Annotated in this window: 28 protein-coding genes and 1 pseudogene; 6 read left to right on the top strand and 23 right to left on the bottom strand. The window is 70.3% G+C overall.

All coding sequences use genetic code 11. From position 1 onward, the window contains the following. Positions 1 to 446 (top strand): annotated as a pseudogene (locus ACFWX1_RS17485) (hypothetical protein); the annotation flags it as partial. Between the two features lie 3 nt (positions 447 to 449). Here ACFWX1_RS17485 and ACFWX1_RS17480 read toward each other — a convergent pair. From ACFWX1_RS17480 to ACFWX1_RS17460, 5 genes are all read right to left on the bottom strand, one after another. Beyond that, positions 450 to 1,673, bottom strand: a complete 1,224-nt coding sequence (locus ACFWX1_RS17480) for a serine hydrolase domain-containing protein (RefSeq protein ID WP_378388409.1) — start codon at positions 1,671 to 1,673, stop codon at positions 450 to 452. A 23-nt stretch (positions 1,674 to 1,696) separates the two neighbouring features. Further along, positions 1,697 to 2,002: a DUF1048 domain-containing protein gene (locus tag ACFWX1_RS17475; RefSeq protein ID WP_378388407.1), complete on the bottom strand. Its 306-nt coding sequence runs from the start codon at positions 2,000 to 2,002 to the stop codon at positions 1,697 to 1,699. A 1-nt stretch (position 2,003) separates the two neighbouring features. Next, the gene (locus tag ACFWX1_RS17470; RefSeq protein ID WP_378388405.1) at positions 2,004 to 2,360 is read right to left on the bottom strand and encodes a DUF1048 domain-containing protein; all 357 of its coding nucleotides are present in this window, start codon (positions 2,358 to 2,360) and stop codon (positions 2,004 to 2,006) included. Next, complete coding sequence (locus ACFWX1_RS17465) at positions 2,357 to 2,665, bottom strand: PadR family transcriptional regulator (RefSeq protein WP_378388403.1); 309 nt, start codon at positions 2,663 to 2,665, stop codon at positions 2,357 to 2,359. The genes ACFWX1_RS17470 and ACFWX1_RS17465 overlap by 4 nt, the downstream gene beginning before the upstream one ends. A gap of 96 nt (positions 2,666 to 2,761) precedes the next feature. Further along, a complete protein-coding gene (locus ACFWX1_RS17460; protein WP_378388401.1) occupies positions 2,762 to 3,826 on the bottom strand; it encodes an aldo/keto reductase in 1,065 nt (354 codons plus the stop codon). 118 nt (positions 3,827 to 3,944) lie between these two features. Here ACFWX1_RS17460 and ACFWX1_RS17455 point away from each other — a divergent pair, with 118 nt between their 5' ends. Next, positions 3,945 to 4,778: a helix-turn-helix transcriptional regulator gene (locus tag ACFWX1_RS17455; protein WP_378388399.1), complete on the top strand. Its 834-nt coding sequence runs from the start codon at positions 3,945 to 3,947 to the stop codon at positions 4,776 to 4,778. A 34-nt stretch (positions 4,779 to 4,812) separates the two neighbouring features. Here the strand turns inward: ACFWX1_RS17455 and ACFWX1_RS17450 are convergent, their stop codons facing one another. Genes ACFWX1_RS17450 through ACFWX1_RS17440 form a run of 3 tightly spaced genes read right to left on the bottom strand, consistent with a single transcriptional unit; the run spans position 4,813 to position 7,900 of the window. Next, positions 4,813 to 6,369 carry an acyl-CoA carboxylase subunit beta gene (locus ACFWX1_RS17450; RefSeq protein ID WP_378388397.1) on the bottom strand — a complete coding sequence of 519 codons (1,557 nt, stop codon included), beginning with the start codon at positions 6,367 to 6,369 and terminating at the stop codon, positions 4,813 to 4,815. Beyond that, on the bottom strand, positions 6,366 to 7,151 hold the full coding sequence (locus tag ACFWX1_RS17445; RefSeq protein ID WP_378388395.1) for an SDR family oxidoreductase: 786 nt from the start codon (positions 7,149 to 7,151) through the stop codon (positions 6,366 to 6,368). The genes ACFWX1_RS17450 and ACFWX1_RS17445 overlap by 4 nt, the downstream gene beginning before the upstream one ends. After that, positions 7,148 to 7,900 (bottom strand): SDR family oxidoreductase, encoded by a 753-nt coding sequence (locus tag ACFWX1_RS17440; protein ID WP_378388393.1) that lies wholly within the window; start codon positions 7,898 to 7,900, stop codon positions 7,148 to 7,150. The genes ACFWX1_RS17445 and ACFWX1_RS17440 overlap by 4 nt, the downstream gene beginning before the upstream one ends. A 363-nt stretch (positions 7,901 to 8,263) precedes the next feature. Here ACFWX1_RS17440 and ACFWX1_RS17435 point away from each other — a divergent pair, with 363 nt between their 5' ends. The 4 genes from ACFWX1_RS17435 (at position 8,264) to ACFWX1_RS17420 (ending at position 11,233) form a co-directional block, all read left to right on the top strand. Next, entirely contained in the window at positions 8,264 to 9,220 is a 957-nt protein-coding gene (locus ACFWX1_RS17435; RefSeq protein WP_378388391.1) for a helix-turn-helix transcriptional regulator, read from the top strand. A gap of 165 nt (positions 9,221 to 9,385) precedes the next feature. Next, a complete protein-coding gene (locus tag ACFWX1_RS17430; protein WP_378388389.1) occupies positions 9,386 to 9,778 on the top strand; it encodes an STAS domain-containing protein in 393 nt (130 codons plus the stop codon). Positions 9,779 to 9,788: 10 nt separating this feature from the next. Further along, on the top strand, positions 9,789 to 10,604 hold the full coding sequence (locus tag ACFWX1_RS17425; RefSeq protein WP_378388387.1) for a class I SAM-dependent methyltransferase: 816 nt from the start codon (positions 9,789 to 9,791) through the stop codon (positions 10,602 to 10,604). Between the two features lie 149 nt (positions 10,605 to 10,753). Beyond that, the gene (locus ACFWX1_RS17420) at positions 10,754 to 11,233 is read left to right on the top strand and encodes a hypothetical protein (RefSeq protein ID WP_378388385.1); all 480 of its coding nucleotides are present in this window, start codon (positions 10,754 to 10,756) and stop codon (positions 11,231 to 11,233) included. A gap of 156 nt (positions 11,234 to 11,389) precedes the next feature. Here the strand turns inward: ACFWX1_RS17420 and ACFWX1_RS17415 are convergent, their stop codons facing one another. The 15 genes from ACFWX1_RS17415 to ACFWX1_RS17345 form a co-directional block, all read right to left on the bottom strand. Next, entirely contained in the window at positions 11,390 to 13,327 is a 1,938-nt protein-coding gene (locus ACFWX1_RS17415; protein ID WP_378388383.1) for a hypothetical protein, read from the bottom strand. Continuing rightward, entirely contained in the window at positions 13,324 to 14,751 is a 1,428-nt protein-coding gene (gene eccB, locus ACFWX1_RS17410; RefSeq protein ID WP_378388381.1) for a type VII secretion protein EccB, read from the bottom strand. Before eccB ends, ACFWX1_RS17415 begins: the two co-directional genes overlap by 4 nt. A gap of 1 nt (position 14,752) precedes the next feature. Then, entirely contained in the window at positions 14,753 to 16,132 is a 1,380-nt protein-coding gene (eccD, locus tag ACFWX1_RS17405; RefSeq protein WP_378388379.1) for a type VII secretion integral membrane protein EccD, read from the bottom strand. Further along, the gene (gene eccCa / locus ACFWX1_RS17400) at positions 16,129 to 20,076 is read right to left on the bottom strand and encodes a type VII secretion protein EccCa (protein ID WP_378388377.1); all 3,948 of its coding nucleotides are present in this window, start codon (positions 20,074 to 20,076) and stop codon (positions 16,129 to 16,131) included. Before eccCa ends, eccD begins: the two co-directional genes overlap by 4 nt. Then, entirely contained in the window at positions 20,073 to 21,263 is a 1,191-nt protein-coding gene (mycP, locus tag ACFWX1_RS17395) for a type VII secretion-associated serine protease mycosin (RefSeq protein WP_378388375.1), read from the bottom strand. Before mycP ends, eccCa begins: the two co-directional genes overlap by 4 nt. Before the next feature lies 1 nt (position 21,264). Further along, complete coding sequence (locus ACFWX1_RS17390; protein WP_378388373.1) at positions 21,265 to 36,285, bottom strand: glycosyltransferase; 15,021 nt, start codon at positions 36,283 to 36,285, stop codon at positions 21,265 to 21,267. Further along, complete coding sequence (locus ACFWX1_RS17385) at positions 36,285 to 36,617, bottom strand: WXG100 family type VII secretion target (RefSeq protein ID WP_378388371.1); 333 nt, start codon at positions 36,615 to 36,617, stop codon at positions 36,285 to 36,287. Before ACFWX1_RS17385 ends, ACFWX1_RS17390 begins: the two co-directional genes overlap by 1 nt. Further along, positions 36,617 to 37,078: a YbaB/EbfC family nucleoid-associated protein gene (locus ACFWX1_RS17380; RefSeq protein ID WP_378388369.1), complete on the bottom strand. Its 462-nt coding sequence runs from the start codon at positions 37,076 to 37,078 to the stop codon at positions 36,617 to 36,619. Before ACFWX1_RS17380 ends, ACFWX1_RS17385 begins: the two co-directional genes overlap by 1 nt. 134 nt (positions 37,079 to 37,212) lie before the next feature. Next, on the bottom strand, positions 37,213 to 38,667 hold the full coding sequence (locus tag ACFWX1_RS17375; RefSeq protein ID WP_378388367.1) for a hypothetical protein: 1,455 nt from the start codon (positions 38,665 to 38,667) through the stop codon (positions 37,213 to 37,215). 21 nt (positions 38,668 to 38,688) lie between these two features. Next, positions 38,689 to 39,246 (bottom strand): hypothetical protein, encoded by a 558-nt coding sequence (locus ACFWX1_RS17370; RefSeq protein ID WP_378326152.1) that lies wholly within the window; start codon positions 39,244 to 39,246, stop codon positions 38,689 to 38,691. Between the two features lie 3 nt (positions 39,247 to 39,249). Then, positions 39,250 to 39,558 carry a WXG100 family type VII secretion target gene (locus ACFWX1_RS17365; protein WP_378326153.1) on the bottom strand — a complete coding sequence of 103 codons (309 nt, stop codon included), beginning with the start codon at positions 39,556 to 39,558 and terminating at the stop codon, positions 39,250 to 39,252. Between the two features lie 36 nt (positions 39,559 to 39,594). Beyond that, positions 39,595 to 39,912 (bottom strand): WXG100 family type VII secretion target, encoded by a 318-nt coding sequence (locus ACFWX1_RS17360; protein ID WP_378326154.1) that lies wholly within the window; start codon positions 39,910 to 39,912, stop codon positions 39,595 to 39,597. Positions 39,913 to 40,095: 183 nt separating this feature from the next. Next, on the bottom strand, positions 40,096 to 40,764 hold the full coding sequence (locus tag ACFWX1_RS17355) for a hemerythrin domain-containing protein (RefSeq protein ID WP_378388365.1): 669 nt from the start codon (positions 40,762 to 40,764) through the stop codon (positions 40,096 to 40,098). Between the two features lie 5 nt (positions 40,765 to 40,769). After that, complete coding sequence (locus ACFWX1_RS17350) at positions 40,770 to 43,391, bottom strand: BTAD domain-containing putative transcriptional regulator (protein ID WP_378388363.1); 2,622 nt, start codon at positions 43,389 to 43,391, stop codon at positions 40,770 to 40,772. A 68-nt stretch (positions 43,392 to 43,459) separates the two neighbouring features. After that, positions 43,460 to 43,684, bottom strand: coding sequence for a hypothetical protein (locus tag ACFWX1_RS17345; protein ID WP_378388361.1), 225 nt, complete (start codon positions 43,682 to 43,684; stop codon positions 43,460 to 43,462). Between the last annotated feature and the right edge of the window lie 111 nt (positions 43,685 to 43,795).

Raw genomic sequence — 43,795 nt, 5'->3', positions numbered from 1 at the left:
CACTCACCGACACTCACTTCGGCGGGCCATTCCAGTTTCAGTGCCCGGTCCACCCCGGCGCGGGGGCAGCCCCGGGCGCGGGGGGCGCCGGGCGCCCCGCCCCCCTCCGCTTCTTCCGGGACCAGATCGAGGCGAACAAGATCGTGCAGCGCGGCCTTTACGCGCTGTGGACCGCACATCCGGAACTCCGCCCTGCCCACCGGCCGGATCTGGCCACCGAGATCCGGCCGCGGCCGGACCGGATCACGACCGGGATCATCGGGCAGCTGGCGGCGACGGCTTCCCTCCGGCACCCCACACTCGCGTGCGAGATCGACGCTTCGTTCGCGAAGATCTCCGCCGAGATCCAGCAGCGTCTCGACGCTCTCCACCGCCGGGCGCTGACCGTCGCCCTCCGCACCACCTGCTCGGATTCGGTGGCAACCACCTCCAACGCGGCCGGCTGAGCGTCAGCCGAGGCAGGAGCGGACGGCCTCCACGAGGCTCGCCGCGCGCGGGTCGTCGGGCGGGAAGTACCAGAGGTTGGTGACGTAGCAGAAGCCGACACCGGCGTCGGGGTCGGCGAACGCGACCGATCCGCCGGAGCCCGGGTGGCCGAACGATCCCGGCCCGAGCATCGGCATCACCGTGCCCGCCCGCATGAACCCTAACGACATGGTGAAGGAGCGGTCGGCCGGGATGTCGAGCCCCGGTGGCAACCCGTACATCCGTGTCCTGTCGGTCTGCACGGCCGTCGCGGCGGCCACCGTCGCCGGATCGAGCAGCCGCACCCCGTCGACGTCGCCGACCGTGGCGGCATACATCCGTGCCAGCGAGCGCGCGTCGGCGATCATGTTCGCGGCCGGGAACTCCGCTGCCCGCCAAGCGCGCGTGGCGAAGTGCTCGGGGTTGTCGAAGGCACCGCCGAGCCGGCCGGCGTGCATCTGTACCGCGCCAGGAGACCACATGGACTCGACCCACGCGGTGACCGTGTCCGTGTCCAGCCCGGTCGCCTTGACCAGCCCGGCGCGCAGATCTTCCACGGAAAACGGGGCGGCGTTCCCGATCCGGGCCAGCCGTGGCTCCTCCGTCTCCGGCAGCCCGATCCAGGCGCTCAACCCGAGCGGGGCGGCCACCTCGTCGGCGAAGAACGTGCCCAGGGTCTTGCCGGTGATCCGGCGCACGACCTCCCCGACCAGAAACCCGTACGTGAAGGCGTGGTAGACGTGCTCGGTGCCCGGCCGCCACAGCGGCTTCTGCGCCTCGAGCGCACGGATGACCGGATCCCAGGCGCACGCCTGCTCGAACGTCAGCGGCCCGTCGACGATCGGCAGACCGGCCTGGTGCGACAGCAGCCACCGCACCGGGATCTCCTCCTTGCCCGCGGCGCCGAACTCCGGCCAGTACTCGGCCACCGGGGCGTCGAGGTCCAGTTGGCCGCGCTGCGCCAGGATGTGGGCGCAGATCGCGGTGGCGCCTTTCGTCGTGGAAGCGACCTGGACGATCGTGTCCTCGCGCCAAGGCCGGTCCGCGTCACGATCGGCGAGGCCGCCCCACAGATCGACCACGGGGCGGCCGCCCACGTAGACACTGCACGCCGCGCCGATCTCGCCGGGGTTTCCGGTGAAATTCGCGCGGAACGCGTCCGCGACCTTTCCCCAGCCGTGCTCGACATTGTCCCCCATGTCCGCCATAGCGATATACCTTCCTGAACCGGTTACTTGCCGACAGCGTCCTGATGGATTTCGGCGTAGGTCCGTGAGTCTTTCACCAGGTCGTCACAGAAGGCCGCGACATCGGCGCCGATGAGTTCGATGACTCCCCTGCCGGCCGCGGCACCCTCCTCGAAGAACTCGACGATCCGCGAGAGCAGGTTTCCCTCGAACAGATCGACCGGGCCGATCTTGAAAAGGTACTTCTGCATCTCCTTGTAGACGATCTGGTAATCGGGCGGGAGCGCCTTGACCCGCGCCAGGTGCGCCCGCCACTCCCTCTTGCCTTCGACGATGTCGCGGATTCCCACCTTATCCTCCCAGCCTGGCCAGTTTCCTTGCGACGTTCTTGTTCAGCTGCTCGCGCCACTTGTCGCGATAACTCTTGCCTCCTTCTTCGCCGGCGATGGCCGCGCAGAAGCCTTTGATGTCCTCGCCCAGCGCCTCGTGGACACTCCGGCCATCCGACGCCGTCTCCTCCAGCAACCCCAGGGTGTTGTCGAGAATCGGCATCAAGCTGCGGCCCGTGACGTCCCCGTAGGGATAGAGGTGGGCTTTGATCTCCTCCCAGGCAGCTTGATAGTCGGCAGGGAGGGCTTTGGCTCGAACTTCGAACGCCTTGCATTCCCTAGTGAGATCACTGCCCGTGATCGTGTCCCAGAAGCTCATTTCTCGATTTCCTTGAGGTCGTTGATGCGCGTTGAAACGTAATCCCATTTCTTCCAGAACGACGCGAGCTCTTCGCGTCCCGCGTCGTTGAGCGCGTAGAACTTGCGTGGCGGGCCCACCTCGGACGGTCGTTTCGACACCTCGACCAGCCCGTTCTTCTCCAGCCGCACCAGTATGGCGTAGACCGTCCCCTCGACGACGTCCGCGAAACCGAGTTCGTTCAACCGGCGCGTGATGGCGTAACCATAGGTCGCCTCGAGGTCGATGATCTTGAGGACGCAGCCTTCGAGCGTGCCTTTCAGCATCTCGGTCAAGTTGTCCGTCCCGGGCCCCTTCGATCGGGACACTATTCAGTGTCACTGACTACCACTAGACTGTATCACAGAGTAGAGGTCGCGGCGTCACCCTCGCGTTTCCACCTTCAGGCCGCCCGTGGTCACCGTGCGCACGTGGTCACTGGCGAGCAGGTCATGCGGGTAGCCGAGGTCGATCGCACTGACCTCGTCGAGGCGCGCCAGCTGCTCGGCGGTGAGTTCGACTTCCAGGGCGGCCAGATTCCCCAGCAGCTGCTCGGGGGTGCGAGCGCCGATGACGGGTGCCGTCACGCCCGGGTTCTGCCACGTCCAGGCCAGCGCGACCTGGGCGGGCGTGCGTCCCGCCTCCGCGGCGACCTCGCGCACGACGTCGGCGATGCCGAGGGTGCGTTCGGTGACCATGCCCAAGCCGGCGTTCCAGCCCTTGCGGGTGCTTTCCCCGGAGCCGGCGCTCGGCGCGGTCAGGTCGGCACGGCTGTACTTGCCGGAGAGCACGCCGCCGCCCAGAGGTGAGTACGGGGTCACCCCCAGCCCCATCGCCCGTGCCATCGGGATCAGGTCGCGTTCCGCGCCCCGGTTGATGAGGCTGTATTCGATCTGCAGCGCGACCAGCGGCGCCCAGCCGCGCAGGTCGGCGATCGCCTGCATGCGCGAGATCTCCCAGGCCGGGACGTTGGACATCGCCACGTACAGGACCTTGCCCTGGCGGACCAGGTCGTCCAGGCCGCGCAGGATTTCCTCGACCGGCGTCGCGAAGTCCCACACGTGCAGGAAGAGCAGGTCGAGGTAGTCCGTGTTCAGCTGCCGCAGGCTGGCCTCCACCGACGCGAACAGGCTTTTGCGGTGGCTGCCCCCGGAATTCGGATCGCCCGGCCGGCGCTGCGTCGTGTATTTCGTTGCCAGCACGAGGCTTTCGCGCTTGCCGCGGGTGAATTCGCCCAGCATGCGCTCGGAGCTGCCATTGGTGTAGGTGCCGGCGGTGTCGAGGAAGTTCCCGCCGCGCTCGACGTAGGTGTCGAACAGCTTGCGCGCGTCGTCCTGCTCGGCGCCCCAGCCCCACTCGGTGCCGAAGGTGGCCGTGCCCAGTGCCAGCGGGGAGACCCGCAGTCCGGAGCGGCCCAGCAGCCGGTAGGTGTCGAGGGTGAGCGGCATCGTGTCCTCCTGTGCTCGTGTTTCCGTTGCCGGAGCCGAGTCTGTGCCCGCCGCGAGCCGGGGATAAGGGAGGGAATTTCCTGGGAAAGCCAGTCCTACCCTGGGTGTAGGATCGATCATGATGACCCGCGCCGTGGACACGACCCAGGAGCTGGCCGCGTTCCTGCGGACCCGGCGCGAACGCCTGGACCCGCAGGATTTCGGTCTTCCGTCGCGCCGGCAGTCCCGGCGGACCCCGGGATTGCGCCGGGAAGAGGTCGCCGAGCTGGCCGGCGTCAGCATCGACTACATCGTGCGGCTGGAACAGGCCCGTGGGCTGCGCCCCTCGGCGGACGTGGTGGAGGCGCTGGCCACGGCGCTGCGCCTGGCCCCCGACGAACGCGCCTACCTCTTCGGGCTGGCCCAGCAGCGTCCCCGCGGCACCGACAAGCCCGCCACCACCGCGGCGGCACCGTTGACCCGCTTGGTCGCCGACCTGGCGCCGCTGCCTGCCATGGTGCTGAACCACCGCTACGACATCCTGGCCTGGAACGCCGAAATGGCGAGGCTGCTCGTGGATTTCGGCACGCTGCCGCCGTCGCAGCGCAATGCGATGTGGCTGTGCCTGAGGCACCCGGAGATGCGTGAGTTCTACGTCGACCGCGAACGCGTCGTGCGAGAAGGCATCGCCCACCTGCGTGCCGCGTGGGCCGCGTATCCGGAGGATGCGGCGCTGACCGATCTCATCGCCGAATTCATGGCCCACGACGAGGAATTCGCGCGATTGTGGGCCGAGCGGGACGTCAAGGTCAACGGCCGGGGGCGCAAGGAGGTGCGGCACCCCGACGCCGGTACGCTCGCACTGGATTTCGAAGTGCTCATGCCGCTTCAAGATCCGGACCAGCGGTTGGTGATCTACCGCGCCGCCGACGAGGAGAGCCAGGCGGCACTGGACCGGTTACGCACGCGGTGAGGTAACAACTATCCGAAGCTCGCGCCGCGTTCTCTCAAGGCCGCATGCCGAAGGAGGGACGGCCCAGTAAGCGAGGCAGGACGGCGTAGGCGTCGCGGACCCATTCGCACAGGCGCGGCCGGGTCTCCCGGGGATCGATGACGTCTTCGACGCCGAAGCGTTCGGCGGTGCGGAACGGGGAGCGCACCGCGTCCAGGCGGGTCCGGATCTCTTCGCGCAGGGCGGCCGGATCGGACGAGGCTTCCAGCTCGGAGCGGTAGGCCGCTTCGAGACCGCCTTCGACGGGCAGTGAGCCCCAGTCCCCCGAAGGCCACGCCCAGCGGCGGACGAAACGGTGACGGTTGGTCATGCCCGCGCCACCGACGCCGAACACGCGCCGCACGATGACTTCGGCCGTCGGCACATGCGACTGGTAGACGGCCGTCACCGCGCGGGCGCCATGGCGGATCGCGCCGGCGCGTTCACCGGCGAGGCCGATCACCATGCCCGCCTGGTCGGTCAGGCTCACCAGCGGCAAATGAAACGTCTCGCACAGGTCGACGAAGCGGGTCACCACGTCCGCGCCTTCGGGGGTGAGGGTGGCGCCGCGGAAGGGGTCGGTGGCCAGCACGCCGACGGGGTGACCGTCCAAACGGGCCAGTCCGGCGAAGGCCGAGCCACCGGAGACGCTGTAGTCGAACACCGAACCGGCGTCGAACACCGCTTCCAGCAGGGGACGCAGACGATAGGGATGACGACGGTTGCGTGGCACCAGTGACAGTAACGACTCCTCGCGCCGTTCGACGTCGTCATCCGATGTGGACACTGGAGGAAGTGAGTCCACAGAGGAGGGAAGGTAACTCAGGAACTGCTTCAGCACAGCGAAAGCTTCGGCTTCACTACCGACGATCCGGTCGATCGCGCCGCTACGGCGATGTACCGAGGCTCCGCCCAGTTCCTCTTTGGACAGATCCTCGCCGGTGGCGTGCCGCACCACGGGCGGACCGGCGACGAACAGCTGTCCCGCGCCTTCGACGAGCACGCACAGGTGCGACATCACCGCCCGCGCGGCACCGAGCCCGGCGACCGGGCCCAGGCACGCCGAGACCACGGGGACGGTGGACAGGTTGTCCACCACCAGATCCCAGCCCGGATTCACCGGGACATACGTGAACCCGTTCTGCTCCAAGGTTTTCACGCTGCCGCCGCCCCCGGTGCCCTCGATCAGCCGCACCATCGGCACGCGCAGTTCGTTGGCGAGCCGCTCGGCGTGGATCTGCTTCTCCGCGATCCCGGCGTCGCCCGCTCCCCCGCGGACGGTGAAGTCGTCGCCGCCGACGCAGACCCGCCTGCCGTCGAGCCGCGCGGTGCCGTGGACGAAGTTGGCGGGCGTGAAGTCCTTCAGTGAGCCGGAATCGTCGTAGTGCCCGGTCCCGGCGAGCGCGCCGATCTCGTCGAAGCTGCCCGGGTCGACGAGCGCGGCGATCCGCTCGCGCACGGTGAGCCGGCCGGCCTCGTGCTGACGGGCGACCTTGTCCGGGCCGCCCATCCGCTCCGAAAGGGCCCTGCGCCGCGCGATTTCGTCGACCTCGGGCTGCCACTCCCCCGTCACGTGGACTCGCCGAGTGCCTGTTCGATCTTGCGCTGCAGCTTGTTCATCCCGCCGAGCCAGCGGTCCGGGTGCGTCGCGCGCGCGGCGTAGTAATCGGCGACCTCCGGATGCGGCAGCACCAGGAAACGGTCCTCCTCGATGGCCTGGAACAACGCGTCGGCCACCTGAACCGGTTCGATCGCGGAGGCACCCATGATGAGCTCGCCCGCCGGGCCGGTGTCCTCCAGCATCGCCGTGCGCACACCCTGCGGGCACACCGCCTGCACCTTCAGGCCGCGATGCCGGTACGTCGCCGACAACCATTCCGCGAACGCGAGCGCGCCGTGCTTGCTCACCGCATACGGCGCCGAGCCGAGAATCGTCAGCAGCCCGGCCGCGGACACCGTCGCGATGAAATGCCCCTTGCCGCGCTCCAGCCACGGCGGCATCAGCAGTTTCGCCGCCCGCACATGCGCCATCACGTTGACATCCCAGGCCCGTGCCCAGACGTCCTCGGGAGTGTCCTCGCCGCCGTGCGGCGCGACCCCGGCGTTCGCGCAGTAGACGTCGATCTCGCCGAGGGTTTCGCGGGCGCTCTCGATCAGCCGGGTGACGCCGTCCTCGGTCGCGACGTCGCCGACGAACGCGGTGCCGCCCACCTCCTTGGCGACGTCCTCGGCCGCGCCGGCGTTGAGATCGGCCACGACGACTCGCGCGCCCTCGGCGGCGAACCGCCGGGCCAGCGCGGCGCCGATGCCGCCTCCGCCGCCGGTGATGACGACACCCGCGCCGGAGAAGCTCACAGGCCACCGCCGAGCGTGATGCCGCCGTCGAGCACCAGGGTCTGGCCGGTGATCCAGCCCGCGTCCTCCGACAGCAGGAACGCGACCGCGCCGGCGACGTCCGACGGCACGCCGAGCCGCTTCAGCGGGTAGGCCGCGGAGACCTCCTCTTCACGGCCTTCGTAGAGCGCGGTGGCGAACTTCGTCTTCACCACGGCCGGGGCGACGGCGTTGACGCGGATGTCCGGCCCCAGCTCGACGCCGAGTTCCATGGTGAGCCGGATCAGCGCGGCCTTGCTGACGCCGTAGAGGCCGATGCCCGGCGACGCACGCAGTCCGCCGATCGAGGCGACGTTGACCACCGAGCCGCCGTGCTCGCCCATCCACGCGTCGCGGGCACGCTTGATCCAGGACAGCGGCGCGAGCACGTTGACGCCGAGGATCTTGGCCGCGGCCTCCGGCTCGGTGTCGAGTATCGGACCGTAGACCGGGTTGATGCCGGTGTTGTTGACCAGCATGTCCAGCCGCCCGAACGTCTCGATCGTCTTGGCGATCGCCTCGTCCTGATGGGCGGTGTCGTCGGCCTTGCCGGGTACCGCGAGGGCGACGTCCTGGCCGCCCAGCTCGGCGACGGCATCGGCCAGCGGCTCGGGCTTGCGCGCGGTGATGCAGACCTTCGCCCCGCGCTCGACCAGCTCTTTCGCGATGCCCAGTCCGATGCCCCGGCTGGCCCCGGTGACGATCGCGACGCGATCCTTGAACGAGTTCACTGCGGTGTGTCTCCTCATCTGCCCGGATGGCTAAGCGGCGGCTTAGCCGACACAGGGAAGGGAATCTCCTCGGTCCGGTGATTTTCGCCGGGCCGATCCTAGTACTCCGGCCCGGAAAGGGCACTCTCACCAGCGCGCCACGTCCGGAGCCGAGCTATCACGACTCCCTCGTCCTCCTCGTCACCTTCGACGCATGAGTGAGCGCTTGCTCACCCCGAGATGGCAAGCCGCCGCTCACAGCGTGACATACCGTCCGGTCGGTATCGAGATCGCCCGCTGAGACGTCGGCCACACCGAGCGCTCGCGACGACCGCGCCCGGCCCGGCGGCGTTTACCCCGGACGGCCGGGGGTAAATACCCGGAGTGACTGCTCTTGTGTTCGACAGCGCCGACCTCGCCCGCACCGAAGCCTTCCTCAGCAGTTCCTACGCACCGATGCGCATCGGGAGCACGACGCGGGAATCCCACGCCCGCATCACCCGGGCGGCCGCCGAGCCGGTCAGCGTCGACCACCTCGACCTCTCGTTCGAGATGAGCTACAACGTGCGCCCGCTCGAGAAGATCTGCCTGTGCGACATCGACTCGGGCACAGTGGAGGACCACAGCCCGGCGGGGTCGGCTCCGGAATCCTTCGGGCCCGGCGAGATCTTCTCGTTCGCGCCGCCCGATCGTCCCTACACCGGCCGGATCTGCCAGGCCCGCTACACGATCACCATGTTCGACCCGCACCTGCTCGACGAGGTCGCCGCGACGGCCCCCGGCAGCGCGGGACGGCGGGTGAGACTGCTCGACCATCGTCCCGTCACCGACGCGGCGGGCAGGCAGCTCCGCCACACCATCACTCATCTGCGCAAGAACGTCCTCGCCGATCCGGCCTCCCAGGCCCACCCCCTGGTCGTCTCGACAGCCGCCCGCTACCTCGCGGCCCGCGTGCTCGCCACGTTCCCGAACACCGCGCTGACCGAGCCCACGGGCACCGACCGGCACGACGCGCTGCCGGCCACGGTGCGGCGTGCCACCGCCTACATCGACAGCCATCTCGACACCGACATCAGCCTCGCGGACATCGCCGCCGCGGCACGAGTGACCGTGCGAGCGTTGCAGTACGCGTTCCGGCGTCACCTCGGCACCACGCCGACGGCCTATCTGCGCCGGATCCGCCTCGAACACGCCCACGAGGACCTCCGCCGCGCGGATCCGGCCAGGGGCGGCACCGTCACCGCCATCGCGATGCGATGGGGTTTCTACCACCAGGGTCATTTCGCCACGGCTTACCGGCGCGCCTACGGTGCCACGCCCAGCGAGACCTTGCACGCCTGACAATCCCTGCCCGGCCGCTGTTCTGTTTCGCTCCTGGGATCACGCGGTTTCGCCGTGTGGATAGCCCGCGCCTCGCGATTCTCGTTACGGTCCGGTTATGCCAGTGACCGCCGGCTCCACGGTTCCCGCGTTTCCGGAAGCACAGAGATCGGAGGTGCGGTGGCCGTGAAAGGCTATGTCCCCTTTTCCGCCTTGACCAAGCACGTCGACGAGCACATCGCCGAGATCCTTTTGTCCGGTGAACTGGACCTGCACGCGAGCCGGAATCTGGCCGACGAGGTGGCGACCGCCCTCGCGCCCGGCCCCCGGCTCCTGCTGGCCGATCTCTCCTCGCTGACGTTCATCGCCACCACCGGCCTGTCCGCGCTGGCCGAAGCCCGTCGCCGCGCGAACGTCCAGCACGCCGAAATGTACGTGCACAGCGTTTCGCACCACGCTGTCCGCCGTGCTTTCGAAATCACCCACGCGGCACGCTTTCTGAACGTCTGCCTCACCCGCGCCGATGCCATCGAACTCCACGGTTTCGACACGCGCTCGGCGAACCGGCGGTCGGAGTAATATCGCCGACGTGAAAACCACCGAGCTCGCAGGAGTGCAAAAGACTCTCGGCCCGGTCCTCAGGGCCAAAGCACTGGACAACCGGTTGCCGGACCCGATTCTCGGCGACGCATACGCCGAGCAGGCGATGCGCCGGCTCGACCCCGGCTACGACGAGCGCAGATTCGGCACCAGCCAGATGGGTCTCGCCGCCGTGGTGCGCGCCAAGGCCCACGACGACTGGGCCCGGAGCTTCCTCGCCGGGCACCCCGGCGCGGTGGTGCTGCACCTGGGCTGTGGCCTCGACGCCCGCGTGTACCGGATCGACCCGCCCGCCACCGTCGACTGGTACGACCTGGATTACCCCTCCGTCGTCGAACTGCGGCACCGATTCCTGCCACCGCGCGAGCATTACACCCTCATCGGCTCGAGTGTCACCGACCTGACGTGGCTGGACCGCGTCCCCCGCGACCGGCCGGTGCTGATGATCGCCGAGGGGCTGGTGCCCTATCTGCCCGAGACCGACGTCCGGCGGCTGCTGACCAGCGTCGTGGACGCCTTTCCCGCCGGCCAGATCCAGTTCGACACGGTTTCGGTCTGGGCGTGGCGCACCTCGAAATGGGACCCTGCACTGCGCAAATACGGCACCCGGTTCCGGAGCGGTTTCTCCGATCCGGCCGCGCTGGCCGCTTGGCATCCCCGGCTCGAATACGTCGACGAGGCGCCGATGAACGACTCGCCAGTGCTGATGGCCAAGGCGCCCGCGAACGTACGCCGTATGTACCGCCTCATGAATCTGCTGCCGGGCATGAAACGGTCCAGCCGCATCGTGCGCTTCCGGTTCTAGCCACACTGTTCCGTCCTTTGTGGATTGTCGGGCCGTGAAGGCCTCCTTGCCAGCGCTCAACGCTGTGAAGGAGGCCTTCACGGCATCCTGACCTCGGCGCTGACCGGTGGTTGTACGTCTGTTGATCACGCTCTCCTACGGTGCCGGGAATGACCACGCCCGAGCTTCCCGACTCGTCCCCGCAGGTGGCGGAAACCGTTGCCGGACAACCGGAACCGGTACCTCCCGCACCGGTCAGGGTGTCGTTCTGGCTGCTGCTGCTCCAGGCCGGCTTCGCGCTGGGCACCGCGCTCCTGACGATCATCGGGATGTCGGCCGCGGACGCGGTGGCGCGCGCGACCGACGGGGCGGTGTCGGCGGGCGTGGCCGCCACGGCGATCGGCCTGGTCGCGGTCGTGTTCCTGGTGATCGGGCTGCTCACGCTGCTGATCGCGCTCAACGTGCGCGCGGGCCGGGGCTGGACCCGCGTCGTGCTGGTCGTGGTGTTCGTGCTCGCACTGGCGGGGCAGGTGAACGGCGGACAGGATCTCGGCGGCTGGCTGACCGTCGCGTTCTCCTTCCTCTGCACCTGCCTGCTCTTCGGACCCGCGGCGAGCGCGTACTTCCAGGCCGTCAAACAGCGGCGGTAGCCGGGCCCGTCAGGGCCGGTGCTCGAACCGGTCCGTCGTCCGGGTGCCCTCGATTCCGGCCAGCGGGGGGTGAACGACCGCCGGATCCCGCCGCCGTCCGACGGCTTCGTCGGCAGGTCGAGCCCTGGCGGCGACGGCACGCCGAGTGGCCCATGGTCAGGTCAGCCCGAGCGGATGGTCGAAACGGGCCGGGGTTTCGAGCTGCTGGCGACGACCGGGTACGACCGTGTCCCGGTTCGCCGCGACCTCGGTCAGTCTGTCCAGCGCGGTCTGGTCCTGGGCACCGTCCGCGCCGGTGACCTCGCGCAGCAGCACCCGTCCTTCGGTCACCGCGAGCACCTTGAAACGGGTGTCCGGCGGGAAGATCACGCACTGCTGCTCGGGACCCTCGCCGCTGGTCAGGAATCCGGTGCGCCGTGCGGTCAGCGCCAGGACGATGAATTCCACCGTGCCGGGCAGCTCGACGAACGGGGTGGCCAGCGCGTGGAGCAGGCCACGTTCGGTCAGCACCTCGCCGACGCGGAGCCGCGCCCACTGTGCGTCGTCCAAAGTGGCCGAGGTCAGCACCGGGCCGCGGTGGGTGGGCAGGCGCCGGAGACCGGACACGATGCACCCGGCATAGGGCCGGAACGCGCCGAGAGTTCCCGTGCGCAACGCCTGATCGAAGCTCTGCGAAGCGCCTTCCGCGTAGGCACGGACCGCGACCAGGTCGGTGATCACCGCTTCCGGGAAGCGCGCGGTCCCTTCCTCCCCGCGCAGCCCTGGCCGCTGCGCGAGCAGCCGGGACACCGCGCTGGCGTAGCTGTCGAACCGGCTGCCCAGGGTCCGGCGCAGCCATTCGTGTTCCGCGGGTCCGCTGCGGTGGTCCGGGGCGATCCGGTCGTCGCCGGGAACCTCCGGAGTTTCCGCCGCGGATTCCGTTTCCACCCGCATCCATTGTGTGACCGGCTCTTCTTCCTCCAACGGGGCTTCGGCGAAGATCAGCCCGGCGGCTTGCCTCGCGGCTGGTTCGAGCCGCTCGACGAGTTCCCCCGCGGCGTCGGCGAGCGTTCGAGACGGAGGCGTTCCGGGGTCGCCGACGGTGACCCGCAGCCGGTGCGGGTCCAGCGGCACCGCCCTGATCTCGCCGCCGTTCATCGGCTCGGTGCCACCGCGCACCCACAGTCCGGATTGGACGGTCTCGACGATGATGTCGTCGGTGAGCCGGAAAACCCCGGGATGCGGCTCGGCGAGGCCGGGCACCGGCGCGCGGTACCGCACCACCTTGGGCACCGCGGGCATCGGGACCCTGCGCGGCCAGTAGCTGAGCACGGTGGCGAAGGCCCACTCGATCAGTCCGGTGTGGACGGTGACCGGCGCGCCGAACGCATCCGCGACCAGCTGGCCGACCGGTTCCCCGGCACGCTCGTGGGTGCCGTGCGGGATCAGCCGCACCCGCGTACGGGCCGACGCCGGGAGTGCGGCGAGCAACCGGCAGATCTCCGGCACCGGCACCGACGGTTCGAGCACCACGGTCAGCATCTCGGCCTGGCACGGCAAATCGAACACCGGCGCCGGATCGGGGCGGGACTCGGGCCGCAGCCACAACCCGGCCGGGATCGGTTCGGCCACCAGACCGGGGCCCGGCGCCAGCCGACGCAGCGGGGTGCCCGGTTCCCAGGCGGGCACCGGATAGCGGAGCCCGGCCGGCCGCGGCGGCGCACCGGGCCGGAACCGCAGCCAGCCCGCACCATCCGCGACGAAGGCGAACCCACCCGGCACCGGGTGCACCACCCCGTCCGGCGCGATCACCTCCGTCCGCTTGCGTTCGGCCAGCGCGTACGCGAGCGATCCCGGCCCGCCGGAACCGGCACGCGACAGCACCAGCCGCAGCGGCCGGCGGTCCGGTACCAGCGCGGCGAGCTCTTCGACCAGCGCCGGGCCGCCGGGCTCGGGCAGGTCGACGACGACCATCGTGTGCCCTGGTTCCGGCGGCAACGTCCTGGCCAGTTCGACCGCCGTCCCCGCCGGCCCTTCCTGCGGATGCACCAAGAGCGCGGCGCCGATCGGGCGGCACACCAGCCCGGTGCCCGCGTGCGGCGAGCTGATCCTCATGCCGGTCCGCTCCGCTGGGTCCTGGCCGCCTGCGGATCGAGCGCGTTCCCGGTCGGTAGGAAGGCGAGCACGGCGGAGGGCACCGGGACCGGTTTGGCGTCACCGTAACCGAGTGCCGCGGCCACCTCGTCGCCCGGCAGCGGGAACTTCACGCCGACGTCGGTGATCAGGAACTTGGTGCCGTTCTCCACGCCCGGCGCCGGCTGCCCGATGACCAGCGTGCCGGAACCTCCCGGCACCCGGACCTGGTCGGCCACCCGATCGTCGTCGTGGTCGCCGCGCGGGCGCGGACCGGTCACCCGGAGCTGGTCGGCCGCGACCGTGACCAGCGAACCGGTCGCGCCGATACCGGCGGAGAATCCCAGGCGCACGCACACCGATCGGCCGTCCGCGCCGTCGGCAGGCCGAGGGGGTTCCTTCGGCAGCCCGGTGACCACCGTGGTCCTCGATTTCGGCGCGGCGGCCGCCGCGGCCGCGGTCAGCGGGATCGCCCGCACCTCGCCCTGGTCGTAGGCACCGCCGGTGGCCGGATCGGCGAGGAACAACGCGAGTTCGGTGCGCGAGATCGGGACCAGCCCGTCCGCGCGCATCAGGTAGTAGGTCCCGGTGCCGCCCGCGACCTGCACCTCGAACAGCTGACCGGCCTTGGTGGATCGTCCGGCCAGCGACTGGCCGGGCTGCCCGCGCTCCGGCAGCGGAGGAGGCGCGAGGCCGGGCCCGGCCGGGAGCGCGTTGAGCCACGCGGTGCTCACCGGCAACGGTTCGAAACCGCCGAAGCCGAACGTGATCAGCAGGGCCCTGTCCTCGATCCGCATCCGCTGTCCGTGCCACACCAGGACGATCGCCCCGTCCGGGGTGGCCACCGGTATCGCCCGGTCCTCGGGCACCGGCGTGAACTGCCACGCCGCGCCGACCGAGACCGCGACACCCGGCCGTTGCGGACCGTCGACGGCACCGACCGTGGCGGCGCACACCATCCAGGGTTCGGTGTTCAGGCGCTTCGGGTCCGGCAGCGCGTCCGGCGCGTTCGGGATGCCGATCGGCAGGCCGTGCGGCACACCGTCCAAAGAGGACTTCGACACGGTGCGCACCTCGGCGTTCCCGCCGCCCGCGGCCAGCCGGGCGGAGGCGTAGTTCAGCACCGGCCGCAAGGTCCCGTCCAGAAACAGGTACCGGCTGCCGGTCTCCTTCTCGACGATGATCGATCCGGGTTTGCGCCATCCGCCGTCGACACCGCCCGCGATGAGGCCGATGACCCAGAACGCGGCCGCGGCCACCACCGCGATCAGAACGCCGATCACCGTGCCCACACTCGCCCGCCGCATCGGTGTCTCCGACGCGTCCAGTTCGCCGGTCACCAGCGCCGACACCAGCCTGCCGACGCCGAAAAGGTGGGCGTGCAACTGGTCCCGTTTGTTCTGCATGTCAGCCTGCCAAGGAGCGGAAGAAGGAGTAGACGTCCAGCACCGCGAGCATCATCGGCACCGCGGCGATCGCGAACAGCGTCTCGCCGAGGTCCGCGGCCCGGCCCCAGTACGGCAGCAGCCTGTGGCCGGGAAGCCTTGCCGCGCCGAGGAAAAGCAACCCGGCCGCGAGGACGAGACCGGCCAGGGCGCCGACACGCGCGACCGGGTCGAGCGCACCGGCGAGCGCGATCGCCTGCAGCGCCAGGCCTGCCGCCCCACCGGCTACCGCGGCGCTCCGCTGCCACGCGCTCACCAGCACCCGGGAACGCAGCAGCAGCCCGAGCGACACCACGGCCACGAAGACCTGCGCGGCCCAGCCGCGGTCGAACGCGAGCAGCGCGAAACTCCCGGCACAGATCACCGAGATCGCCACGAAGATCGCGGACAGGAACCGATCCGCCTTGGCCGCCCTGGCCAGCGCGACGCGTTCCGGCACCGGGTCGGTGTCGGAGCTGAGGTCCGCGGCGCTGGTCGGCAGCTGGGGCAGCCGGATCCGGACCATCCGGGCGGACAGCGAGGGCGCGGCCACCCCGGCGAGATAGGCGACCCCGGCGACCAGCGCGGCCGCCTGCGCTCCGGTCAGATCCGTGCATAGCACCAGCAGGCCGCCGACCGCCGCCGCGGCGCAGGGCAGCACCGCGCCGAGGAAGACCGCGGGCGCGACGCCGACGGCGAACAGCGCGATCACCCCGGCCGCGGTCGCCAGCGCTCCTCCTGCCAGCGCGCCCGTACCGCCGAGCGGCTCGGCGCCACCCGCGACGGCCGCGGGCAGCAGCAGGCCCGCCACCAGCGCCATCGGGATCGCCGCGACGCCGAGCACCGCGCCGAGCACACCGTCGCCCCACGAACGCGAGGTGACGGCGGAAAACCCGAGCAACAGCACGGCGAACACCCCGGCGGCGAGGGACCGGATCCACTCCATACCGCCGAACAGCCCGATCGCGGCCGGCACGACGGCCAGCGCCCCGCCGCCGAGCACCAGGAACAGCCGCCGGGTCAGGTCCGGGCGCCAGCGGTCACCGCGTTGCCGGATCGCGGTGCCCACCCCGTCGACCACGTCGTCGAAGTCGATCGGCGGCATCGGCGCCTCGCGCGGGCGGAGGTAGAGCACCTCCCCGTCGCGCAGGCCCAGCGATTCCGGCGTGCCTCCCTCGTCGAGCGGTTCCTCGCCGAGCCGTTGCAGTACCCAGTGGCCGCGCCCTGCCGCGGCCTGCGTGCGGTCCGGATCCGCGCGGCGGCTCAGCAGCGGCAGCAGGTCGAAGACCGGGGTACGCACCGGCACCGCGAAATCGGCGCGGCCTGCCGGGGCCAGCACGGTCAACCGGCACAGATCACTCAACGGACATTCCCCTCTACGAATCCACTTTGGACGAGCCGGACGCCGCGGCGGGTGACCAGCTGCGCGCGACCGGGCGGCAGTTGCCTCGGCGCGGCCTCGCCGAGGAACTTGCCCTCTTCGCGCGGATAGGACAGCAACAGACCGGGGCAGCCGAGTTCCCACATCCGGCGCAGCAGCGGGTCCATCATCGCCCGCATCGCGCCGGAGCTGCTGCGCGCGATCACCAGGTGCATCCCGATGTCCGCGCCCTGGGCCAGCAGCTCCGCCAGTGGCTCGAGCGGACCGCCGATCCCGGGGGTCAGCAGGTCGTAGTCGTCCACCAGTACGAACAGCCGCGGCCCGCTCCACCAGTCCCGCAGCCGCAACCGGTCCGGGGTGATCTCCGGCCCCGGCAACCGGCGGCGCATCGACACCGCCGCGTTGGCGGCCAGCTCGGCCAATGTCCCGGTGGCCACCGAGTAGCCGACCCGGTATTCCTCCGGTACCAACGGAAACAGCTGCCGTCGCGGATCGGCGAGCAGGATCTTCGCTTCGTCCGGGGCGTAGCGCTCCAGCACTCCCCTGGCCACCAGGCGGAGCAGGTTGGTCTTGCCGGTCTCGCCGTCCCCGAACACCATCAGATGCGGTGCCTGAGCGAAATCGTGCCAGACCGGCCGCAGCCGCTCCTCGTCCAGCCCGAGCGCGAGCCGGAAATCCCCTTCGGCGGCGGGAAGCCGCTCGACGGGCAGCCGCGACGGCAGCAACCGCACCGGTGGCGCGTCCTCGCCCGGCCAGAACTCGGCGATCTCCTCGACCAGGTTCTTGGTCGCGGTAGGAAGGTCCTCCGCCGCGCCACCGCCGTCGAGCCGCGGCAGCGCACCGAGGAAGTGCCTGCCGTCGGACGTCAGCCCGCGACCGGGCTGTGCCGGGACCCCGGCCGCCGCGCGGCTGCCGATCTCGGATTCCAGCGGATCTCCCAGCCGCAGTTCGTACCGGGTGCCGAGCAGGTCGCGCAGCCACGGCCGGATCTCCGACCAGCGCGTGGCCGCGACCACGACGTGGATGCCGAAGCCGAGCCCCCGCGAGGCGAGTTCGGAGATCACCGGCTCCAGGTCCTCGAAGTCCTGCCGGACCGTGGCCCACCCGTCGACCACCAGGAACACGTCGCCGTAGGGATCGTCCACCACCCCGTCCCGGCGGAGCCCGCGGTAGGCGGCCATCGATTCCACGCCCAGTTCGGCGAACGTCGCCTCACGCCATTCCAGCAGCCCGGTCAGCTCGGCGACGGTCCGGTTGACCCGGTCGGAGTCCAGCCGCGCGGCCACCGAACCGGTGTGCGGCAGCCCGGACACCGCGCCCATCGTGCCACCACCGAAGTCGAGGCAGTAGAACTGCACTTCCGCCGGGGTGTAGGTGAGCGCGAGGGCGAGCAGCAGAGTACGCAGCATCGTGCTCTTACCGGTCTGCGGCGCGCCCACCACGCCGACATGCCCGGCGGCCCCGCCGAGATCGGCCAGCAGCAGATCGCGGCGCTGTTCGAACGGACGGTCCACCACGCCGACCGGCACCCGCAGCGCCCCGCCACCAGGTTTGTCCACAGTGGACAAGCCGCGGCCCGGATCGGGCACCACCCCGGGCAGCAGGACGTCCAGGCCGGGCGCCTCGGCCAGCGGCGGCAGCCAGACCTGCCGGGCCGGTGGCCCCTGGCCGAGCAGCCGTTCCAGCATCGCCTCCATCACGGTCCCCGACCCGGTGTCTTTGCCGGGCGCGGCGGGCCGCTCCGGCTCGGACCGTGCCGGCTCGCGCGACGGCTGGAACAGCGGGCCGAAACCGACCACCTCCCGCCCGGCGGGTGCCGCCCGCACCGGCGCGTCCGGTTCCCCGGCCGCCGCGATCGGGCCGGACACGTAACCGGCCTTGAACCGCACCAGCGTGGTGGTGTCTTTCTTCAGATATCCGTGGCCGGGGCCCGACGGCAGTTCGTAGGCGTCGGCTACCCCGATCACGCTGCGGCTTTCCATCGCGGAGAAGGTCCGCAGCGCGATCCGGTAGGACAGATGGCCTTCCAGCGCGTGAATGCGGCCCTCGTCCAGCCGCTGGGACGCGAGCAGCAGGTGCACCCCGAGGCTGCGGCCGAGCCGCCCGATCATCACGAACAGGTCCATGAACTCCGGTTTGGTCGCCAGCAGCTCGCTGAACTCGTCGCAGACGAGGAACAGGGTCGGGAACGGGCTCAGCGGCGCGCCCTGCGCGCGGGCCTTCTCGTAGTCCAACCGCGAGCTGTAGCCGGCCTGGCGAAGGAGTTCCTGGCGCCGCGTCAGCTCGCCGTGCAACGCGTCCTGCATCCGGTCGACCAGCGGCAGCTCGTCGGCGAGGTTGGTGATCACCGCCGAGGTGTGCGGCAGTTCCTCCATCCCCATGAAGGTCGCACCACCCTTGAAGTCGACCAGGACGAGGTTGAGCACCTCGGAGGAATGCGTCGCGGCCAGCCCGACCACAAGGGTGCGCAGCAGCTCGCTCTTCCCGGAACCGGTCGCGCCGATGAGCACGCCGTGCGGCCCCATCCCGCCCTGCGCGGACTCCTTGATGTCCAGCTCGATCACCGAACCGTCCGCGCCGAGCCCGATCGGCACCCGCAGCTGGGCGGGCAGTTCCGCGCGCGGCCGCCACAGCTCGTGCACCGGGTAGCTCCGTACGTCACGGATGCCGAGCAGCCGGGCGAGGTCGAAATCGGCGGCCAGTGGTTCGTCCGCGTCGGCCGTGCCGGCGGTCCGCAGCGGCGACACCATCCTGGCCAGCGATTCGCAGCGGGCCAGTCCCAGCCGGTCGGGGGTGGCCAGCGGCGGCGCGGAATCCGCGCCGGTGCGGTCGATCCGGTCGGCGCTCACGGTGAGGCCGAGCCGATGCGGGCTCTCGTGGCCGCTGCCGCCACCGACGTCGAGCAGCAGCACGTTGCGCAGCCCGCCCGCCGCCAGTGGCGAGTACTCCGGCAGTGTCACGCCGTCGCAGACGACCACGGTGTACGGTTCGCCGCGGCCCAGCGGCGCGTCCGGTGCGAACGCGGGCCGCCCGCCGAACGCGGGCCCGAGCCTGGCGAGCAGTTCGTCGTGCTCGGTGGCGAACAGCCTGGCCGGCCCCGCCGCGTCGGTTTCGTGGCCGCTTTCATTGTGCGGCAACCATTTCGTCCATTGCCAGGTACCGATCCGGTCCCGGCAGGTGAGTACCGCGACCCTGAGGTCCTCCGGGGCGTGGAAGGTGACCAGCTGCGCCAGCATCGCCCTGGCCAGCTCGTACGTCGCGTCCGGGTCCCCGGTCAGCTCGAGCCCGGAGTAGCCGCGCAGGTGCAGTGCGCTGGCCACATCGGACACCGTGGAGTAGGCCGCGATGAACCGCCGCAACGCACCGGCGCACAACGGTTCCAGGTCTTCGACCGGTTTGGTCTGCGCGGGGACGAGCCGAAGCAGCGCGCGCTGGGTGCCGGTGCCGATCCGCACCTCGGCGAAATCCGCGTGGTTCGGCCTGCGTTCCCACAGCCGGGGGCCGGACGCGATGGTCCACAGCCGCGCCGGAGCGGGGTTGTCCCAGTCCACCGCGGCGCGCTGCTGGTTCAGCGCCCCGCGGACCTGCTTGCGGACCTGGCCGAGGTAGCGCAGGTAGTCCCGCCGCTCACCCTTGAGCTTCCGCTTGCGCTCGCCGGACGCCCGGCCGAGCTGCCCGAACATCATGCCGACCGTGGACACCGCCATCAGCCCGGACGCCACGTACATTCCCCCGCCGGTACCCGGATTGGCGAACATCAGCACGGTCGCCCCGGAACCGAGGCCCATCGGCAGGTACGTCATCACCGAGGACATGTCGGCGCCCTGCACCTCGGGCAGGGCCGGGGGTTCCTGCAGCTCCAGTTCACCGTGCGGGGACGGCGGACCCGCCTGGCGGGGCGGACGGCTGATGACGATCGTGCTCACTTAATTCCTCCTGAACGCCAGCCCCGGCGCCGTCCGCGCGGCACCGCGCCACGCAGTACCCAGGCCACCCCGATCACCAGCACCGCCCCGGCCGCGGAGACCATCGCCACCAGCCGGGTCGGATCGTCCGGCGCGGCCAGGGCCGGTGGCGGCACCACCACCTCCCGATCATCCACAATGGACTTTCCGGCGAACTCCTCCGGCAGTACGGCGGTGACCGCCGCGTACGGGTTGACCACACCCCAGCCGACCCGCGGATCGGGCACGTTCGTCCCCGGCCGGTCCGCGGTGACCTCGAGGCGGTGCTTGACCTGCCGGGCGGTCAGCTTCGGGTGGTAGGCCCGGACCAGCGCGGCGGCACCGGCCACGAACGGGCTGGCGAAGCTGGTGCCCTGGGCCACCACATGCCCGGTCCCGGCGGCGCTCAGCCCGACCACGTCCACCCCGGGCGCGGCCAGATCCACGAAGTCCCCGGTCTCGGAGAACCTGCCGCGCGAACCGTCCGCGGCGATCGCGCTCACCGCGATCACGTCCGGATACGCGGCCGGATAGGCGGTGGGGTTGCCGTTCTCGGCCTCGTTGGCGGCCGAGGCCACGATCACCGCGTCGTGCTGGCTCGCGTAGCGCACCGCGGTCTCCAGATCCTCGCTGGAATGGAACGTGGTCGCCGAAATGTTGACGACCCTGGCGCCCGCGTCCACCGCCGCCACGATCGCCTTGGCCATGGCCGAGGCCGAGCCGCCCGCGGAATCGGTCTGCCGCAGCGGCAGGATCGTCGCGCCGGGAGCCACTCCGGCGAACCCGGTGCCCTCCCGTGGCTGCGCGGCGATCAGGCTCGCGACGAACGTGCCGTGCCCGAGGCAGTCGGCCTCCTTGCCGGACGGGGAGACGATGTTCACCACCGGGCGGACGTGCCCGGCGAACTGCGGCACCGCGTCCACCCCGGAGTCGACCACCGCGACGAGCTGGCCTTCCCCCTTGGTGAGCGGCCACACCCTTTGCGGGGCAAGGCGTTTCTGTGGCCACGGGGTGCCGGAGAACAGGGTGTTCGACGGCGCCGCGCATTTTCCGCCACCGGCGACCTGTTCCAGCGGCGGCACCGTGGGATCGGCCAGCGCGGCGGGCCCGGTGCCCAGGAGCAGGGCGGCCGCCAGCGCGCCGGCGCGCGCGAGGAAGGAACTCGGCACTTCACGCCCCGCCTTCGGGCCGCGTGATCGACGGCGGCGGGGTGATCCGCACGTCGTCCTCGTCCTCTTCTTCGTGCGTCGCGCTGCTGGCGTGCACCGCGAGCTTCAAGGCGTCCACAGTGGACAGTGCGCGCCATGGCCGCGCCACGTCTTCGGTTTCCCGGGGCGGTTCACGATCGACCGGTGCTTCCGGTGGGGCTGGGCGCGCCGCCGGAGGCTGTCCGGGCAGGGGTAGCTTCAGTCGTTCCGCCTCGGCCCGGGGCACCAGGAGATACACCCCGTCCGGCATGGTCACCGTGCGGTGCCTGGTCCCGGTGCCAAACCGCCGGTCGAGCACGTTGCCCTGCTCGCGCACCACCGAGAGGTCGTAGCGGGCGGTCGCCCGGTACCGGTAGTAGGTTCCTCCGTGGGTCACGGTTTCTTCCCGGTTTCCGGTGCCGGTGGTCTGCGCGGCCGTGCTCTTCTTCGTCGTCGCGGCGGTGCCGGGGGTGCCGCCGGTGGTACCGGGGCCAGTGGTGCCCTGCGCGGTCCCGCCGAGTGAAAAGGTGCCCGTCGTGGTGGTCTGGTGCGCGGTACCGGTCTCGTTCGCGATCTTCGTGGCCTGCTCGGTGGTCAGCTCCACCGTGCCGAGCAGCTCCGGCGAAACCACCTCGAGCCGCATCCCGAACCGGTAGCCGGTCGTGGTGGCCAGGTCGTTGTCGACGACGGTCTGCTCGATCCCGTCGAGCAACCGGCCGAAGTTGCCGATCCGCAGGTCCTCGTCGGTGAACACGGCCGTCTTCTGGCCGCCGTGCCTGCCCTCGGCCACCAGTTTCGTGGTGTCGCCGGCTCCGAAGAAGGCGACCTCGTTCGCCGACTCGGTGATCAGGCGCCGCAGTTCGGCGGCCAGTTCGGGGCCGCCGGGCATCGCCTGCGCGAGCACCTTCGCGCCGCGCAGGTCGACGGCGCCGGAGTGGCTCGCCACGGTGCCGGCCGGTTCGGTCGTGGGGCAGAGTTCCTCGGGCACCAGCAGCGAGGCCGTGCCGTCACGCAGGGTCGTGCCGTCCACCCGCTTACCGTCACGGAAGATCTCCACGACGTAGTCGACCGGCACCTCGAACCGGACGGAGTGCTTACCGCCCTTGATCTTGTCCGTGTTCTTGACCGTGTGGCTCGTGCTGTCGGTGCCGCCGGTCTGACGGCCGGCGAGCAGGCCGCCCGCGGGCACCCCGCTGACCGCCGAAGCCGGGTCGGCTCGCACCTGCGGAGCCATCCCGTCGAGGGTGGCGGCGATGGTCGAGTTCGTGGTCTTCGAGGTGGCGTGCGCGGACGAACCCTCGGCCGTGCTGTCGACGGCGATCCGCTCCGACCCTGCCGACCTCGCGTTCGCGGTGTCCAGCCTGGCCGCGACCCGGATCTCCAGCTGCCGCAGGCCCCGCCAGGTGGAGCGGTGCACGACCACCGACTGACCGGTCGCCGCCGCCCGGCGCAGCGCGGCTTTGACGTCGCTCGGCGAAAACGCCGCCCGCAGCGCGGGGATCGCGCCGGTCGGCGCCCCGGTGTCCCGCGAGTGCGGAGCGAACTCCGGCGCGTAGAGGTTCACCAGGCGTTGCGCCTCGGGCAGAATCCGGGTGGCCGGGCTCACCTCGTCCACCGCGACGTTCCCGAGCGACTTCCCGATGTGCTCGGGGAGGTACCAGCGCTTGTCGTCCACAGTGGACACGGATGTCTCCGCGACCGGGAGGTTCGCCTTTTCCGCGCGATCCTTCGGCATCCAGTACTCGACGCCGTCCGGCAGGACGACCGGGATGCGGTGGGTCGCCGGGTGGCCGCCCGCACCGGGACCGTCCTGCCAGGAGTACGCGGTCACCCAGTACACCGCGTCCGCCCGGTACTTCAGGTGGGCTCCGGAACGCTTGATCGTCGAGGTGTTCTTCCCGCCGACGCTGTCCGTGGTGCCCTCTTCGCCGCCGACGCCCTTGCGCACGCCCGCCGCCGCACCCGCTCCGGCCTGCGCGTAACCCTCGACACCCCAGGATTTGCTGTGCCCGGACTCGGTGCTCACCGACGAGGTGTGCTGTGTTTCCGAGGTGACGCCCGCACCGTCGCCGACCAGTTTCGGGTGGCGCAGCTCCAGTTCCACCCGCACGGCGTCGGTCCGGCGGTGCACCGCTCCCGGCGCGAGCACCTGGAGGTCGAGGCCGCCGTTCAGCATCCGGTCGAACCGGGCGTGTGCCACCGACGTCGGCACCGTGAGCGGGGTCAGCCCGCGCCACGCGCCGACGCTCTTCCTGGTCACCGCGAGCGCCTGCGCGATCGCGGCGTTCACCTTGTCCACGTGGTCCAGCCGTCCAGGCAGCGCGCTGCCCGGTGGCAGGCTGATCGCGCCGGTCGGGGACAGCGTGTTCTTCGCGGCGGGGATCGCGGTGAAGGTCGAGGGCAGGCAGTCCGATTCGGGCAGCACCATGCGGACCGAGCCGGACACGTACTGGCCCTCGGCCCGGTTCCCTTCGGAAAGCGCGACCTCGAACGTGGCCGGGTAGTCCACCGCCACGCCCGGTCCGGAGTAGGTGAGCTTGTGCGTCGAGCCCGTCGCGGCCGAGGTCGCGGAGCTGTCGGCATCCTGCCATTTTGCCGCACCACCGAGGGTGAGCCCGGCGAGCAGGCCGGGTTTGCCGCGGTCGACCCCGATCCTGGCCGCGACTTCCAGACCGACGCCCCGGTTGCTGCTCTTGGTGTCCTTGCTCTCCACCGATCCCGTACTGCCGGTGCTGCTCGCGATCTCGACGGTGCCGACCCGGCGGGCCGTCGAGGCCTTGCCGAGGTAGGCCTTGACGGTCAGGGTCAGGTTCCGCCCGGCGACGGAGATCGGCACCCGCAGCCCTTCGCGCACCTGCTCGTAGGAGTCCCGCAGGTTCGCCGCGGACAGCGTTTCGGCGAGCTGCGCCTTGACAGTGTCGAGCTGTGTCTTCCGCCCCACGAAGAACTTGTCGAGCAACTCGGTCGCCTTACCGGTGACGTGCTCCAGCCCCGTCGCACTGTCCACTGCGGACAGTGCGGTCGCGGTGCCCGCGTCCGGCGCGGCGGGCGGGTCGAGCGGCGCTGCCTCCAGCGCGGCGGAGGCGGTTTCGCCGCGCAGTGCGGCTTCGAATTCCGCGGCCTGCCACGACGGCACCCGGACGTAGACCTGGCCCCGATGGGTTCCGCGGTAGTCCAGCCCGGTGCCTTCGACGGCGTATTCGGTGTCCACCCGGTACAGCACGGTTTCGCCGTCGTACTTCAGCGTGGTCTTCGCCGCGCCTTCGATCGTGGCCGCGGTGGTGAGACTCCTGGACGGGCCCGCGGTGGCGGACGCGGTGGCAGCGATCTTCACCTCTCCCGACGGGATCTTCACCCCGGGCGCGCCGTAGGAAAGCGCCACGCCGACCTCCGTGCCGAAGGCGCCGGCCTGTGCCGTCTTGTCCTTGCGAGTGCTGCTCGCGCTCTGTTCCAGAGTGAGGTCGGAGGTCTCGACGCGCTGGAAATGCGTGGGCGTGGACCGCACGGCGACGCCCGCGGTGCCGTCGGTGGCGGTGAGCACTCCGCCGAGCAGGTGCCTGCCGTGCGTGGCCGGAGTGTCCACGGAGAACCGGCCGGTGATCGCCCGGTGCAGCGATGACCCGGGAACGACCCCTGGCCGCTCCAGCAGCGCGTCCCGGATCGCGGTGAGACCACTGGCGTCCTCCACCACACCGAAGACGCGGTGCACCGCGTCCGGGGCGATGACGGCCTGACGGTCCGCGGTCACCGTTGAGACCTCGCCCGGATAACGCACTCGCAGCGCCGACGGAAGTTCGGTGGTGCGGATCCGGCCCCCGATCGAGATGTCGAGCGCGGTGTCCACATCGAAGCCCGTCTTCTCGGTGGCGGTGACCGTGTGCGTGGTCTCGGCGGTGTGGGTGGTGGCCTGCTGGCGGGTCCGTTCGTCGACCGGTTTCAGCGTGGGCTTGACGGTGAGGAAATGTCCGTCCGCCACCGCCGAGGTCACCGCCACCGCGGCGGAGAGCGGGCTGACGGTGCCGGTGGCCGTCGTGGTGTCGGTCCGGCTGGTGGTACTGGTCGTGGCGACCTTCGGCGTCGCGGCGTCGGTCGTGGCGGGCTGGGTTCCCGTGACCCGCAGGCGCGCCCGCACCGGGGTGTCCCCGCCGACGAGCTGCTCCCCGGCCAGGAGCCTGCGTGTCGCCCCGGCCGGTCCGTGCCGCTCGATCAGGTCCACGATCGCGTGGCGGGCCTGCTTTTCCACGGCCAGTGGCAAGTTGTCGGTCACCGCGTCGACCAGTGCGGCGGCGATGGCGTCCGGTTCGCGCACCGGGTGGCCGAGAACCTGTTCTATCTGACCTGTCCCGAGCAGGCCCCGGCTCAGGTAGACCGGCGGTGTGCCGGGGGTGGGCGTGCGCGGCGCCTCGGTGACCGGCTCCGTTGGCGTTTCGGTGACCGGTTCTGACGGCGTTTCGACGACCGGCTCCGGCGACGTTTCGGTCACCGGCTCCGCCGGCGTTTCGACGACCGGCTCCCGTGGTGTTTCGGTGACCGGTTCCGGCAAGGCCTCGGTGGCCCAGAAGTGGGCGGCCTTCCCCTCGTTCGAGGTGCGGACGAGAACCACCTCGTGACCGTCGCCGACCGAGGTGACGGAACCATCCTCGTTGACCACCGACAGCCGCATCCCGTACCGGTCGGCCACGGCCTGCACGGCGAGGTCACCGGCGGCCGTGGTGTAGTAGCCGGAATCGGTCCGGATGGCCGTCGCCGCCTCGGCCAGTGTCATCGCGGTCCGCCCCTCGGCGGGGGTGAGCAGCAGCCGGTAGCGTTCCGCTTCGGGGCCGGTCGCGTGTTCCACGCGGTCGGCCACCTCAAGCCGGATCTGTTCCCAGCCCGCGTCGCCGAGCCGTTCGCCCGCGGTCGCCGCCAGCGCGTGGAAGAGACACCACCCGTCCGCCGGAACCCACCGTTCCCGGTGGCCGAGGCGGCCGAGTTCCGTGTGCTGCTGTTCGCTGAGTTCGTAACCCGTCTTCCCCGGTGCGGGACGGACGGGCGGAGCCGATCCCGGCTCCGGTGGGTCCAGCGGGGCCCGCACCGTGGATTCCGGACCCGTCAACAGCGCGTGACTCGCGCCGGGCAGGTGCACCTGGCTGGTCATCGTCTGCTCGATCCGCCACAGGTGCCGGGGCAGCAGCGTCGGCGAGTAGTGCACCCGCTGTCCCATCAGGCCGCCGTCCTCGATCACCGCGTTGAGCGGTTTCCGCCCGCCTGGCAACGGTTTGCCGTCGCTGTTGAAGATCCGCTTCCAGTCCCCGGTGTCCCGGTACTCGTCCGGGAGACCGAAGTAGTGCGCGATCTCGTGCGCCAGCACGTTCGGCGAGGTTCCGGTACCCCACTCGACCTGATTGGCGTTCTCGGTATCGGTCAGTTTCACCGTGGTGTGCGCACCGGTGTCCTCGGTGAACTCCAGCCGGACATGGAACTGGTCGCCCGACGGCAGCCGATATCCCTTGTTCAGCAACGAATCCACTCCCGCGAGCGCCTTCGCCCGCGCGTCCGCCAGCGCCTGGAGCGAGATCCCGTCACCCGGCTGGAGATGCACCTTGAGCGTGTACTCCTGCACCCAGTGCCCCGGTTCGACCTCCATCCGCCGCACGTCGTAACGGACGAGGCCAGGGACGAAATCGAGCTTCTTCGGGGTGCTGGACCGGAGGATGTCCCGTGCTTCGTAATCCACCGTACGGACCGGAGCCTTGTCCCGCATCGACTCCCATCGCGACGGCGGCAGCGGATTCTTCGGCTGAGCCCACTCGGCCGTGGTCGATTCGCTGTGCTGCCAGGACACGTCGTTCTTGGGTGGCGCCGACCGGCCCTGCGGGATCGGTTCGTCGAACATCTTCGCGAGTTCGTTGAGCTTGGCTTCGTACTCGGCGGAGTACCGGAAATGGCGGCCGTCCTCGGTGCGCGCCAGCTCGCCGTCGTGCGCGGTGAAATGCTGGTTGAAATGCGGCGGGCCGGACTTGGTTTCCCCGTTCTTGTCCTGGTATCCGCTGAATTCCGTGTACGAGGAGAAATCCGCCTGGTAGTACTGATGGAACTCCTCGAACAGCTTCCGGGCGCTGCCCGGCCGGCGCCCGGGATCGAGCTCGTGGGCCAGTTCGGTGATGAACCGGAACGCCTCCTCGCGGGCTTGCCGGACGTCCTCCTCCTTGTTCGCCTTGAAATAGGCGCCGAACGGATCCGAGTCGACGATCCGCCGGGCTGCGAGGAAATCCCGGTCGCTGTGCCACAGCCCGCGATAGCGGTCCATCATCTCCACGGCCAGTTTGTGCTCGGGCTCCCGGTCATGCCGGGCCTTGCTGTTGCCGAACTGGTTCTTCGAATTGTTCTTCTCGATATCGTGGAACAGGATCGCCTTGGCCAGCGCGTCCACCGGTATGAACCGTTCGCCGTGGTTCTCCCGCTCGGTGAGTTTCAGGTACTGGCCGAGCACCATCTGCGCGTGCTCGTGGAAGGTGTTGACCCCCTTCTTGCCCTCGTCCTTCGCGCTCCGATTCGGTTCGAGTTGTGGCTGGGTGCAGACCTCATCGAACTTGCGGCCCAGTTCGGGGAACTCGCTGAGCAGCTGGTTGACCAGGTCGACCGCACTGCGGTTCCGCAGGGTTTCCGAGAGCTTCCGCCCGGCCTCCTGCTGCCGGAGCCGGTTCGCTCCGCGTTCGGCGTTCCACCGGTGGAAATCGTTGGGGAACGGCGTTTCACCGGTGTTGAAGTCGACCTTCATCCGGGCGTAGTCGGCGGCGAGCAGGCCACCGATCACCGCCTGGGTGGCGATATCCGGGACCTTCGCCATCAGTGCGGCCACCGCGTCCCGGTTCACCGGGGTGAAGGTGAAGGTCGCCAGCGCGCGTTCGGCTTGCTCCCGCACCTTGCTCACCAGGGAGTCCGCCATATTCTCAGGCACCTTGACCGCAGCCAGCTGGCGATGGCTGGACAGCACCGAACGGTACGAGCTCTCCAGCTCCGGTAGTACCTCGCCGGCGATCTTCTGCCTCAACTCCTCCGGACCGAGGGAACGCAGGTCCTGCGTGACGAAGGCGCGGGAGGCCGGTTCGATGATGCTCTTCAGCACCGGACCGGTGAGCACCTCGCGCAGGCCCTGCTGATCGACCTTCAGTTCGCTCGAAGCCACGGCGTTCGGTATCGCCTGGTGGAGGTCCGCCTTAAGGCCGTCCGGCAGATCGGCCAGCTGCTCCCAGAACTTGGTCGGATCACCGACCAGCTCGTGGGCCTTCGTGGTCAGCTCCTCCATGCGCCGCTCGATACCGCGCACGAGTTCCCGCTGGAGTTTTCCGGCCAGCTCGTCGCGGGTCGTCTTGTCCAGCGCGCGCAGATCGGGGTGCCCGGCCACCGCGGTGGCGAAATCCTGGCCGACCTTGCCGAGCACCACGTCCCCGAGTTTCTTCCTGCCTCCCTTGGTCTTCGACTCGTTTGCCAGCAGGCTTTCCAGTGCCGGTGCGTCCTTGGCCTGGTTGAACTCCCCGTTGAACGCCTTCTTCAACGCGGTGAGCGCCTTCGCCGTGGCAGTCGGCAAAGCCTCTTCCAGTGCCTGCCGAACGCCCGCGGGATCGGCCTCGAACGGCGGCGCCTGGCGCAGGTAGTCCTCGAGGACCGGCCCGCCGGTGCGCAGGATCTCGTCGTCGACCCGCTTGACCATGGCGGACATCGGGTCGCGGGTGTTGAGAAACTCGTTGAGCCGTTTTGTGCGTTCCGCGAGGCTGATGTCCACCTCCGGCCGTTCCTTGCCGCCGGGCAGTCCCTCGATGTCCGGGTCAATGAGCGCTGTGCCGCCGTCTTTTCCGTGCAATTCGTTCCAGGTGAGGTGGAATTCGCGCAGTTCCCCGGCCATCTTGAGCAGGGCCGTGGCGCTGTTCTGGAACCCGGCACCCCCGCCTGTCTTGGTCCAGGTGAACCACGGGTCGTAGTCCCGGCCGAGCACATCGGTGTTCGTCATCGACATGCCGAGCCGTTCGTACAGCTTCCCGACCGGCTTGAGCCTGCCGCCCTCGCCGGACAGCGCCGGGTCAAAGGTGTCCGGATCGGTCACGTAGGTGACCAGGGAGCCGTCGACCGCCGTGTTCGCGAGTTCGAGCAGGTGCCCTTGGCCGTCCGGGCCCACCCGGATGCCGAACTGGTTGGCGTCGCCGGTCCAGTCCACGTTCGTCGATTTCGTGAGGTCCGCTTTCCCGGTGTCCTCGTGCAGTGCGCCCTCGGTGACCCGCTGGTAGGTGGCGAGCGGTACCAGATAGGACCGCAGCATCGGCTGGAGCCCGGCGTTGGCGGGGTCCAGCTCGTACTTCTTCAGCCACTGGATCGCCCGCAGCGGGCGGCCCGCCCCGGTCCACATCGGGGCCAGGTTGCCTTCCTTGTTGAGGCCCGGCGACATGGTGATCCTGCCGTGCTCGTCCTGGCGGATGTCCTTGAACCGGGAGGTGCCGAGGGACTGCCCCTCGGCGACCGTGACCTCGGTCGGATGGACGACGGCCGTGTACACCCGCACGAAGTGCTCGCCCGCGATCGTCTCGATTTCGAACTCACCGCGGTGGATCGGGTCCGGTTTGCCATTACCGGGTACCGGGTTCCGGCTCGGTCCCGGATACGAGACACCCGGTCGTCCGATGTGGACGTCCTCGCGGGTGGCCAGGAACCGGCCGTCCTCGGTCCGCACGACATGCACCGGTTCGCCGGTGATCGGGCCGTGCGTGGTGAACTCCCCGTTCCGCTCCAGGACGTGGACCCTGGCGTTGGCGGCGTTGGCGATACCTTCCAGCGAATCCCCGTGCGGCAGGGCGCTTTGCCCGGAGATCGCGGCGAGCGTGTCCGCGACGGCGTGGCGGAAACTCGTCAACGGGTCGTCGCCAGGCACGCGGACCGTGACCGCGCCGTGGATGTCCAGCTTCTCCTGCTGGGCCTTCGGCAGCGTCTCCACCAGCAACGGCGCGGAACGCGCGGTCGGCACCAACGGCGTCGCGGAACCGCGGGCATCGAAGTAATCTCGCAGCACTTCTTGTACCGGCGGGCTGCCCTGGCTCGCCAGCGCCTGATTGAAGTCGCCTACATTCGGCTGGTACCGGATACCGCCGGGTGCGGGCTGGTAGGTGGCCGGAAAGTGCAGGTATTGCGAGGTGCCCCCGCGCCGATCCGCCAGCGCGTCGGTGACCAGCCGGGCAAGCAGTTCGGTAGCCGCCTCGTCGGGGTTGATCCGACGCTGGTAGGGCCCCTCGTCCGGGTGACCGGCGAACGCTCGACCGGGGTCATGCGCGTGCAGGTGCATGAACTCGTGGGTAAGCAGGTGCCGCAACGCCATGCCCTGGTGAGCCGGATTATCGGTGAGTTCGCCGAGCATATCGGTGTTCAGCAGCACCCGGTCCGAGGTCGCCCGCGCGGGATTGGAGTCGAAAACCTCCAGCAGCGGATCGATTTCGTACTTCTTGGCGAGCGCGTCAAGTCGCTGCCGTGCCCGGGAGCCGGGCTGACCCAGCTCACTGACGAAGCCCGGCTCGAGAATCTCCGCGCGCAGCTTCGGATTCGGATATCCGCCCTCCGGATCGAGCAGCTGATCCAGCGCGAAATGCTTCGCGAAGGTCACCTTGTCGACCTGAACGACCTGTCCGGCCGACACCCGGACCTCGGGTACCGGAACCCCGCTCCTGCGCAGTTCGGCGAACAGGGCGTTGAATCCGGCGCGCACCGGCGCCAGGTCGAGCTCGACCGGCACCGCGCCCTCATGGGTGGCATGCACGGTCAGCGGATCGGGACCGGCGGTGTCCGTCAGCGAGCGGGCGGCGGTGTCCCGCAACCCCTGGTACCACTCCGGCTGCCGGTCGCGCGGCCAGCGCGTTTCCACGCTGGACGGCGGGGAGGGGCGGGAGACCGGCTGCGGGCTCCGCACGAGCGGGTCGGAGTCGGGCTTGCCGTCCTGCGTGCCATACGCATAGTCGGCACCGCCGAAGTCGTTCCGGATTCGCGTCTTGACACTGTCCGGCAGGGTGACTTCCACCGCCTGCGATTCCTTGACCGTAATAGTCTGGCCGGTACTCGGATTCCGGATCTCCCTGGGGACCTCCACGATCTCGAAGGCGGAGATCGCCCGCACGGAGTTCTTGTCCACCTCCGTGACCAGGTCGAGCACCGCGTGCCAGGCAGCCTCCCGCTGGGCCTCCGGCAGCCGGTTGATCGTCCGCGCGGCGGGCGCCAGGAAGAGATAACCCGGCCGGGCCGCGAGTTCGCGGTGCAGGCTGGTCACCGCGCCCTTGACCGCGTCCAGCACGGTCCGCTGATCGAACGCGGGCTGCCTGGCCGAACCGCCGAGCCAGCTCTGCGAGGACTCCACGTGCACGACCGTGTCCGGCACCTGGGGGAACTGGTCCTTGGTGATGCCGAGCTGGTTGGCGAGTTCGGTGTAGGTGAACATGTGCGGACCGGTCCGGAAGATCGTGTCGTCCTTGACGTTCTCCTTCAGGTTGACCCGGTGTTTCGTCGCCTCCGACGCGTTCTCGAGCCCGAACAGTTCCAGCCTGCTCTTGCCGAGGTTGCCGCCGATGAGGTCGAGGTACCGGCGCACCGCGGTGGTCCCGGCCGCCGCCACCAGCGCGGAGTTGGTGATCCGGCCGTCCCGGTCCCTGGAGAGGCCGAAGCCCAGCTTGTCCCCGGCGATCTGCTCGACATTGGCGGACAACGGGGACCGCGCGCCGGGTTCCGGAGGCCGGACGGTGTTGTCGCCGTCGGTGTAGACCCCGCCGAAGCGGTTCAGGATCTCCAGCCGGATCAGGTCGCTCGCGCTCGCCCACCCGGCCGGGTTGCCCCTGGCGCGCTCGGTGCGCACCTCGGCGTCGAACACCATCGGGTTCTGCGCGGTGAACACCTCGTCCAGGTTCACCAGGCGGACATTGTGCTGCTCGGCCCAGTGCGCCATCTCGGCCACGTCGCGCTGGCGTGGCGTCCGGTTCCCTTCCTCGGCGCTCCGTGCCTGCTCGATGTCCTCGCGCGCGACGTCCGTCCACACCACGAAATCGAAATCCGGGTTGTCCTTCGCCGATTGCGCGATGTTGTCCCGGAACTCCCGTCGCGCGCCGCCGTCGTCGAACAGCGCGCCGCCCATCCAGATGCTGTGCACCAGGTGCGGGACCTTCTGGTGCTTGACGCCCCATCCGCTGTTCCGGCCGACCAGCGCCCCCTCGGTCACCCGGTCCCGGTGCTCGGTCAGCCGGCCAGGCCGCAATGCGGACGGTTCCGGTTTCGGGCCGAGCAGATCCAGTTTCCGGAAGAAGTCGACGCGCTTACCCGCGTGCAGCTTCGCGTAGTCGTACTTGCCGAGGAAGTCCGGCGCCTCGGGCGCCCGGCGCACACCGAACGGGTCCTTGCCCAGCTTCGGATGGTCCGGCGTCGCCTGTTTGCCGAGGGCCGCGGTGAGCTGCTGCGCCGAGAACACCGGGCCGGTACTCGTCGTCGTCGGCGACGTGACGGGTGGCAGCGGGGCCGGGCGGGCGGCGGGCAGCACCGTGGGCGAGTACTGCCGGTGGTCCGACGAAGAGACGGTCGGGTGATAGGCAGCCGACTTGCTGGTATCGGTGGTCGACGGGAGCAGGCCGACCAGTTTCGCCGTTCGCTCCGACCAGATCTGGTACCCGGTGATCTGCCCGAGATCGGTGACCTGAGCCGGCGTCTGCTTGAGGCTCGGCGCCTGCCCGCCGGGCACGTCCGCCATGCCGCGCCACTCGAAGGTGACCGCGCGGCTCGGGTCGGTGGCCTTGGGCATCTTCCCGATCGCTTCGCCGGTCAGCGCGGAAACCAGGTCCTTGCCGTGCTCGTGCACCTCGCCGAGAATATTGTCTATTTTGTACTGACCATTCACGGAAAGGTGCTGTTTGGCCGCCTTCACCTTGGCGCCGAGGATGTCGTTGCCCTTCTTGAGGTCCGCGAGGAGATCGGTGATCGCCGGGGCCGGACGCGTCTTCCGCCCCTTGAGGTCTTCCCGGACGACATCCTCGATCTGCTCGACCCACGGCGTGGAGTTCTTGTCCAGTTTGGCGTTCGGGAACAGCACCGTGGCCGGATCCGCGATCGAGTCGAGCCAGGCGCGCGCGGTGATCCGGCTCGATTCCTTGAAATTTTCGGGGTACAGCAGCTGGTTGTCCGAAACCTTGAGATTGGCCAAATGCTGCTGCCACAACACCTTTTCCGGATCGGAAAGCTGCTGCCACAGGCCGTGGAAATCCCGGCGGACCATGAAGTGGTGATAGGGCTTCTGCTGCACCGTGCCCTTCGGGAGCACGCCGAAGCCCTGCTTGTCCAGGGTCAGGTACAGGTGGGCGAGGCTGGCCAGCCCCTTCACATTTCCCTTGGTGTCGCCGGGGATGTTGATCTGATCGAATTCGGCGATCCGCGCCTTGAGGTCGGCCTGCAGGTCGTGCTTCCCGGCCGTGGCCTCCCGGCCGAAGCCGGTGTCCGCGATTTCCTTGAGCACCTTCGGCAACGCGGCCAGCGAGCTGTCGAACGTCGCCTGCGGCCGGACCTGGAACGCGATATCGATCGCTTCGTTCGGCCTGCCGACCTTGAGGGTCGGCTGATAGGGCTGGTCCGCGATCGGCCTCGGCTTCCCGTCCCTCTTGAGCCGATCCCGGTAGGCGTCCCACACCTTGGCGATATCGACCTGACCGCCACCGTGGACCAGCTGGTCCGCGAGGACCGTATTGAACGTGGTGATGCGGTCCAGCACGGCCTGGTGGTTGTGCGTGCCCACCGGCTGGGTCACATACTCCAGCACGGTGGACTTGCCGATCGGTTTGCCATCGGTGCCCAGCCATTTCGTGGAGGCCTTGTCCCGGTTGTCGACGGTGAGCTCCCACAGCGTGTGGTCCTTGCCGTCGCTGCCCCGGACGACGTCGGAAAGCACGGTGGTCTTCGCCCTCGCGTCGCCGGTTCCGGTGTGCACCGAGAGGAAGGTCTGGAACTCGAGGCCCACCCCGGGTTTCGTCCAGTCCGGGGCGAGCGTGGCCAGTTCCTGGCTGGTGACGAGATCGACCGTCGGCGACGGCGTGCGCTGGACGGACGCCAGGTCGGTGTTCGGGCTCGACGGGACGGGGTGGGCCACGACGGTCGGCTGGTAGTGCCGGTCCGGGCCGAGCGTCGGCTGGTACCGGTGGCCGGTCTCCTGCGGTGACGGCGGGGCCGGACGGCTCATCGGCGGCACCGGCCTCGGGGTTGGCGTGTCCGATGTGGACGGAGTGAGCGACGGCGTGGCGCTGGCGGGCACCGGCACCGGAGTCGGCTGCGGCGCCGGGTGTCCGGGCTTCGGCTCGGCGGACACCGGCGGCGGGGTGACCGTGGACGCGGGGGTGGAGGCGGCGAGCTGCGAGCCGTGCGGCGGGGTCTGCGGACCGGCCTTGACCGGACCGTCCAGCGCCGGGATACCTTGCGGGGCGGGGGTGTTCTGGTGCGCGGTGCTCGGCGAGGCGGGCTGCGTCGTGGGCTGGGTGGTCGCCGCGGGCTGGGGCAGCGACGCGGGGTGCGAGGTGGCCGGGGTCTGCGCGGTCGAAGCGGCCGTCGAGGTAGCTGGCGGCGGTGTGCTCGCCGCGGGCCGCGAGGTTTCCGGGGTACGGACCGGCTGCGGGGCCGGTTCGGTCTGCGTGTGCGTGGTCACCGGGGACTGCGCGGCCTGGTGACTCGGCTGCGACCGCACCGGATGCGACTGCACTGGCTGCTGCTGCGTCTCGTGCTGCGTGATCGTCGGCTTCGGCTGCGCGGGCTTGCCGGGCTCGGCGGGCACCGAGGGCTTGACCGGTTCCGTGGACTTCGGTGGCTCGGGCGTGGTCTTGGGCGGCGCCGAGGTGTGCTCGGTCTTCGGGGAGACCGGACGTTCGGTCTGCTTCGGTGCCGTCGATGGCGGCGTGACCGGGTGTGCCTGGGCCGGTGGCGGCGCGGTGGTGTCCACCTTCCCGCCACTGTCCGATGTGGACTGCCGGGATGCCGGCGTCGAATCCGGCTGCGCGCTTGTCGTCCGGGTGCTGGGGTCCCTGGTCGGCTTCCCGCCGGTTTCGGTCACCGGCGAGTCGGTCATGGGCGGCATCTTCGACAGGCCCAGCTTGTCGATGCCTTCGACATGCGCGTTGGCGATCTTGTTCTTACCGGCCTGTGTGCCGCCGCCCTTCTTCTTCCTGCCACCGATTCCGTCGACCGCGCCCTCGATCGCGCCCGCGGACGCCGCGGCCGGGTTGAGCCCGTTCCAGTTCCCCTGCACGACCCCGCTGACCTGCTCGGTCAGCCATTCGTGCAGGCCGCCCTTCGTCATCTCGCCCGCGATCGAATGGGAGAACTTCGGCGCGAACCGCTTCCCCGCCGCGCCGAGGCCGAAACCGATCACCCCGCCGATGGCGCCGGCGATCGCGGCGCCCTTGGTCAGGTCGGTGTCCCATTTCGTGCGATCGCCCTTGAGCATCTGGATGCCCTGGATCGCCGCGTCCATCCCGACCTGGAAGACGATGCCGAACAGCACCGCCATGACCAGGTTCTTCAGCACGACCTGCACGGAGATCCGGGCCGCGGCCTGCATCGCGGGAATGGTGGCGGTGGACGCGCCGAAGGTCCAGAACGCGTTCGCGAGCGCCCAGGCGATCTGCATCGCCAGCATGATCAGCGTCCCGACGATCATGTACTTGGCGTATTCGACCTGGAGCGCGGTCTCCCTGGCCAGGTCACCGAGCTGCTTCGCGGTGACCGCGACGTCGGGCACCTGCGCCTTGAACGCCTGGGTGAACTTCCGGAACTCCTCGGACGCGGTGCCCTGCAACGCGCTGAGCACCGCGGCGGTGACCGAGTCGACCTCGCCCTGTACAGCGGTGAGCTCCCTGGATGCCTCCTCCCAGGCGACGGCCAGGACGCGGAGCTTGTCCTCGTCGCCCTCCGGCCACGCGTCACCGCCGACGATCTGCACCAGCCAGGTGAGCTCGGAAGGGATCTGCAGACTCATCAGGCCCCCTTGGCCCGTTTCGTCACCTGCTCCGCCGATGCCACGGCGTTCCGTTCGGTGCGCTGGAAGCCCTTGGCCATGGTGTTCACCCCGTCCCCCATGCTGCGCACGACCTCGCCCATTTCCCGCATGGCCTGCAGGACGTCCTTGCTGTTCTTGTCGTAGTTCTTCTCGAACGCCTTGCCGGTGTCGTCGGCGCCCCAGCAGTTCCCTGCCGAAACCGTGGCGTTGTGCAGCGCGTTGTAGATCCGGTCCAACCGGGCGGCGAGGTTTTCCGCGTCGCCGGCGGTCTTGCCCAGCCGCTCGGTGTCGACGCCGAACGGTTGGCTCATCACCACCACCGCTTTTCGCCGTCGACCTGCTCACGCCTGTCCCGTTTGTCCGTCTCTTGTGGACGGACGAACCGCGGATCGTCCTCGACCAGCCCGCGCACGTCCTCGGTCATCGGCGGGTGCTCCGGCAGTACGCCGTCGGCCAGGTCCCGGAACTCCTCGGGCAGGTGCGGTTTCAGCAGCGCTTCCATTTCCGCCGTCGCCTGCTGCCGCGCATCGGCGATGGTCGCGAGCAGGACGGTGGCCAGCTCGGCGGGCGCCATCCGCCGGTACGCCGGGGTGGGGAAGCTGAGATCGCTGATCTCGCCCTGCGCGCCGACGGTCACCGCGACCGCGCGGCCGGGTGCGGTCGCGGTCACCGAGATCTCCTTGAGCTTGCGCTGCGTCTCGGACAGCTGTTCGCGCTGCCGCCGGTAGTCGGCGAGCAGGTCGCCGATCCGTTCGTCGTAGGACGAAGTCATGAAATCTCCTTGCAGGCACGGGAAGGCTCCGCGTCGGACGGGAGGGCGGTCCGGCGCGGAGCCAGGGGCCCGCCGGGCCGGCGCCCGCGGCGGGTGCGGGGCCGGGGGAACGGCGGGTTACTCGACGGTCCGCGCTAGCCGGGCCGTCCGATCACGCCCGGTGGGGCGTCCGGGTTGGCGCCCCACACGTCCTCGTCCTCCACCAGCCAGGTGGTCCGTTCCCGTTCCCGTTCGCCCTGACCGGCCGCGCCCGGCGCACCGGCACCCATCGGCATCCCGCCGACGCCGGAGCCGCCCTTGCCGGTACCGGCCCCCGTCGTCCCGCCCTGACCGGCGGCACCGGCACCGGAAGCTCCGGCGCCGTAAGGCTTGACACCACCGCCGCTCAGCGACGCCCCTCCGGCGCCATACGGTTTGACGCCACCGGCGCCACCGCCGCCGCCGCGCGGCACGCCACCGGGATAAGGCGACAGGCCACCGCCCGGCGGCTTGCCCCCGGGGTATGGGCTGAGCCCGCCACCCGGTTTCCCGCCCGCGTAAGGCGTCAGACCGCCCGGCAGCCCGCCGGAATAGGGCACCAGGCCGGCGCCGCCGGGGACGGGACCGCCGCCACCGGGTACGTATGGCGTGAGACCGGCACCGGGAGGTGTGGTCACTCCGCCGCCGGGAAAGGTGGCCGGGGCCGCACCGGCGAGGCCGGTGCCCGGGTCGTACGGATCGGGTTTGAGCCCGAGGTCACCGGGACTCAGCGGGGCGGGCACGCCACCGGGATACGGACTGGGACCGCCGGAACCGGTGGCGCCCGAATACGGGATCAGCCCGCTCGAGCCGTCACCGCCGGGGAACGGGCTCGGCTCGCCGCCGGGCCCGGCACCGCCGAAACCGGGGAAGTTCTGTGGGCTCCCGCCACCACCCGGCGGCGGAAACTGCGGCGGGGTGATCCCGTCGGGGCCGCCTACCGGCGGAGGCTTGATCTCGTCGGGGGACTTCGGCACCGGGGCGTCGAAGTCCCGGACCTTGACCGAGTACTCCCCGGCCAGGTCCTTGATCACCTTCCGCATGTCCTGGTCGAGCATCTTGACGACCTCGGGCTTCGCGGAAACCTGGATCAGCCCGTTTTCCATCTTCGGCGCACCGAGCTTGACCGCCTCGGCGGCGTACCACTGGTCGATCGCTTCGAGCTGGTACTGCGCGGCGTTCAGCTTGTTACCGGCGTCCACAATGGACCGGGGCAGCGAAGCGGATCCACCGAACGGCGGCTTGTTCACCCTCTCGACGTGGGCGTCGAAGACCTTGCCGTAGTAGTCCATGGCATTGCGGAAGCCCTCCGCGGCAGGGCCCTTCCACGGGCCGTCCGGGCCCGCGATGGCCTTCGCGTGCACCTGCACGGTGTCCCGGCACAGCTCGAACACCCGTGCCAGCTTGGCGAACTTGTTCCCCGCGTCGAAGAAGGACTGGGGATTGGCGTTCGCCGTCCTGGCCGCCTCGCCACCGTGTTCCTCGGAACCGCCGTTGACCGCCGCCTTGATCTGTTTCCATGTCCAGGAGCCGTAATCGTCCCCGGTGGGAACGTCCTTCGACTGCACCATTTTCTCGCGCCAATCTCGTTTCTAGGCCCCGCCGGCGGGAGCGCCGCCCCCGCCGGGCATCCCTCGCCCGAACGCCTGCATCAGCTGGGCGACGTCCCCGGCGCCCTTCGAGTTGAGCTCCTCGGTCGTCTTGTACTTGGTGGCCAGCTCGTTGATGCCGGAAACGAGCTTCTCGAAGGCGGTGCCCATTCTGGTCAGCGTGGTGACGTATTCCTTCTTCAGCCCGCCTTCACCATCGGACCCCACGGCCACCGCCCTGATTTTGTGGCCATGCTGGAAGTTGCCCGCCTTGATGTCGATCGACTGGATGTCCTTCAGTGCTTCCTTGATCGTGGGCAGGAGCTGTTCGATGGCCCGGCCGAAATGCTTGAGCGCCATGTCGTCCACCGAGACCTGGCCCTTGCCGCCCTCGGACTTGTACACCGGCGGGACGGGCAGCGGTCCGCCGTCCTCCGGCTGGTGATCAGCGGGCCGGTCGCCGAAACCGTTGTACTGACCGGCCTTCGCGAACTCGTCCTTGGCCTTGTTCGCCGCGGCGTTGCGGTTGGCTTCGGCCATGGCGATGCCTTCAACGGTCACGGCCTATTTCCTCCCGACGCCGAGGCTGTTCCACATGTCCGAGCCCTGGTTTTCGGCCTTGCCGTAGCTCGTCATGATCTCGGCGAGTGCCTGGCGGGCCTGCGCGAGCAGGACGGGCATCTGCGCCGCGGAGGCGTCCCACTTCGCTTTGCACTGCTGGTAAGAGGCCTTCGCTTCGCTCTGCCATTCGGCAAGGCTCTTCTCGGTGTTGCTCTCCAGCGTGCCGAGCATGGTCTTGATCTGCTTGTCGACGCCCTCCATCTGCTCGAGGACACCCTGCACGCGGCCGAAGTCGATGGTGTACTGCGCCATGTCGATGGTTCTCCCTGTTCGGTGCTCGATGTCTGACTACAGGCCGGGCAGGCCGGGCATCGCGCTGCCCGCCATGTCGACCGCGCTCTGCTCGGTCTTGACGTAGGACTTCGTGTTGCCGTGCAAGGCTTCCAGCATCGTGCCGAGCTGCTTGACGATGTTCTGGTACTCGTGGCACCAGGCGTTCATCGAGCTCTTGAACCGGACGGAGGCGTCGCCGGTCCACGCCACGTTCAGCTGCTGGATGTTGTTCTGCATGGTGTTCTGCGTGGTGTTGGACGTGCTCAACGCGGCCTCGAACTCACCGGCCGCCTTCTGCATCGCCGGTGTGGAAACCGAAGTGGGTGACGTCATGGTGTTCCCCTCTCCGCGAGATCCCGGATTCCCGGGAATCGCACAAGTTCTTGTCGACGTAGGGCGAGACGCCGAATCTGCCGATCAGGATGGCGCAGCGCGGTAAGCGGCCGGTCAACGTCGGATCAACGGCCTCGTACCAGCGCTCCACCGAATTCCGCAAAGGACACCGGGCGGCGGAGATCAGCGGGCGTGGCCGAAGACCTGGGTCTCGCCGGCGGTGTAGGCCGCCAGGAGCGGTTCGATGACCGGGGCGGGCGGCAGCAGACGACGTTCTTCGGCCGTGGCGTACCGCCAAAGCCAGGGCTGCATCCAGGAGACGAGCTCGGGCGGGGTGGATTTGCGGATCTCGGCTTCGGCCGCGGCGTACCGCGCGGCGCTCACGTGGCGCAGGATGACGGGGAACAGATGCTGTTCCTCGGCGTCGATGTGCTCGATGAGCAGGTCGCGCTGTTCGACCAGGAGCGCGGCGAGCCGTGGCGCGTGGCGGACCGGGTTCTCCGCGAAATGCGCGGCGGTGACGTCCGCGGCGTCCTGGAGCCGGTCGAGCACCTCGTGTTCGCCGATGTACGGGACGAGGTCGACGGCCCGGCCCGCCGCGGCGGCGATCACGGGCCAGAGCCGGTCGTCCTCGTTGCGGTGATGGTGACGCACGGCGGCGTTGTACCGCTGGATGTACGTGGTGACGGCGCCGGCGCGGGTGAGCGGCATCGCCCTCGCGCCGGCGCCGGACAGCAGGGCGGCCAAACGCGCGATGTCGCCGAGGATGGCGCGGTGGCTCAGGCGGATGCCGGTGAGGTCGGGCAGCGCGGACGCCGTGTCCGTCGCCGCTGGGGCGGAGCTGTTGGTCATGCCGCTCACCGTGCGTGGCGGTGTTCAACGCGAGATTGACGACCGATCAACAGCGCGCCCGGCCCGGGTTCCGGGCCGCGCAGAAGCGTACCCAGGCGCTGCAGACCGTCCACAGTGGTCAGGTTCGCCCCGGTGGCGTCCGCCGCGCGCATGACCGGCGTCATGATCGTCACCTCGGGCTCCCGGGAGCTGAGCGCCGTGTACAGGCGGGCGACGTACCGGGCGACGGCGGCCGGGCTGTCCGGATTCTCCTCGTCGCCCGCGAACTGCGCGGCCTTGTACATGGTGTGTTCGGCCTCCTCGGGCCGGTCCGTCGCCCACAGCACCAGTGCCAGCAGATTGCCCGCCATGTGGCGGCGCTGCGTGTCGTCCGCCTCGTCGGCGCAGGCGAGCGCCAGGCGCAGATCGGCCTCCGCCAGGTCGTGCCGCGCCGCGAGGAAGGCGAGCCAGGCGCGGATGTGCAGCGCCCTGGCCCGGTACTCCGGATCCCGCAGCACCCGGGCCCGCTCGGCGGCGTCCCCCGCGATCCTGCTGATCTCCAGGTAGTGGGTCAGGCCCATGAAGTGCCCACTGACCCCGACGACGCCGAGCAACTCGACGGCCGTGCGCAGCGCCTGCGGCCCGCTCGGCAGCAGCTGTTCCATCGTGGCGGTCAGCAGCGCGTGCTCGGCGCCGAACCACGCCCGCACCTCCGCGGTGCCCGCGAAGGCCACGCCCGCGTGCCGCACCGGACGCAACCACGCACGCGGAGGCTCTCCGGGCACGACGGTGCGCGAAGCCCGCAGCACGGTGGCGATCAGCATTTCCGCGACGCGCACGAGTGCCGCCTCGCGCTCCGCGGGGCTCTCCGCCTGTTCGGCGCGGTGGCGCGCATACAAGCGCAGCAAGTCGTGGAAACGATAACGGCCCGGTGCGTGCGACTCGAGCATCGCGGCGTCCACCAGTGTCTCGGCGAGGGCCTCCGCGGTGCGTTCGTCCGTGTTCAGCAAGGCGGCCGCCACCGACAGCGGGACGTCCGGCGCGTCGGAGAGGGCGAGCAACCGGAAGGCGCGGGCGGCATCGGGCGTCAGCGCTTCGTAGGCGAGGCGGAAGGCCGACGCGACAGCCAGATCGCCGACGCGGAGTTCGTCGAGCCGGGCGCGCTCGTCGCGCAGCCGCTGGTCGAGCGAGGCGATGCTGCGGCCGGGGCGGCCGGCGAGCCGGGACGCCGCGATCCGCACCGCGAGCGGCAGCCGTCCGCAGGCCGCCACCAGGGAACGCGCGGCCACGGGTTCGGCGTTCACCCGCTCGGCGCCGACGATCGCGGCGAGCAGCGCCAGCGCCTCGGACTCGGGAGGGAGGCCGAGATCGAAGCAGCGCGCGCCGGGGAGCGCGAGATCACGAGCGCGGCTGGTCACCAGCACGGCACAGCCCGCGGTACCCGGCAGCAACGGGCGGATCTGCTCGGCGTCCCGTGCGTTGTCGAGGACGAGCAGCACCCGCCGGTCCGCGAGGAGGCTGCGGTAGAGCGCCGCCCGGCCGGCGAGGCCGAGCGGGATCCGGTCGGCAGGCGTGCCCAGTGCCGTCAGGAGGTCGGCGAGGACGCTGGCAGGTTCGGCGGGTGTGCTGCCCGTCCGCAGATCCACGTGGAGCCGCCCGTCGGGGAACGCTCCGCCCAGCGCGTGCGCGACGTGGATGGCGACGGTGGTCTTGCCCACCCCCGCGGTGCCGCTGATGGTGCACACCGTGACCGCGTGGGCCTGGCCCGTGCCGCCCTCGGCCAGGACCCCCCGGATCGCGCCGACCGTCGCGGCGCGGCCGGTGAAGTCGGCGATGTCGGCGGGAAGCTGCTGAAGCAGCGGCCGGACCAGCGGCACGGACGGCGGCGCGGCCGCCCCGCCATCGGCCTCTGTGTCCACTGTGGACACCAAAAGCGCCGGGTCGGCGGCGAGGATCCGCCGCTGCAACTCGGCGAGCGCGGCCGAGGGCTCGACCCCGAGCTCGGTACGCAGCGCCTGGCGCGCGGCACGGTGGACCGCCAGCGCATCGGCCTGACGCCCGCAGCGGTAGAGGGCGAGCATGAGCAGTTCGCTCAGGCGCTCGCGCAGCGGGAACTCCGCGACCATGGCCTGCAGCTCCGGCACCGACTGGGCGTGCCGCCCCAGCTCGAGCGCGTAGCCGAACAGGGCCTCGCGCACGGTGGTGCGCATTTCCTCCAACCGATCCCGTTCGCGCTGCGCCCAGGGGCCGGGCACACCGGCGAGCGCGCCGCCGCGCCACCGTGCCAGGGCACCGGCCAGCCGGTCGTGCACCGCGCGGACACCGCCGCTCCGGTCGGCCGCCTCCCGTTCGAACAGGACGGAGTCGACCTCGATGTCCCCGGCCCGCAGCGCATACCCGCCCGGCACCGACGGCAGCACGCCGCCGCCCTCCCCCGCGCACCGGCCCGGTTCGAGGACGGTCCGAAGCCGGGAAATGTAGGTCAGGACCGTGCGGTGACCGGTCCGCGGCGGCTCCTCGCCCCACAGCCCGTCCACCAGCTCGGCCATCGAAACCGCTCGCCCCTCACGCAGCAACAGCATCGCGAGGACGGCGTGCTGCTGCGGGGACCCCACGTTGAGCGGCTCCTCGCCGGACCATGCGCTCACGGGCCCGAGCAGATGAAAACGAAGCCTGTCTTTTCGATCGAACACCTGAAATTCCTCCCCCCGAAGACTCAGCGCGCCGACGCCACGACTACCTGTTCACGTTCCGGGAGCAGGGGGCCGGGCGGGCCGAGCCGGAGCAGGTTCGCCACCTGATGGCATTTCGCCCACGCCTCTTCGGGCCGGTCGCCGATCGCGCCGGTGAGTTCGAGCGCCAGTTCGCGGGTGGGCAGCGCCCCGCGGCCGTGGCCCGTGCGGTGCGTCAGCGCCCAGCAGAGCAGGTCTCGCAGCGCCACTTCCTCGGCCGGGGGGGGGGGGGGCCGGCGGGCGGGGCGCCGCCCGCGCGGGCGGCCGGGGGGGCGGGGGGGGCGGGCCCCCCCCGGAGTAGTCAGCTGGGGGCCGCCGGG

It is taken from the genome of Amycolatopsis sp. NPDC059021 (genome assembly GCF_042739895.1).
Taxonomy (GTDB): Bacteria; Actinomycetota; Actinomycetes; order Mycobacteriales; family Pseudonocardiaceae; genus Amycolatopsis.
Note: the sequence above shows the minus strand (reverse complement) of the source record. Positions and strands in the feature narration are given on the sequence as shown.

Excerpts from the sequence above, each read along its gene's own strand:
- ACFWX1_RS17360 (WP_378326154.1), bottom strand. The coding sequence starts at position 39,912 with ATGACGTCACCCACTTCGGTTTCCACACCGGCGATGCAGAAGGCGGCC.
- ACFWX1_RS17375 (WP_378388367.1), bottom strand. The coding sequence starts at position 38,667 with ATGGTGCAGTCGAAGGACGTTCCCACCGGGGACGATTACGGCTCCTGG.
- ACFWX1_RS17460 (WP_378388401.1), bottom strand. The coding sequence starts at position 3,826 with ATGCCGCTCACCCTCGACACCTACCGGCTGCTGGGCCGCTCCGGACTG.
- ACFWX1_RS17355 (WP_378388365.1), bottom strand. The coding sequence starts at position 40,764 with ATGACCAACAGCTCCGCCCCAGCGGCGACGGACACGGCGTCCGCGCTG.
- ACFWX1_RS17480 (WP_378388409.1), bottom strand. The coding sequence starts at position 1,673 with ATGGCGGACATGGGGGACAATGTCGAGCACGGCTGGGGAAAGGTCGCG.
- ACFWX1_RS17420 (WP_378388385.1), top strand. The coding sequence starts at position 10,754 with ATGACCACGCCCGAGCTTCCCGACTCGTCCCCGCAGGTGGCGGAAACC.
- ACFWX1_RS17390 (WP_378388373.1), bottom strand. The coding sequence starts at position 36,285 with ATGAGTCTGCAGATCCCTTCCGAGCTCACCTGGCTGGTGCAGATCGTC.
- ACFWX1_RS17465 (WP_378388403.1), bottom strand. The coding sequence starts at position 2,665 with ATGCTGAAAGGCACGCTCGAAGGCTGCGTCCTCAAGATCATCGACCTC.
- ACFWX1_RS17380 (WP_378388369.1), bottom strand. The coding sequence starts at position 37,078 with ATGACTTCGTCCTACGACGAACGGATCGGCGACCTGCTCGCCGACTAC.
- ACFWX1_RS17455 (WP_378388399.1), top strand. The coding sequence starts at position 3,945 with ATGATGACCCGCGCCGTGGACACGACCCAGGAGCTGGCCGCGTTCCTG.
- ACFWX1_RS17385 (WP_378388371.1), bottom strand. The coding sequence starts at position 36,617 with ATGAGCCAACCGTTCGGCGTCGACACCGAGCGGCTGGGCAAGACCGCC.
- ACFWX1_RS17415 (WP_378388383.1), bottom strand. The coding sequence starts at position 13,327 with ATGAGGATCAGCTCGCCGCACGCGGGCACCGGGCTGGTGTGCCGCCCG.
- eccB (WP_378388381.1), bottom strand. The coding sequence starts at position 14,751 with ATGCAGAACAAACGGGACCAGTTGCACGCCCACCTTTTCGGCGTCGGC.
- ACFWX1_RS17470 (WP_378388405.1), bottom strand. The coding sequence starts at position 2,360 with ATGAGCTTCTGGGACACGATCACGGGCAGTGATCTCACTAGGGAATGC.
- ACFWX1_RS17365 (WP_378326153.1), bottom strand. The coding sequence starts at position 39,558 with ATGGCGCAGTACACCATCGACTTCGGCCGCGTGCAGGGTGTCCTCGAG.